Raw genomic sequence first — 48,805 nt, 5'->3', positions numbered from 1 at the left:
CCGGGATTCCACCCATGTAGCTCAAATACTGAGTCTCTTTCGCCCGCCGCACCGGGATTCCGCGAATGTGAGGAATCCAGTTACTCTCTTCCGGCACGTCCTCCGCGTTTAGCCTGTCAGCCGTGGAGCCCCACGGCCAACAAAAAAATCCCGTCCCCCCGGTTCACCTCCGGGAAGACGGGAAAACAACGGCGGCCAGGCCGCTTAGAAGCCGACCGTACCGAGAAACCGATCGAACGCCGCGCGGCCGTTCGCGTCGTCCTTGTACACGCCGGCGTCCCGCAGAACGTCGCGGAACTTGTCGCCGACCGCGGCCTGCAGCAGCCGTTGCGCTTCCTCGGCGGGAACGCCCGTGCCGTGGGCGGCCACCAGGCCGGCGATCCAGGCGGCATGCTTCGCCAGCGGATGCGAAGCGTCGGCCAGCGCCGCCGCGTCGTAAGCCGAGCGGCCGGACAGCAGATCCGCGATCTCGCCCAGCTCGCGCTCCAAGCGGCCCGGCAAGACGGCCAGCCCCATAACTTCGATGAGGCCGATGTTCTCTTTTTTGATATGGTGAAGCTCCTTGTGCGGATGGAAAATGCCATCCGGATGCTCTTCGCTCGTACGATTGTTGCGCAGCACAAGGTCGAGCTCGTACTCGCCGTTGTCTTTCATGCGGGCGATCGGCGTAATCGTGTTGTGCGGCGTCCCGCCCGTCTGCGCATAAATGTCCGCCGCCGCGTCGCTGTATCCCCGCCAAGCGTCGAGAATGCTTCCGGCTACGCGCAGCAGCGCTTCGCGATCCGTCGACCGCAGGCGAACCACGGACATCGGCCATCGAACGATTCCGCCGCGCACGACCGGTTCGTCCGCATGCGTGCGCCAGCCGTCTACGCCGGCTTTCTCCATCGGGAACACATGGCGCCCCGCCTGGAAATGGTCGTGATTCAAAATCGATCCGCCCACGATCGGCAAATCCGCATTAGAGCCGATGAAGTAATGCGGGAACAACTCGACGAAATCGAGCAGCCGCGCGAACGTTTCGCGCGAAATGCGCATCGGCACGTGCTCGCCGCTAAAAACGATGCTGTGCTCGTTATAATACACATAAGGCGAGTATTGGAAAAACCACGGCGCTCCTTGCAGCTCGACCGGGAGCACGCGCAGGTTCTGGCGCGCCGGATGATCCGGCCGCCCTGCGTAGCCGACATTTTCCTTGCAGAGCAGACATTTCGGGTAGTCGGATTGCGGCAGCGTTTTGAGCAGCGCGATCTCCTTCGGGTCTTTCTCCGGCTTGGACAGGTTGACCGTGATCTCCAGGTCGCCGTAGGCGGTGGTGTGGAGCCAGTAGCCGTTCTTGCGAATGCGGTCCATCCGAATGTAGTTGGAATCGATACTCAGCTTGTAAAACCAGTCCGTCGCCGCCGCGATTCCCTTCTCCTTGGCCAGAGCGTCAAAGCGGAAGACCGTCTCGGAAGGGCGCGGCAGGAGCAGACCCATGATCCGAGCGTCGAACAGGTCGCGGTAGGTGATCGTGTTGTCCGGGATCAGGCCGAGCTCCGCCGCCGCGTCCAGCAAAGGTTCGAGCAGCGGCGCCGGGCTGTCCGGAATCGGCTCCGGGTCCTCGGCCTCCGCTCCGACCGGCCCGGACAGCCGGAACAAATCGAGCAGCGCGTTGACGGCGGCGTCGCGGTCGAGCGGACCGATCATACCGCTGCGCAAGGCGAATTCGGCAAGCCTCCGAATATGCCTTGTAATCGCGGCCGGCGATGCCGGGGACGGGATTGTCGATGCGTCGTTCATGTCGGTAAAGCCTCCCGTTGTTTACTTGCCGTATCCGTTCGGGTGGCGGCGGTGCCACTCCCATGCGCTGGAGATGATGTCCTTCAATTGATTGCGGGTCGGATTCCATCCGAGCTCCGAGCGGGCCCGCGCGGAGGAAGCGACCAATACGGCGGGATCGCCAGCGCGGCGCTCCTGGATGCGCGCCGGAATCGGATGGCCCGTCACTTCGCGCGCCAGATCGATCACTTGCTTGACCGAGAAGCCGGTTCCGTTGCCGAGATTGTAGACGGCGCTCTCGCCGCCGGCGCGAAGCCGGTCCAGCGCCAGCACGTGCGCATCGGACAAATCGCTCACATGGATATAATCGCGGATGCAGGTGCCGTCCTCGGTCGGGTAATCGTCGCCGAAGACGGAGATGAATTCGCGCTGGCCGAGCGCCACTTGAAGCACGAGCGGGATGAGATGCGACTCGGGGCTGTGGTCCTCGCCGATTCGGCCGCTCTCGTGCGCGCCCGCCGCGTTGAAGTACCGCAGCGACACGAATTTGATGCCGTGGGCGTGGTCGAACCAGCGGATCATTTTCTCCATCGCCAGCTTCGTCTCGCCGTACGCGTTCGTGGGCAGCGTCCGGTCGAACTCGTCGATCGGCACCTTCTCCGGCTCCCCGTACGTCGCGGCCGTCGAAGAGAACACGATGCGCTTCACGTTTGCCTTATTCATCGCTTCCAGCAAGCACAGCGTTCCGTACACGTTGTTGTGATAATACTTGCCGGGGTTCTGCATGCTCTCGCCGACCAGCGAGTTCGCCGCGAAATGAATGACGCCGTCGATGTCGTTCTCCGCGAACACCCTATCCAGAAACCCTTCGTCCCTAAGGTCGCCGACATACAGCTTGCCGCCCAGCAGCGCTTCGCGGTGCCCCTGGTACAGATTGTCGACGACAACGACCTCCTCGCCCTTCTCCAACAACGCCGCCACCGCGTGGGAACCGATGTACCCGGCTCCTCCCGTCACCAATACCGCCATGTTACGCCTCCTTCTTCCATTCGCGTACGCCGTCGCCGATATCGCAGACGTAGAAGTCTGCGCGCAGGCCGGTCGCCTCCTCGTATTTCTCTCCGACTTCGGAGATGAACCGTTCCACCGAATCCTTGTGCACGAGCGAGATCGTGCAGCCGCCGAAGCCGGCCCCCGTCATGCGGGAGCCGAGCACGCCCGGCACGCTTCGCGCCGCGTCCACCATGGCGTCAAGCTCCGCGCCGGTCACTTCGTACAGATCGCGCAACGAGTCGTGGGACGCGTTCATCAGCGCGCCGAACGCCGCCAGGTCGTTGCGGTTCAGCACCTCGATGGAGCGCTGCACGCGGTCGATTTCCTGAACGACATGGCGGGCGCGGCGGCGCACCGTCTCGTCCCCGATCAGCTGCTCATTCGCTTCGAACTGCGCGAGCGTCAGCTGGCCGAGCAGCGTCAAATCCGGGAACGCCTTGCGCAAATCCCGCACCGCCTGCTCGCATTGCGCCCGGCGCTCGTTGTATTTCGAGTCGACCAGGCCGCGGCGCTTGTTCGTGTTGCCGATGACAAGCTTATAGTCGCCCGACCGGAACGGAACGAGCTCGTACTTCAGCGTGTCGCAGTCGAGATGAATCGCATGGTCCTTCTTGCCGTTCGCGACGGCGAACTGGTCCATGATGCCGCATTTGACGCCGACGAATTCGTTCTCCGCGTGCTGCGACCAGAGGGCGATCTGAACGGTGTCCGTCGGCTGCCCTTCCATCGTCAGCAGCGCGAACGCGGTGACGACCTCGATCGAAGCGGAGGACGACAGGCCCGCGCCGTTCGGAATTTCACCGTGGAACAGCAGATCGTAGCCGCGCGACAGGCGGTAGCCGCGTTGTTCGAGCTCCCACGCCACGCCTTTGGGGTAGTTCATCCAATCGTCTTCTTCCTTGAGAGAGAGACCGTCGAGCGGGACTTCATGCGACAAAGCGAAGTTCGTGGAAGCCAGACGCAGCTGACGGTCGTCTCTCGGACGGATGAGCAGCGTCGTACCGAAGGTGAGGGCCGCCGGAAAAACCGCTCCGCCGTTGTAATCGGTATGCTCCCCGATCAGATTGACGCGCCCGGGCGCGTGGAAGATGCGAACAGCTTGCTCGGTTCCGCCGAATCGGCTCGTGAATTCGTTCAATAAGGACGTCAATTGCGGCATAAGGTTGTTTTTCTCTCCTTGTGGCAAGCGGATTTGATAGTTCCAGTATAACGAAAAAAAGCCGCGGCGGAAAATGGCGGGATGTGTTCTTCCTATGGAGAAAAGTGACTTTTCAGCGGAGCATGGAGGGGCGGCGGCGTGGTACAATGAGAGGTGAGAATATCGATCGGATTCGCACAGGAGGCCGATGCGCGTGCCGAAAACGCCGACATACCGGGTCGTATCCAACCCCGTGAGCGCCAGCCCAGCCGAGCCCGGAGGCTTGACGGTGCTGTTCGCGGGAGAGAGCCAAACCCGTCCCGAGCATCGGGTCGGGCCCAAGGTCGTCGACTATTATTTGCTGCATCACGTCATCTCCGGCAAAGGCGTGTTCGCCGCCGGCGAGTTGCGGGCGGAGCTGCGCGCGGGGCACAGCTTCCTCATTCATCCGGGGCGGCTCGTCAGCTACGCGTCCGACGCCGAGGAGCCTTGGCGCTACCGCTGGGTTGCGTTCACGGGCCGGCAAGCCGACTCGCTCGTCGCGGAGGCGGGCCTGTGCGGGGAGCTTCCCGTTGTCGACACCGGCGGGGCTCGCGGTCCCGCCGAGCTGTGCAAAAGCATTTTCGAAGCGTTCCGCACCCGCAAGCGGTCCTCTTCGCTCGAAGCGGCGGGCCATCTGCACCTGCTGCTGGCCGCTCTGCAAGAAGCGGCGACCGAAGCCCGTCCCGCCGCCCTCCGTCCCGACTCCCACGCCGAGGAGTTGGTCCGTCAAGTCGTCGGCTACTTGTCGACTCAATATGCCGAGCCCGTCACGATCGAGACGATGGCCGAGGCGCTCGGCTACAGCCGGGCTTATTTGTCGAGGGTGTTCAAGCGCCATACCGGCATGACGCCGGTCGCCTTCCTGACGCAGGCGCGGGTCGACCACGGACGCAGGCTGCTGCGGGAGCGTCCCGAGCTGACCGTGGAGCAGATCGCCTCGTCCGTCGGCTTCCGGGACGGCTTGTACTTCTCCAAGCAGTTCCGCCGCCATTACGGCGAGTCGCCGACCGAGTACCGGCACTCCGTTGCACAAACAAACGCGCCTCAGCGGAGACTGTAAGGCGGGCTTCGATCATGCAGCGTCCAAACGCGCTGCGGCACTCCCTGTAAGATCGATTTTCGTTCTTACAGCGTCCAAAAAAATACCGGATGGATGCAGCCAAGAGAGTGTTCCCGAACACGAGCGAGGGACCCGATTGCTAACGGACACAGAATCCGCTATTCGCCGAAAAGACCGGGATCTCGGCAGCCTAACGGACCGACATTCCGTTATCGATCGAATTGCCGCCAATCCGGGCCCTCCTCCAAGCGAATAAGGAATCTACGGTCCGCTATTTTCTTCAATACGCATCCGGACGCAAAATAACGTACCTACGGTCCGTAACGCGAACGGCATCGCCCCTCCCTCCGCCTCGATACCGGCAACAAAAAAGCGCCCGGGAACGAACGGCTCTCGCCGCCCTCCCGGCGCCTTGCTGCAGCCTGACCGGCCGCCCTCCCAGACGCCGAACTTCTGCGTGATCGGCCCCCTCACAGACGCCGAACTTCTGCGTGACCGGCCGGCGGGCTACCGGCCGCTTTCCCTTGCGCGCTCGGCCGCAAATACGATGACGCCTTTAGTCACGTTCTTTCGCGGATATTCCCGCATCGCCTCGGGCACTTCCTCCAGCGCGAATCGGTGGCTCACCAGCCCCTCCACGTCGACCGTTCGGCTGCGGATGAGAGCGATCGCTTCTTCGTGCGTGTACGGATTGATAAACGAGCCCATGATCCGCAGCTCCTTCGAGAAAACGGCGAACGGCGAGACGGCGATCTCCGTCTCGGGCGAAGATACGCCGAACAGCAGCGCCTGACCGCCCTTGCCCGCCGTTCGGAACGCCAGCTCCATTGACTCCCGCCGGCCGACGCATTCGATGACGATATCGGCCGCCCCGTTCCACGCCCGAACGGCCTCATCGTCATCCGGCCGGAAGACGGCGTCCGCGCCGAGCCGCAGCAGTTGCTCCCGCTTCCCCTCTGCGGGCTCGAACACGACGACCCGACCCGCCTGCCTGCGGACCAACTGCAGAAACAGTTGGCCGATAAAACCGCCGCCCACAATAACCGCCGTATAATCGGGCCTGATGTCCAGCTTCTTGAACCCGTGCAGCACGCAGCCGAGCGGCTCGACAAGCGCGCCTGCCACATCGCCGACTTCGTCCGGCAGCCGGTAGCAGTTGGCGGCCGGAACGGCGCAGCTCTCGCCCATCCCGCCGTCCCGGGTGACGCCCAGCGCCTGCAGCCGGTCGCACAGCTGCGGCCGTCCGCTTCGGCAATAGCGGCAGCCGCCGCAATAAATATTCGGATCGACAGACACCCGGTCGCCCGCCGCAAAGCCCGTAACCGCCGAACCGACCGCGGTGACGACGCCCGCGAATTCGTGGCCGAGCACGATCGGCGGATGAACGGCGGCCGAGCCGGGATGGCCGTGGTAAATATGCTGGTCCGTGCCGCAAATGCCGCAGGCCGAGACGGCCACCCGAACTTCGTCCGGCCTCAGCTCCGGCTCCGCCCGATCCGTCTCGACCGCGATGTCGCGTTTTCCTCTTAATACCGCTGCGCGCATGATCGATACCTCTCCTTATTCGCCTTGCGGGCAAGGGATAAAGCCCGCCGCCCTAATGGGCAGCGGGAATATTCTCCGAATGAGCGAATGACCGCACGATCCGGATCAACCGAACGGCTCCGGCAAACCGGCTTACTCGTACACCAACCCTTCCATTATCTCCCCGAGACTCAGCTCCGCGCAAGCCATCGACGTGTCTGCCGCGCCGTAATACATTTTCACCTTATCGCCCCGGGCGATCGCCCCGCATGAGAACACGACGCCCCCGAAAAAGCCGTTCCTCTCGTAATCGGCCTCCGGCTCCAGCACCGGAGCGGCGGAGCGGGCGATCACCTTCGACGGATCGTCCGCATCGAGCAGCAAAGCCCCCATGCAGTAGCGATGATCCTCCGTCGCCCCGTGATACAGCGCAAGCCACCCTTTGTCGGTGCGAAGCGGTACCGCCCCGCCGCCGATCCGGGCGCTGTCCCACATCCCTTCGCGCAAGCCGGCGAGATGCTTGTGATTGCCCCAATGGAGCAGGTCGGGAGACTCGGCAATCCAAATTTCCGGGCGGCCGACGCTCCTCACCGTCGGACGGTGCAGCGCATAATATTTGCCGTTCACCTTCTCCGGGAAAAGGACGACGTCCTTGTTGTCCGGGCCGAAAATAAGCCCGTGGCGCGCCGCGCTCCGGAAATCTCTCGTCGACGCCATGGCGACGCCGATGCCGACCGGCGACACGGCCGAGAAGACGATGTAGTACGTATCGCCGATCTGCGTCACGCGCGGATCCTCGATGCCGAACGTCTCGAACCGTCCGGCCGGGTACAGGAACGGCTCGTCGTCCACGCGAAAATGGCGGCCGTCCGTGCTGCGGGCGATGCGGATGTACGAGATTGAGGTCAAATAGGCGAAGCCGGCATCTGTCGAGACGTTGCGGATGACGCGAGGATCGGAGAAGTCGTAGCGGGCGTCGTCCGCCCGAATCTCCGTCACGCCGACGGCGCCCGCCGCCTCGTCGTAAACCGGCGCGAGCACGATGCCCGGCTCCGGCGCGATCGGGCGCTCCGCCACGCGCAGCAGCATAAGAATCTCGCCGCCGTAAACCGCGATGCCGGCGTTGAACGCCCCGATCACCTCGTAGCCTTCGTGATAAGGCTTCACATCCTGCGGTGTCACGAGCGGGTTTTGCTCATATCGAACGGTATTCATGAATGCGCTCCAGCTCCTTCCCCTCGTATCGGGCGAACGGGTCGGCTATCGTAATCTTCTGCGCTTCCGCGTCGCCGACCCCGGCGTACAAATCCGCGGTACCGTCAGGCTTGCGAATCAAACCGCCGCTGAACACGACGTCGGCCAAATCGCTGCGCTTGGCTTCGCCGGGCAGAAAACGGTTTCTGGCCGCAATCAGCTCGATGTCGGAATGTTCGCCCGTCTCGGGATCGAGCGCGAACGCCATCGGATAATAATGGCGCGCGCCCCATGCGTCGAAGCAAGCGATATGGCCGAGCACGCCGACCAGCCCTCCCGCCAGCAAATGGAGCTCGTTCGCTCCGCCCCATTCTTCGTCGGCGAACTGGCCGGCGAGCAGCGGCGCGTCCTCGATCGCTTCCACCGTCAGATCCCCTAGCGACGGGAGACGGACGAATCCGATCTTGCCGCGCCCGCCCTTCTCGCCCTGCGGCCGGGTAAACACGCCCACGCCGCCGTCCGCCAGCTCGATCAGCCGCAGATCCTTCATGCCGTCGGGCCCCGTGAAGAACGGCTTCAGCGTGTCGATGCCGGAGCCTTTGTAAAACACCGTGCGCCAGGACAATCCGCCCGTCCGTCCGGGCAGGGGATACGTCTCCACGCCTCCTACGATCAATTCTCCGCCGATTCTAGTATGGAACGGATCTTGCAGCCTTAACACGGGCGCCCCTTCGCGGGGCGTCCAAATGCCTTCCCGCTGCGTGAAAAAGACGATGTCCGACGACTCGCTGTCCCTCGACTCCACGCGTCCGGCGATCACCGGCCCGCCGCCGTCTTCGAACGGAGCCGCAATATTGTAAACGTCCTTGTCTCCGACACCCTCAAAGACGAGCTTCTCCGGATTCGCGGCCCACTTGCCGCTAGCTTCATAGTCTCGGAGCAGCGCCGAGCACGTTCGAATCTCTCTTTTCTCCGACCGGGTCAAAGTAAACATCGCGACTATTTCCCCTTATGAGCCACATCAATAGCAACCGTGGTTTCTTGCGAATTCGAAGCCTGCCGATCCCGCTTCGTTCTAGGACTTCAGCTGCGCTTTGTAAGCGTCGAGCTGCTTCTGATATTCGGCCAGCACTTTGTCGATTCCGGCCGCCTTCAGCTTGGCAAGGGCCGATTTGATGTGCTTGTCGTAGTCCAGCACTCCGCGGTAAATCGGCGACACGTCGGACGTATAAACCGCCTGCACGTTGCCCATCTCCGCCTTCACCGGAGCCGGATCGAAGAAGAAGTCCGCCGCGAAGAAGTTTTTGGCGTCGGGATCGGCGACGTACAGCGCTCTGTTGGCAGACAGATAGTCCGGATCGACCCGAATGAAGTTCAGGTTGCCGATCATCCAGTCGTCCTGCAAATACAGCGGCATATTGGTCGCCGGGTCCATGATCGACTCGATCCCGCGGTCGCCCACCTTCTTGTACGTCTTGCCTTCGATGCCGTACATGAACAGGTCGTAGTTGTCCTGGTTCGCGTACAGCCAGTTCAGGAATTTCACGCACTCGGCGGGGTGCTTGCTGTTGGCGGCCACCACGTTGACGTTTTTGGCGTTGACCATCCGGTAATGCGGTTTGTCCGGATTGAGGCGGATAAGCTCGAAGTCCTGGTCGGTGGCGTCGGGATACGTTTTCTGAACGTCGGACAATTTGTTCGGCGTGCCGAGCGTAAAGACGTATTTGCCGTATTTGATCTGATCGACGATCTGTTCCTGCTTCACGGTCAGAACGTCGGGGTTGATCAGCTTCTTCTGATACGCTTCGCGGAACCAGGCGGCGTCTTGCTTGAACTGCTCGGTCTCGACCCAGTTTTTGACGATGCCGTCCAGGCCGATGAACGCGATATTGTCGCGAACGGTGAACGGATAATCGTCGTAGGTGCGCTGGAAGATGTCCGCAGGCCCCGCCGTCCCGCCCCGCAGCGGAATGGTCAGCTTCAGGCCCAGCTTGTCGTTGACCTGTTCCATCGCGCTCATCAGTTCGGTCCGGTTCGTGATCGGTCCGGTCACTCCGGCTTTGTTCAGCAAATACCTGTTTAGCGTAAGGGAGCCGTCGACCGCCGATTCATACCAGTACGCGGGAACGCCGTAAACATGGCCTTCCTTCGTTACCCCGCTCCATACGGACTCCGGGATCACCTTGCGCAGGTTCGGACCGTATTGTTCGATTTCGTTCGCGATGTCCTTGAGCGCCCCTCGTCCGGCATAGTTCGCGATGCCGACCCAGTCGTTCATGACGTGGAACATGTCGAATTCTTCGTTCGTCGACAGCTTCAGGTTGATTTTCTGCTCCCAGGCGCCCCAATCGATATATTCCTTCTCGATCCGGATGTTCAGGCCGTCCGCCTGCAGCTTCTTGTTGACGGCTTCCTGCACGGCGGGCCATTCCTTCGGCTCCGTGCCCGGGATAACGTACTTGATCGTCACCGTCTCCTGCTTGGGCGCTTCTCCGCCCGCTCCTCCGTTCGATGCGGCGCCGCCTTCGGAATCGGCGTTGTTGCCGCCGCAGCCGGCAAGCGGAACGACGAGCAGCAGACAAGCGGCCAGGATTGCCGGCCATTTTCTCATAAGACCCTCTCCTTCAGTAAGATAGTGGGTATATGCACCTCTTGCGAGGGACACATCAGCCTTTGACGGAACCGATAATGAGCCCCTTGGTAAAATACCGCTGCAAATAGGGGTACAGGAAGACGATCGGACCGATCGTCAGAATGACGGTCGCCATCTTGGCGGATTCGGCCGGCAGCGTGTAGTCCGTCGTGGCGCCGTTCGGCAGCATATCCAGCATCTGAATGTTGGAACGCATCTGGAACAGAATGTACTGCAGCGGATACAGCCTCTTGTCGTCCACGAGCATGATGGCGTTGAACCAGTCGTTCCAATAGGCCAGCGCGTAGAACAGCGTAACGGTGGCGAGCACCGGCGTGCACAAGGGCATATAGATTCGGAAAGCGATCCGCAGATCGTTCGCGCCGTCGATATAAGCCGATTCCCGAAGAGCCCCCGGCAGGCTCTCCATGAAATTTTTGACCAGAAACAAGTTGAAGGCGTTGAACATGAGCGACGGGACGATCAGCGCGAGAAGGTTGTTCGTCAGTCCCAGCCGGGTGCACATCAGGTACCAGGGGACAAGGCCGCCGTTAAACAGCATCGTGATGAAAAAGTAAAGCGCCAGCACGTTGCGGTATTTCACGCTCGGGTTGGCCATCGGATAAGCGGCGAGCGCCGTGACGAACAAAGCCAGGAACGACCCGGCGATCGTCACGATAAAGGAGATCAGATAGCCTCTGAAAATCAGGCCGCCGTTGACGAGAATCGTCCGGTACCCGTCCAGCGACCACCGGTCCGGCAGCAAGCGGTACCCGTGCGCGACGATGCTGTCCTCGTCCGAGAGCGAGACGGCCAGGGTGAGCAGCATCGGCAGCAGGCAGGCGAGCGCGAACAAAGTCAGGGCGGCGTAGATGAGCGGCGTACCGATGCGGATGCGTGTGCGTTTGCCCGCGGTCATGTCAATACAACGCCCCTTCCTTGAAAAATCTGCGCGTTAACCAGTTGGCGATAAAAACGAGCAGCAAGCCGACCGTTGATTGGAACAGCCCGACCGCGGCCGCGTTGGACGGATCCCCGATTTGCCGCAAGGCGCGGAACACGTACGTATCGATGACGTCCGTCGTCGGATAGAGCACGCCGTTGTCGCCGATGAGGGCGTAGATCATGCCGAAATCGCCGTAAAAAATTTTGCCGAGATTGAGCAGCGTCAGAATGGCGACGGTCGGTGCGAGCAGCGGCAGCGTAATGCGAATCGTCTTCTGCCAGCGCGTGGCGCCGTCGATGTCGGCCGATTCGTACAGCGAGCCGTCGATGCCGGCGATCGCGGCGAGATAGATGATCGAGGACATCCCCGCATCTTTCCACACCTTCATGCCGACGAGAATGGCCGGCCAGGCGTTCGGCGTCGAATACCAGTTGACCGGCGTGAGGCCCAATGCGGCGAGCCCTTGGTTGATGATGCCGTAGTCGCTTGCGAACAGGCTGTACATCATGTAGCTCACGATGATCCAGGACAGGAAGCTCGGGAAAATCATCGTCGTCTGCGCAAACTTGGCGAACAGCTTGCTGCGGATCTCGTTGAACAGCAGCGCCAGCGCCACGGAGACGACGGTGACCGCGACCAGAAACAGCACATTCAACTGAATCGTGTTGAGCGTGACGCGCATCGCGTCGTTCGACTGGAAGAAAAAGCGGAAGTTGTCCAGCCCCACCCAATCCGCATTCAGCAGTCCTTTGCGGTAGTCGAACCGTTGAAAGGCGATCAGCAAATACGGATAGGTGGCATAGGAAAATAAAAATACGTAAGCCATCGCGGGCAGGACGAGCAAATAGCAGTACCGGTTTCTCGTAACTTCGCGAAAGAAGCGCGCCATGTTCTCCCCCCTTCGAATCGGTCTTGAGTGAATCATACCGGGAGACGGCGCGCCTGTATATTTCAAGTATCGGTATCGCTTTCACAAATCCGTTTTTTGCGCTTTCAAATTTCCGTTCCCGGTATCAAAAAAACGATAATGAAGCGGGAAAATGTCGTTTTATCGCGATAGGCCCGCGTCGTTTGCCGCTTGCTCCCGATATTGGGAAGGCGTCATGCCGTACTTTTTCTTGAACAGCGTCGTAAAGTACGGAACGTTGTACACGCCGACCCGCTCGCCGATTTGGGCGATCGGATCGTTGCCGGCGGCGAGCAGCTCTTTGGCCCGCTCCATCCGGACGTGCGTCACGTAGTCGATGAAGGTTGCGCCCGTCATGCTTTTGAACAGCTTGCCGATGTAGCCGGACGAGAAGCCGAACCGCTCCGCCGCCGCTTCGAGGGAAAGCCCGTGCTCGGCGTAATGTTCGCCGACGAATCGCTGAATGTCCTCGACAAGCTTGGCGTTTTTGGATACGGCCGTCTGTCTGCGGTTCGCCTCCAGAAGTTCGACAATCCGGAAGCAAAGCTCGGACAGCAGCTTCTCCATGTCGTCCAGCGTTTCGATCTCCCTTGCGCGATCCACCGCTTTGTCGAGCTGTTCGACGTCGACGCTCCACCATTCGGTCATGTATTCGAATTCGCGCAGGATCCCGGTCACCATAAAATTCGTGGCGTGCATCGCGTTCTTATACCCGCCCTCGGCAAGAATCCGCCGAAACTCCCCGATCTCCTTGCGGATCGCGTCCCGGTTCCCCAGCTTCACCGCTTCGATCAGCCGTCTCTCGATCGCGACAGGATAACGCGGCGTTTTGTCGCTCCCTTCCGGCGCCTTGCCCGCAGCGGCAATGCAGCCGTGGCCGAGGAACAGCCGCGTCTGAACCGCTTCGCGAGCCGCCTGGTACGAATCGGATATTTCGCTGAGCGAAGCGACCGGGGTGCCGATGCCGACCGACAAGCCGACGCGGTAATAGTCGCGGACGGTGTCTTGAATGTCGCCGAGCAGCAGGTACACGTTATCCTGCAGATCCTCGTCCCCGGATTGGACGATCACCGCAACCTCGTTCCCTTCCGCATTCGCGACTTCGCAGCGGTAAGCGCTTCCCAATATTTCCTGGGCGATATTGCCGATGGCGAAACGGTACAGCCCCCGGTCGAAGGCGTTATTGCGTTCCCGAAACGTCCGGTACTCGTCGATTTGGAAGAGCAGCACGCGCAAAATCGGGCCGTCCAGCCGGCTCTCCCACTCTCGCTTCATCTCGGCCGAGACGGCGATCCGGTTCGCATTCCCTTTGAGCAGATGCGAGAGATAGCTGGCCTTCAGCGCGTTCGACGAACGGATGAGCCGCGATTCCATCGACCTGGCCGCTTCGATCGAATGGTCGAAAGCGTCGGCCAGCATCTCGTATTCGTCGAAGCGAAGCAGCGGCGACTCCTTCTTCCCCGCGCCCGCGCTCGTCTTGTCGAGCAGCGCCCGGATCGGGTTGTAGATGTTGCCGCTCAGCAGCAGCGACAGTCCGCCCGCCAGGACGATCAGCAAGATCGCGGCCAAGACGGTCCAGTTGCGCACCTCGGTGATGTCTGCGATCAGCTCCCCGTACGGTCTCGCACTGACGAAATACCAGTCGAGAGCTGACGACTTCACGTACGTAATCAGCTGCTTCTGACCTTCGACGACGGCGGTGAAGCTGCCTTGGCTCCGGGAATCGGCAAGAATCTTCCGCACATACGCCTTGTCGGCAAGATCGGTCATGAAATATTCGGGGTTGGAGTGGGACAACACCTTGCCGGACGCGTCCATGACGAAGGTGCCCGCCTCCCGGGAAGAACCGCCGATGGTGCGCATCGTGTTGCGGATGTAGGCTTCGTCCAGGTCGAACACGATGGCCGATCTCGGCTTCTGCGCGAAAGACCGTTCGGGAATGAATTTGAACGTCAGCAGCCGCAGCGGCTTGCCGTCCAGTAATACCGACGTTCGGGGGAAAAAGTCCAAGTAGCTCGATTCATCCGGAAGGAACAGGTCCGAATCCTCCGGAAGCCCGAGACAGTCCACGTAGCCTCCGGTCACAAAATTGTAGAGGCTGAGGTTTTTGATGAATGGGTAGACGCCTTGAATTCGGGTCAGAAACAGGCTGGCCGTATAATTGACGATTTTGTCGTCTTCCCTGGCGTTCAGGAACGACATGATCTCGTGATCGCTCAGCAGTTGGCCCGTGATCGTCTGAACCTGCTCGTAGACGACGTTGGACGTGTACCCGACTTGAGCCAGCATTTGCCTGGAAGACTTGTCGATCTCCCGAACCGCTTTGGCGGAAAAGAGACTGTACAAACTGACGGCGAGCAGCGAGACGGTGACGACAGACAACAGCAAATAGGACAGCACCATTCGCCGATAGACGCGGTATTGCCGAATCCTCTTCAGTAACGTCATGCTTTGCCCCCTAATATCGGTAACGTATGCCGGCCGTCGAGGCCCTCGATACGCTTCAATTCATCGAGACGGAAAGCCCGCGGGCCGAGCGATAATGGAAGGTTGTGGCGATCGGACACGCTAGGTTGTATCCGCTTACATAGAGATCGGAGGACGCGCCGTTCGACGCCTCCATTGCTGCAAATGGCCGACGGGTTCGCTCGTCCGGCGGTATCCTTCGGCCTGTAACCCGATCTGGCGGCTGCCAAGAAACGGTCGTGTTTTCGGAATCATTATACTAAAACACAACTTCCCACGTTCCCGCCTCGGCTCCCGCGTCGTTGCGGAAGACGCGGGGATACCGCGCTCGCAGCCGCTCCATCGTCTCCGGCGACGCGCCGCCGTACTTCTCCAGCAGCGCGATGACGACCGGCCCCCAAGCGGCTTCCGAGCCGTCGGACAAGTGCACGGCGATGCCCAGCCGCTCCTTGCGCAGGCCGAGCGTGAACAGCCCTTGCGCCCCGCTTTTCGCGACGATGTTCGGATCGGCGAGCAGCAGGCTCGCCAGCCGCCCCGGCCCTTCGACCAGGTCCGGGTAGCGGTTCATCGCCCGGACGACCCGCTCGGCCGCCCGCGCGGCTGCCGCGTCGGGAGCGGTATCCGGGCACGCCAGCCGCGCGTAGGCGAGCGCCGTCCGCCACATCGGCACCGCGGTCACCGGCAGCCCGCAGCCGTCGCGCCCGACGGCGGTCTCCGCCTCGCCGGCGCCCATCCATTCCCGCACGCGGGCGACGATTCGCCGCTGGGCGGGATGGTCCGGCTCGGCGTACCCTTCCAGCGGCCAGCCCATCCGCTTGCACCACGCGAGCATGCCGAGATGCTTGCCCGCGCACGTATGGTATATTTTCCGCGGGACGGCCCCGGCGCGCACCCAATCCTCCTTCGGCCGGGCGGCCGTCGGCGCGACCGCCTTGAACGCGAACGCCTCCTCGGGAATGTCCGCCGAGCGGAGCATTTCCGCAATCGCCTCGACCTGCTCCGCGTATCCCCGCTGGGACGCCCCCAGCATCGAAAGATGGCGGTCCTCCCACCCGAACGCCTCCGCCACGCCGCCGAGCAGCGGCTCGATCGCCTGCATCGGCTTGCCCGTCGAGCGGATGAAGGCAGGTCCGGCCGTGTCTCCGCGCGATTCCAACACGTGCTCGCCGTCCGCCGATACGACGCACAGGCGCCCGCGAAACTCGTTCTCCGCCAGACCGCCCCGCGTCGTTACCGCGAGCGGCGCATCCATCGGCATCGCTTTAAAATCCCTCATGTTGTCGTCCTCCTCGGCCGCCGTTTCCAGCCAATCAAAATGACGGCGTTTCCATCGAAAATATCGATAACCTTCATGCAAAACGTTGGATAACTTTGCCATCCGGACCGGTGGTAAGATGAATGCCAAACCAACCGCCGACGGGAGGCGAGAAAATTGTTGATTAATGACCACGAGGCCCTTACAATATGGAAAAACCGCGAGCGGGAACTCGAACGTCGGCTTGAGCTCCAACGATGGAAAAACGAGCGGAAGAGCCGGTCCCGCCGGGCTCGTCTCATCTCTTCGTTGCTGGCGTTCTCGTCCTTCCTCAACCACAAGTAATCCCATCTCGAACGGCCGGTGGTGATCGCCCTTGGATTTAATCTATTTAAGAAGCTTCATGGAGGTCGCCCGCTGCCAAAGCTTCACCAAAGCGGCGGAAAATCTCGGTTACGTGCAATCCAGCGTCACGACGCATATTCAGAAGCTGGAGAACGAATACGGCGTCATCCTGTTCGAGCGCTACGGCCGCACGATGCGCCTGACTTCCGCGGGCGAGCAGCTGCGCCACTATTTCGATCAAATCCTGCGCCTCTACGACGATTCCAAGCATTTGATCTCCCGCCAGGTATCCGGGCACCTGGATATCGGCACGATCGAGTCGCTCGTCGCTTACTTCCTGCCGCCGGTGTTCAACCGCTTCCGCGAGGCGTTCCCGCAGATCAACCTGCAGGCGCTGCCGCTAGCCGAGCCGCACATTCTGCAGCTCATCAAAACCGGCGAGCTGGACATCGGCATCATCATGGACCGGCTCGTGACCGAAGAGGACGTCGAGTCGATTCCGCTTCGGCAGGAGCCGCTCGTGCTCGTCGCAGAGCCCGGACACCCGTTATGCGGCGCCTCTTCCGTTCATTTGAAGGACCTTCATAATCTATCCTACATCGCCACGGAACAGACGTGCACGTACCGCGCCGCCTTCGAAACTCTGCTGAACGGCCACAACGTCGCTTACCGGATTCATCACGAATTCGGCAGCCTCGAAGCGATCAAGCGGCTGGTCGGTTACGGTCTTGGCGTCGGCTTGCTCCCGCGCATCGCGGTGGACCGGGAGCTGGCGGAGAATCAGCTGGTCGCGCTGCCGTTCGCGCATCCCGACATCGTCTTCTATACCCAAATCGTGCTCCATAAGAAGAAGTGGAAAAGTCCCGCCATCCGCCATCTGATCGAGCTTCTCACCGAGGCGGCGGAAACGGACAAGAGGCTGGCCCGGTAACGCCGGGTTCAGCCTCTTGCTTTTGCTACGATCGGAGGACGCCCGTTCCGACCGGTTCCTTCAGAAGCTCCCGTTGCTGCGCATCTCCCGCGGAACCGGCCGTCCCGTCCCCCAGGTTCAGCCTGTCCGCGACCACATAGAGCGGGCGCCGCTTCGTCTCCTCGTAGATTCTGCCGATATACTCGCCGAGAACGCCCAGAAGCGACAGCGTAATGCCGTGGAACAGCAGGCTGATGACGACCATCGAGCTCCATCCGGGCTGCGTCGTGTTCGTGAACAGCCGCTGATACAGGACGACGAGCAGATAGACGAAGCCGACCGCCGACATGAAGAAGCCGAGAACGCCGGCGATCTTGAGCGGCTTCGTCGAGAACGACGTGATCGCGTCGAGCGACAGGCGGACCATTTTGCGAAGCGGATACTTCGTCTCTCCCGCGAACCGCTCGTCGCGCACGTATTCGACGGACGTCTGCCGGAAGCCCGCCCAGCTCACCATGCCGCGGATGAACCGGCTCTGCTCCCGCATGCTGCCGAGCGCGTCGCAAACTTTCCGGTCCATGAGCCGGAAGTCGCCCGTATCCACGGGGATGCTGACGCTCGTCATGGACCGCAGCAGCCGATAGAACGCCGCGGCCGTCAGCTTCTTGAACCACGATTCGCCGCGCCTGGCGATCCTTCTTCCGTAGACGACGTCGTAGCCTTCCCGCCAGCGGGCGATCATCTCGGGAATGAGCTCGGGCGGGTCCTGCAGGTCGGCGTCGATCAGGACGACCGTGCGGCCCGAAGCATGGTCCATGCCGGCGGTGACCGCGATCTGATGCCCGAAATTGCGCGAGAAGTCCACCATTTTCACCCTCGCGTCCTGCTCGCCCAGCCTTCTTACGATCTTCGCCGTCGAATCCCGGCTCCCGTCGTTGACGAAGATGAGCTCGTACGTCTCGCCGATCGGCTCGAGTGCCTCCGTCAGTCGCCGGTATGTCGTCTCGATGACCTCTTCCTCGTTGTACATCGGAATGACGACCGACAGGAACACAGGTCCGTTCATGTTAAATCCCCTTTTCTTAGCCTATCCGCTTAGAATCCCCAACTCGGCAGCCAGCGGATGCCGAAGTTCATCCATTCCCGGCTGATCGTCATGCCCGTCAACACGGGGTAGAACCAGACGAGCAGCACGGCCGCTCCCGCCACCGTCAGCCAAGTCAGCTGCTTGCCGTAATAGGTATTCTCCTCAAGCAGCCGGAGAATCCAGACGATGGACAGAATGAGCAGCGGCACCATCGGAAAGTAATGGTACAGGAACGTGATGCTGCGCGGCGCGACCATCCACGGCACGTAGAACGACAAGTACATGACGGCGATCGTGAGCACGACGCGGTCTCTTCGCAAGAAGCCGAGCACCCATGAGATCAGCATAGCCAGCAAGCCGCCCCACCAAACGAGCGGGTTGCCGATCGCGGCGATGCTTTGCGCATCCCCCTTGGCCAGATCCGGACCGCCGTAATACCAGACCGGACGGATCATGAACGGCCACGTGTACCACTTGGAGGAGTACGGGTGCTTCTCCTTGACGCCTTTATGATAATTGTACATGTTTTTCTGGTACTGCCACAAATCCTTGATGCCGTCGTCGGCCTTGGTCGCCTTCAAATAAGGGATGTACGAAGCCGTGTAAATGCCGGCCGGCACGGCTCCGAACAGAACGACGCACGTCAGCAAAGTGAGAATGGCCCGCTTGCCGTAGCCCCTCTCGCCTTCCCGCTTCGCCTCCCGCACGTGGCGGAACAGCGAGAGGAAGAACAAAATCGCCAAGCCCGCGCCGCCGTACAGATAGTTCCACTTGACCGCGGCCGCGCAGCCGAAGAAGACGCCGGACAACGCCAAATAGCCGATGCCCCGGCCGAAGCCGCCCGCTCGCCATTTCGTCTCCCCGTACCGGTACATCGCGTAGTACATGACGATCGTGAAGGTGACGCCGAAGATATCGACGTTCGCCATCCGCGAATGCACGAGGTGGAACCCTTCGAACAGCAGCAGCAGCGTCGCGACGGTTGCGTAGCGCGTCCGCTTGAACATGCCTCTGGCCGCCGCGTAGAATATGGGCACCATCGCCGTGCCGCCCACGGCCGCCATGAAGCGCCAGCCGTACGGCGTCATGCCGAACCATTCCACACCCAGCGACAAAATAACTTTGCCCAGCGGGGGATGCGTGTTCTCGTACGGTTCCATCTGATGAATAAACTCGTAGGCCGTGCGCCCGTGATAAATCTCGTCGAAATACATGCTGTTGCGGTAATCCGGGCGGTACGGCGCTTCCGATTGCTCGTCGAACACCTGCGTCCCGCCGCCTTCGGACTCGCTGCCCCGCGTGCCGGTCGGCTCGATGGCCGCGATCGGAATCGGCGTCCGCGAGCCCGAGCCGAAGAACGCCGCTTCGTAAAGACGGAATCCCGTCGTGACGGCGGTGAAGCGCATATAGCGGGCTTCCGCCTTCTTGTTCTCGGATTTCCAGGTGAACACCCGGTTCACCTTGTGCTCCACTTCCGCGTAAGTTTGCCAATGAGTGCCGTCGGTCGAGTATTCGATTTTGCTCTTGCCCGTCGCCCCCGGTCCTTCGTACAGGTTCAGCCTGTCCACCGTCTTCGTCTCCCCGAAGTCGACGACGAAGCCTTCTCCCGATACGCCGGGCTTCCAGAACGTCTGCGGAGCGGAGCGATTGCCCAAATCGTGTAAGGATGCCAATGCGGATACCAACGTTAGTAAAGCGATGATGATCCAGTCCCACCGCGTCCAGCGACGACCGCTCCGTTCGCCGGAACCGTACGTTCCGAAGCCGAACGGGGACGATCGATCGTCTACTCTCCAATCCATGAACGTCCTCGCCTTCCTCACCAGTCTTTCCCTATTGTAGACGAAAGCACGTACGCCGGAAAGCCCCCGTCTGGTTCGCGGGCCGCAAGCGCGGGTAAAGAGAAGTAGCTGCACCAATCCCATTGGATCGGGCTTCTCTCCGGTCCCGAAGGGAGGAAAAGTCGATGTGGGGCATCTCGATCGGCTTGCTGATGACCGTTCGGATCGGTCTCATCGGCGATTCGCGGGTGCGCAGGCCAAGCGGTTGCCGAAGCCAAGAGGGTTCGTGCGGAATATCACAGTCAGCGTTCAGGCGCATTGGCGCGCTGTAAGATCGAAAATCGATCTTGCTCTTCATCGGCCTCTGCAGGTCTAAAAAGTCGCCCGGTACGACGAGCGCTCTTCTTCGCCCGCAGCTTGCGTAAGTATTTACCAAAAAGAGCGTCTAAATGGGACGTATGGGTGATTAAAAAGTTCGTTCATTCGATTCGTCAGCCGCTGCCGGCGCACGACTCCCGGTCGTGTCCGTTCAGCCATTTTTTTAACTGGTTGATCGCCCGCCGCTGGATGCGGGAGATGCTCATCTGCGAGACGCCCAACCGATCGGCCACATTCCTCTGCGAATAGCCGTCGCGGTAAAGCAGCACCAGCACCTGCCGCTCCTCCGGCTTCAGCCTCTCCATCGCGTTCTGCAGATCGATTCGGCTGTCTACGCCTTCATAATCGTCCCCGGACGTTCCGATCAGCTCGCCGAGCGTCGCCTTGTTCTCCTCATCGGAAATCGGCGTATCCAGCGAAACGTAATGATAAAGCTCCCGCCCCGCCAGCACCTCGAGCGTCTCCTCCAGGTCCATCTCCAGCCGTTCGGCGATTTCCTCGACGTTGGGCGAACGCTCCAACTGCATCGTCAGTTCGTCGATCGTCTGCTGGACGATCAACCCTTTCTCCTTGATCCGCCGCGGTACCTGAACATACCACGATTTGTCGCGCAAATAATTTTTCATCTGGCCGATAATGCTCTTCATCGCGTACGGCTCGAACGGAATGCCCAACTCGGGATCGAACTGCGACAGCAGTCGGAACAAGGACATGCGTCCGACCTGGAACAGATCCTCCTGCAGATCCGGCCTGCTTCGCGAAATTTTGTGAGCCGCCGTGCTGACGAGCGGCTCGTAATGTCTCACCAAATCATCCGCCAATTCCTTGCTCTGCGTGCGTTGATACGCGAGCAGCTTCTCCATCGCGTCGTCGGGCAGACGTGCGCTCCCGCTCGCTCTCATACTTGCTCGGCTGCCGCCCGCCGCTTGGTCAGGATGACGGCCGTCCCTTGATCCGTTCTCACTTCCACGCTGTCCATCAAAGCCTGCATCAGATAAAGTCCCAATCCGCCCGACTGGATCTCCTCAATGGACTTCCCGTGCAGACTCGACGAATGAAAATGGTCCGATGGACGGAAGCTTTGACCCGAGTCTCTTACCGTAATTTGCAATTCGCCTTCGTCCAGAATATCGAAGCGGATGTCGACGGAGCCTTCTTCCTCGTCGTCCGCGTAGGCATGCAGAACGGCGTTGTTGCAAGCTTCCGACACCGCCACCTTCATGTCTTCGATCTCTTCGTACGAAAAACTCATCTTGACGGCGACCCCGTAAAGCGTCAAACGAACCAAATCCACAAATTCGGGTCGTGCCGGGACCGACAGCGTCACGTTCGCCTCTTTTTTCATCGCCTGTGTTCCTTTCTTACGATTTCGTATCGATGCCGCTTAAGTTCGGATAAGCTTCGGCTGACGCAAGAAACGGGCTGATTCCCGTCATGTCGAACAGCTTGCGAATGTTGGCGGGAATCTCCTCCACGGCAAAAGGCGCCTGGCGCGCGTGCCTTGCTTTGAGGATGCCGATCAGAATGCCGATTCCGGTGCTATCGATATATTTCAGATCGCGCAAATTCAGCACGAGCTTGCGGTCGCTTTGTTCCATCAGGGGCTCCATTGCCGCCCGCATATGCGAGGCCACTTCCAAATCCAGCTCCCCGGCGACGTAAACGACGGTAGCTCCCTGGCGGTTCTCGGTATGGAAGGTCAGTTTGTCCGTTTGCATAAGAAACCCCTTTCTGCTCCATGCTTCAAAAAGAATTACCCGGAAGGTCCGCCTATGAAACGCGGTCGGCCTGCGGCCCCTCCGGGCCGGTTTCGAGGGCGCCCCAAGGGCAAGCGATGGCACGTTCTCGCGCATCCGTCGTGCGGAAGGTGATTTCCGCCGTCCGATAATGCGCATACTTTGTTCAGCCCGTCAGCTATCAGGGATGGAGGGACCTTTTTGACTCTGCACTACGGATCGCTGTACTGGCCCACGACATGGCCGAATCCGCCCCGCTATCCGCGTCTGTCCGGTTCCGGGAGCTTCGATGTGCTCATCGTCGGGGGCGGCGTGTCGGGCGCTCTGTGCGGGCTTACGCTCTCGCGCAGCGGAATCGAGGCCGCGCTGATCGAGCGGAACGCCGTCGCTTCCGGTTCCTCTTCATCGAATACCGGACTGCTTCAATATTCTAATGATATCATGCTCTGCAAGTTGGCGGAGCAAATCGGCGAAAGAGACGCGGTCGTCTTCTACAAAGCGTGCAAGGCGTCCGTCGAGCATCTGGCGCAAGTTGCCCAATCGCTGCCCCGGGAAGTCGGCTTTAAACGCCGCAGCAGCTTTTACTTCGCCAGCTCCAAGGATGACGTTCCCGAGCTTCGGCGAGAGTTTGAAATGCTGGACAAACACGGGTTCGGCGCGGAATGGTGGGACGAAGCGGACATCGCCGCCGCGTTCCCGTTCCGCAAGGCCGCGGCCATCGTCACCCACGGCGACGCGGAGATGAACCCTTTCCGGTTCGTAACCTCGGTCATCGAAGAAGCCGTCCGCCACGGGTTGAAGGTTTACGAGCACACGCCGATGCTCGCGCTGGAAGGGGAGAACGGCCGGTTCGTCGTGCGGACCGGCGAAGGGGACATCCGCGCGAAGCGGGTCGTTCTCGCCGTAGGCTACGCCCCGGAAACGGCGGGAAGCGATTGGGTGCTCGGCAAAGCCGTCATGAACCGCTCCTACGCGATCGTAACGAAGCCGGCCGCTTCGCTGGCGGATTGGCACCAACGGTTTATGCTGTGGGAGACGGCCCGGCCTTATCTTTATATCCGGACGACGGACGACGGGCGAATCGTGGCCGGAGGGCTGGATGAGCCGCTGCGCCGGCCGGTGCTGAGCGAAGCCGATCTCCGCCAGCGCTCGCTTCGGCTGCTGGCGGAGATCGGCCGGCTGTTCCCGGACCTTCGTCCGGAGCTGGAATACGAATGGTGCGCGACCTTTACGGAATCCGCCGATCATTTGCCGATTCTCGGCGAAGACCCGGCGCGGCCCGGGGTGCATTACATTTTCGTTTACGGCGGCAACGGGAGCGTCTACAGCAACATCGCCGCCCAGCTTATCCGGGACAGCCTGATCGGAGAGCCGAACCCGATCGCCCCGATCGTCAGGGCGCATCGGACGTCGCGGCAAGCCGCGGTTCGGCATTGACCGGACACGCAAAAGGCGGGCAGGAGCCAACAAGTCGAAAAAAGCTGCCGGAACCGGGACCCGCCCCGATCATTCCGGCAGCTTATCTTCGTTCCCGAACGTCAATGCAGCACGCCCGCGGCTCCCGCCGACCACAGCAGCGTGTCCGCGTTCCGGGTCCAAACCGTCCGACCCGGTTTGAACCCGGAATGCGAGCCATCTGCCCCGTACGGCACCCGCATCAGCGGACTTTCCGATAGATCCGGTATTCGTCGTTCCACGTCTCGTAACGAGCGGAGAACTTCGTGAACGCGACCGTCTCCTTCCCGCCGAGGATGAGGAAGCCGCCGTCCGCCAGGCTCTCGTAGAGCAATTGATGGACGCGCTCCCTCAGTTCCGGATTGAAGTAAATCATGACGTTGCGGCAGAAAATGAGGTGAAACTCGTTAAAGGAGCGGTCGGTCACGAGGTTGTGTTCCGCAAACACGATCCGCTCGGCGAACGAAGCCTTCAGCCGCTTCGTGCCGTGGAACGTGTCGCAATAGGCCGCAAAATCGCCGCTGCCCCCCGCTTCCCGGTAATTCCGCTCGTACAGGTCGACCCGGTCCCGCGGCAGAACGCCCTCCCGGGCCCGGCGCAGCGCCGTTTGGCTGATGTCGGTCGCATAAAGGCGCGAGCGGTCCAGCATGCCTTCTTCATGCAGAAGGATGGCCGTCGAGAACGCCTCTTCCCCGGAAGCGCAGCCCGCATGCCAGGCGCGCACGAACGGCAAATGCTGCAGCTCCGGAACGACCCGTTCGCGCAGCCAGCGGAACATGGCCGGGTCGCGGAACATCTCCGTCACCGGAATGACCAAATCCGTCAGCAGCCTGTCGAACGCCTCGCGGTCGTGCAGCACCCGGTCTTGCAGCATCGAGATGGTGGCCAGCCGCTCCATCGTCGTCCGGTACCAAATTCTTCTTCTTATCGAAGGGTAAGCATAGTTGCGAAAATCGTAACCGTACCGCCGGAAAACAGCCTCCAGCAGAAGCTGGATCTCGATCCGTTCCACCTGTTCGTCGTATTCGGGCAATAATGGTTCTTCGATCATCGTGACAGCCACACTTTCAATAAGGATAGCAATTGGTCGATGATGACGGGCTTGGCCAAATAATCGGAGGCGCCCGCTTCCAGACATTTGGCGCGGTCGTCCTTCATCGCCTTGGCCGTAAGGGCGATGATCGGCAGCTCGCTCCATCGCGAATCGCCGCGAATGCGCGACATCGCCTCATAGCCGTCCATCTCCGGCATCATAATGTCCATCAGGACGAGGTCGACATCGATGCCGGATTCGAGCAGCTCGATCGCTTCCTTGCCGTTCTCGGCGGTATAGACCCGGATGCGGTGCCGGTTCAATAAACTGCTGAGCGAAAAGACGTTGCGAACGTCGTCGTCGACGAGCAGCACCGTCTTCCCGGCCCATGCCGCCTCCCCGGCGCCCGGACGCGCGCCACGCCGCCCCTCTCCGGCTTTCTCTTCCGGCGCCTCGGCCATCGCGTCCGCTTCGTCCTCGCCTCCGAACATGCCGGGAACGGCGGGGGCGTACGCCGGCGCCATCTCATGCGGCGCCGCTTCTTCCTCCCTGTAGCCGATCGTCTGCGGCACTTCCGGGAACTTGTCCGCCTCTTCTCCGGGCAGCGGGCAATTTTCGGGCAGCACCAGCGTGAAGCGGCTCCCTTTGCCCGGTTCGCTGCTTAGCGTAATCCACCCGCCCAGCAGCTGGGCGAGCTCCCGGCTGATCGTCAGCCCGAGGCCGGTGCCGCCGAACTTGCGGCTCGTCGTGCCGTCGGCCTGGCGGAACGCTTCGAAAATGACTTCCTTCTTGTCTTCGGGGATGCCGATTCCCGTATCTTCGACCTCAAAGGCGACGTACGACCCGCCCGCTGCGGGCGCGCCGTCCGGAATCTCGCCTTCGTACCGCCGGATGCGCAGCGCGATGAAGCCCTCCGAAGTGAACTTGACCGCGTTGGAGAGCAAATTGCGCAAAATTTGCTTGAGCCGGTAGCCGTCCGTGAACATAACGGGAGGGGCATCCTCTTCCGCCGCGATCGAGAACGCGACTCCCTTCTCTTCGGCGATCGAACGGTACATATGCTCCAGATCCACCGTAATATCCTCGATGAGAGTCTGCTCCGGCGTAATTTCCATTTTCCCCGCGTCGACCTTGGCCAGGTCCAAAATCTCGTCGATCATCTTCAGCAGATCGTTGCCGGACGAATAGATCGTCTGGATGTAATCGAGCTGCTTGTCGGTCAGATTGCCCTCGTGGTTGTCCGCGAGAATTTGCGACAGGATGATCAGACTGTTCAGCGGCGTGCGCAGCTCGTGGGACATATTGGCGAGAAATTCCGACTTGTACTGGGACGCCAGCGTAAGCTGCATCGCCTGGCGCTCCAGCGCGGCGTTCGCCTGGGCGATCTCGCGGTTTTGCCTCTCCGCCTGCCGGTTCTGCTCCTCCAGCGCCATCGTTTTGACCGTCAGCTCCTGGTTCGTGTGCTCCAACTCTTCCTGCTGGCGCTGCAGCCGCTCTTCGGAGCGTTTCAGACGCCCGGCGTGAAGCTCCAGCTTCTCGTTCGTCTCCCGCAGCTCCTCCTGCCGGGAGATCAGTTCCTCGGACTGCGCCTGGAGCTCTTCCGTCATCGCCTGGGATTCGCGCAGCAGCTCCTCGACCCGGCAGCGGGACTGGATATTCATCGCGATGTAGGCGAACTTCTCGCCAAGGCGCTCCAGCAACCCCCGCTGCAATTCCCCGATCGGCTGGAAATAGGCGAGCTCCACGACCCCGATCGTCCGGCCGTCGGCCTTGATCGGCTGAAGCACGAGCTGCGACGGCTCTTGCTCCCCGAGACCGGAACGGATCTTCACATAGCCGGGCGGGAGCGAATCGATGGTCATCGGCTCGCCCCGCAGCGCGCATTGGCCGATCAAGCCTTCGCCGATGCCGAAAGCGGCGGGCGCGTCCGAACCGGAGCTGGCATACACGCCGTACCGGGTAAGAAGATTCGGCGCGGACGGACTGTCGTCGAGCAAATAAACGGCCCCGTAAGCCGCTCCGAGAACGGGGGCGAATTCGTCGATGAAGGCTTGCGCCACGCCGTTTAGGTCGTTGTAGTCCCGCAGCAGCTCCGTCGTCCGGGCCATCATGGCGTCGGTCCACGATTGCTGTTCCTTCACCAGGTTGTACAGCGCTTCGCGCTCGTTTTTGCTCTGGAGGTCGAGGGCGATTTGCTTGAACACTTGCGCCAGTTCCCCCAGCTCGTCGGTCGAACGGATTTCCAGCCGCCGAAATCCCCGCAGCCTCCCTTGGACGAATTTGTTCGCCATGAGCGTGAGCAGATTCAAGCCTCGCGTAATGCTCGGGATCACCCATTGAATGACGCCGAGGCCGATCAACAGCCCGATGACCGTCAGCACGGCGACCCAGCGGACGGACTGGCTGTACATCGAGCGCGTCTGCTCCATCTCCTGCTCCATCGTCTTCTGCTCGTACGTGACGAGCGAACGGAGCGAGCCGGTCACATTGTCCTGGCGGGAACGCCCCAAGCTTTTGTACAGCTCGAAAGCCCCGTCCCGGTTCCCCTGCTCGACCAGAACGACGAACCGCTCCAGAAAATCGCCGTACCGTTCGCCGTCCCGGTTCACCTGATCGACCAGCTGCTGCTCCTCCGGATCGTTCGACCTCCCGGACAGCTTCTCGAGCTGTGTCCGGAACGTACTCAGCTGGCGTTTCAGCTCGGCCACGCTGAGCGTATCGCTCTCCAGCGCGCCGACCAGCACGTCGTTCACGGAACGGCCGGACGTGTCGACGGTGGCTCTGAGGTCGATCACATCCCGAACCTTCACAAACCGGTGATCGTAAAAATGGCCGAGCCGATCGTTCATCCGGCTTAAACGGTCGTAGCCGAACGCCGTAATCCCGACCAGCAGCGCGAGGAGCACGGCGAAGCCGAGAAGAAGCTTCGTCTTGATCTTCATGCCTTCGCCTCCTTGGCCTTGGCCACCATCCGAACGATGCAACGGTCATCGGACCGCCTATCCAGCGAGGGCTGCAGAAGCAGCTGCCGCAACGTCTCGTCATCTGCGCCGCCAAGCTCGATCCGGCGGATCAGCTCCGCCTTTTTCGCCTCCACGTCGCCGGGGAACAAGTCGAGCAAGCCATCGGTATAAAAATAGACGGCATCGCCGGGGTGGACGGCTATCGTCTCCGTCCGGACGTCAAGCGACTCGAACAAGCCGATCGGCGCGCCCGTCGCGGCCATCGTCTCCGTGGGGCCGCCCCCTGCGCGGACGACAAGCCCGGGAGGATGCCCGGCGTTGACGTATTCCAACACGCCCCGCTCCAGGTCGACGGTCGCGCAAATGCCGGTGCAATAATAATGGACGAGCGCGTTCTCGTAATGAAGCTGGCACAGGCGCCGGTTCAGCTCCTGCACGATACGCTTGGGCGTCAAATGCATCCGCATCGCCTCCTTGAGTACGGATGCGGAGAACATGCTGATGAGCGACGAGGAAATACCGTGCCCCATGGCGTCCATGACGGCGACGGTAATTCGGCTGCGGTCGAACGCGTGCCAGGCGTACAAATCGCCGGCCAACTGTTCCGAAGCGCGGAAAAAAGCCTGCAGTCCGTACAGCTCCTCGTCCAGCGTCTGAGGGAGTACAGCCGCCTGCACTTGCCGGGCCAGGTCCAGCTCCTCCCGCATCCGCAAGTCCCTTTCCTTGTGCCAATCCATCTCCCGCTTCAACCGGAGCGCCGACCGGATCCGTGCCAGCAGCTCGATCTTGTTGATCGGCTTCGTCACATAATCGGTCGCGCCGGCGTCAAGCGCTTCCGCCAGCTTGCGCGAATCGCCGATCGCCGTCACCATAATGACGGGAATGTCGCGCAGCTTCTCGTCCTGCTGCAGCAACCGGCACGCTTGGATGCCGTCCATGTTCGGCATCATCAGATCGAGCAGGATCAGATCGGTCGGCATTCGGTGCGAGTCGCCGGACGATTCCAGCTCCGCGCGGAGCAGCCGAAACATCTCTTCGGCGGAATTCGCCGCGCTGACCTCCTCGTACCCGGAGCGCTTCAGCATCTCCTGCACGACCATCACGTTCATCGGATTGTCGTCAACGATCAATATATTCATAAACAACGTCTCCTCCGTCCCTTGTCTTTCAGCCTATAGGAGCTTCCGCCAGCTGTAAAGCGCAAGCGGCAAACGGGAATAAGGAATGGGCGGCCCAAGCGCTCATTCCTTATTCCCGTTTGCCTCCCGCGTTCAGGCCTTATTGTCCGGCCGGTACGAGAACCTTGCCGCGATCGCGTTCCGCTTCCTAGCGCTTCGCTTGCTCCCGGTCGATTCCCATGGCCTCCATTTATCCTCGAAGCTCGTCTCGTTCACGCCCTTTACTTACCCGTCCCTCGGAAAATGAAACAAGCTCTAAGCGCCCCGGGCTCCCGTTCCCACCGGCCTGCGGTCTTCGGACGGCGAAGACAGGCTTCGCCGAACCGCCGCCCGGATTGACGACAATGACGAGCTTATCTCCGGATTCGGGCGCAGCGAAACAAGCCAAGGATCGAATCGGACCTGGTTGCGCGGAATTCGGTTTTCTCGACCTGCCGCGAGGGGCCGCTTCCCGATCGGTTGTTGTCCCTCGCTCCCAGCGTTTAGAACTCTTGTGTTTTTTCCATTTTTCCAGTAAAGTAGGCGGTAACGCAGGCACCCCGGTTCCTGATCGCCGCCGTCCGTTCGCAGGGAGCACGCAGCAAGGGACGCACCAGACCATCCATCACGAGCCGAACCAATCACAATACCAAACCGACGACGCCTTCCCATCGCGCAAGCGAACGGGGAGGCGTTTCTTTACGCATGCGGCCGTCAGACCCGGAAAAGCCGGGTTCGCACAAAAAGAGCGTCATCCGGCACGAGGAGGTGTGTTTCTTTTTTGGCCGGTTGCGTTAATAGAAAATCAGGTGCCCGACTGAGGGTGACAATCAACATAACGGAGGCTGATCTGCATGAAAGCATTGCTCCTGGCCGGAGGATTGGGAACCAGACTGCGGCCCTTGACCGAGAATATGCCGAAGCCGATGGCGCTGGTCGGCAACCGCCCGTGGCTGGAACACCTGATTCTCCATTACAAGCAACAGGGCATCGATAGCTTCGTCATCGCGGTCAAACATTATCGTCAGATTATAGAGTCATACTTTGGCGACGGCTCCAAGCTCGGCGTCTCGATCGACTACGCCGTCGAGAAGGATTTGCTCGGAACGGCGGGCGCGATCAAAAACGCGGAGCCGCTGCTCGGGGACCGGTTTATCGTCGTCAACGCCGACATCATTCATCATATCGATCTGAAATCCGCCATCCGGTTCCATGACGACCACGACGGCATGGTGACCATCTGCCTGACCAAGGTGGAGGATCCGAGCTCCTACGGCGTGGTGGAAATGGGCGAAGCGGATCGAATCCGCTCCTTCGTCGAGAAGCCGAAGGCGGGCGAAGCCCCTTCAAATTGGGTGAACGCGGGAATTTACATCATGGATCGCGCGGTTCTCGGTTATATTCCAAGCGGCAGAGCCGTATCCATTGAAAAAGAGACATTTCCTCTCCTAATTCGCAACGGCAGCGGCGTCTATGGCCACCGGATGAACGGCTACTGGATGGATATGGGCACCACCGAGCGTTACCGCCAGCTTCATTGGGATGTGCTGGACCGGCGTTTTCCTTTGCCGATTGACGGCAAAGAGCTGGACGACAAGGGCATTTGGCTCGGCGACAACGCGAAGATCGGGCAAGGCGTGCTGCTCGTCCCCCCCGTCATGATCGGCAACAACGTCACCATCGGCGACCGCAGCATCATCGGCCCTTATTCCGTCGTCGGCAACGGCTGCCGGATCGGGGGCGGCGTCCGAATGGCGAACACCATTCTCTGGGATCGCTGCAAAATCCGGTCCGGAGCGCAGCTGAACAAGTGCATTTTCGGCTCCGGCACGCACGCAGGCCCCCACATTTTACACGAAGCGGTTTGCAACCGCGCCTTGGAGGTGCAACGCCCATGAATTCATCCCCGTTTCAAATTGCTTATGTGAGCACTTACGTGCCGAAAAAATGCGGGCTGGCCACATTCACGCATCATTTGCGGGAGGCGGTCTCGTCGTCCAGAGGAACGGCCGTGGCGGATCCTGTCGTCGCCATGTGCAATCCGGACGAATTGAATCAATACCGGGAATCCTGGCATTATCCCATTCTTAAACAGGAGATCGAAGATTATCGGGAAATGGCGGACATCTTGAACCGCAGCTCCGTCAGCGTCGTGTCGCTTCAGCACGAATTCGGCATTTTTGGCGGAGAGGCCGGGAGCCACGTGCTGGAGCTGCTGGATCGTCTGAAGAAACCGGTCGTCACGACGTTCCACACGGTGTTCGAGACGCCGCCGGAGCCGTACGCCTCCGTTCAGGCCGCCATCGCCGAACGAAGCGACCGGATCCATGTCATGAACCGCAAGGCCGTCGGCTATCTGCACGACCACTTCCGCATTCCGCTGGAGAAAATCGCGTTCATCCCGCACGGAGCGCCGGTGCCGAACCGCCGGGAGCGCACGCTGACGCGCAAGCAATACGGCTGGGAGCACCGGAAGGTGCTGTTCCAGTTCGGGCTGCTGAGCCGGTCCAAAGGGATCGAATCGCTGCTCCGGGCGCTCGCCAAAGCGGTAAACGCCGTTCCGGACCTGCTCTACATTATCGCCGGGCAGACGCACCCGGAGGTGAAGAAGCACGAAGGGGAAGCGTACCGCGAGGAATTGAAGGCGCTGATCGCGGAGCTGGGGCTGCAGCACCACGTTCGGATGATCAACCGCTACGTGCCCGAGGATGAGCTCGTCTCCCTCATCTCGGCGTGCGATCTGTACGTCACCCCCTACCCGGGCATGCAGCAGATTACGAGCGGCACGCTGGCCTACGCCGCAGGACTGGGCCGCCCGATCTTGAGCACGCCGTACAGTTACGCGAAAGATTTGGTTCAAGGACGCGACGAGTTGTTGCTGCCTTACGGAGACACGGAAGTCTGGAGCTCGAAGATCATCGAGCTGTTTACGTTCCCGGAGCTCCTGCTCAACTGCGAAAGATGGATGGCGGAAATCGGACGCAGCATGCAATGGCCTCAAGTAGGTGCGCAGTATTTGGGGCTGTTGGAGCGGGTGGCCGCAAACAAAGAATGGAGCATGGCGGATGTCGTCTGAGCAAGGGCGGTGGCGCGGCGACGCGCCTTCCTTCGTCCATCTGCGCAGAATGACGGACGATACGGGCCTGCTGGAGCACGCGCTCGGCCGCATCCCGAGACGTCAGGAAGGCTACACGACGGACGACAACGCCCGCGCGTTGTGGACGGTGACCGAATGGCTCGATCCCCGGCATGCCGATCGCGTCGGGGAAGCGGACCGGGAGGCGCTGAAGTCGCTTGCGGACGTCTACTTGGCCTTTTTGTTGTGGACCCAGAAGGACAACGGCTGGTTCCACAACAACGTGGCATACGACCGGACGCCGGAGCCGGAGGACGTCTCGCACGATTGCCAAGGTCGCGCCGTCTGGAGCTGCGCCGACGCCTGGATCCGGCTGGGCGCCGGGCAGCGCGAAACGGCGTTCGTGCTGTTCCAGAAGTCGATGCGGACGATCGGCGAGATCGATTCGCTGCGCGGTCAGGCGTTCGCAATGGCCGCGTGCGCCCATCTGCTGGAGGCGGCGAACAAAGGCTTAGTCGCCCTGCCGGACGGCTGGGGCGCGGAGCTGAAGCATCATTTGGACCGGCTGGAACGGCTGCTTGCCGGTGCGTTCCGCCGCTTCTCCCATAACGGCTGGCGATGGTTCGAGCCGGCCATGACGTACGGCAACGGCGTGCTGCCGTGGGCGATGCTGCGGGCTTTCCGGGTGACGAGGCGCGCGGAGACGCTCGAGATCGGCTTGGACAGCCTGTCCTCGCTGCAGACGGCGATGACCGCCGAGAACGGCGGATTCCGGCCGATCGGCAACGAGGGCTGGTGCACGCGGGATTCCGTCAGCCTCTGGGACCAACAGCCGCTCGAGATGTTCAAGCTGGCGCTCGCCCTGGAGGAAGCCGCGATCGCATTGGAGTCGGCGCGAAGCGACGGCGTGTCCCTGCTGGTATCCGCTTCGGCTTCGTCCGACGGCTGGAGCCATTCCAGGACCGGCACGCTGACCGCCGAGCGGGACGACGATACGCGGGTCGGCGAAGCGCAGCTCGTGGACATCGACGAGCATGTCGCCTCGCTGCGGCGGTCGCGGGACCGTTGTCTCTCGTGGTTTTACGGGGACAACGACTTGCGCGTCCCGATGGTCGACCCGAGAGATGGCTGCTGCTGCGACGGCCTGCAGGCGAACGGCCCGAACATGAACTGCGGCGCCGAGGCGGTCTTGTCGTACTTGATGACGCAAGCGCTTTGTGCTGCAAAGAACGATTGACGTCAAGACAGCCCCGCGGGGCGGCAGGCGAATGCCGCCGCTTGCGGGGCTGCTTTTATTATTTTTTGCGGGAGATCGCTTTGGCTTGCGTAAACAGCAGCAAATAATCGCGGCCGCCCGCCTTGGAGTCCGTTCCGGACATGTTGAAGCCGCCGAACGGATGGGCGCCGACGAGCGCGCCGGTGCACTTGCGGTTCACGTAAAGGTTGCCGCAATGCATGATGTCGGAAGCTTCCGCGATGCGGTCCTCGTCGGTTGAGAAGAAGGAGCCGGTCAGCCCGAATTCCGTGTCGTTGTACAAGTCGATCGCTTCCCGCCAGTCCTTCGCTTTGCCGATCGCGAGCACCGGTCCGAAAATCTCCTCCTGCATGATCCGCGCCTTGCCGGGCACGTCGGCGAAGACGGTCGGCTCGATATAATAGCCGTTGCCGGGCGCCGCCCCGCCCCCTGCAAGCAGCTTGCCTTCCGTCTTCCCGATCTCGATGTAGCCCAGAATTTTCTCATAGGCGCTCCGGTCGATGACGGGACCGACGCTGAAGTTCTTCTCCGGCAATCCGACCGCAAGCCGCTTCGTCCGTTCGACGACCTTGGCGACGACCTCGTCGTATACGGATTCGACGATGAAGGCGCGCGATCCGGCGGAGCATTTCTGTCCCTGGTAACCGAACGCCGACACGACGATCGCCTGCGCCGCCGCGTCCAGATCGGCCGTCTCATCGACGACGATGCCGTCCTTGCCGCCCATCTCGGCAACCAGCCGTTTGATCCAGATTTGTCCCGGCGCCGTCTCGGCGGCCAGCCGGCTGATGTGCAGCCCGACTTCCTTCGAGCCGGTGAAGCTGACGAACCGGGTTTTCGGATGCGAGGTCAAGTAATCGCCGACTTCCGCCCCGCTGCCCGGGATGAAATTGATGACGCCCGGAGGCAATCCGGCTTCCTCCATCAGCAGGGCGAACTTGTGCGCGACGACGGGCGTCGCCGATGCCGGCTTCAGCAGCACCGTGTTGCCGGCGACGATCGCGGCCGTCGTCATGCCGACGCAGATGGCGAGCGGGAAGTTCCAGGGCGGAATGACGATACCGACGCCGAGCGGAATATACTCGAGCCGGTTGTCTTCGCCCGCCGCCTTCGTGAGCGGCAGCGTCTCGTTAATCCGGCTGAGCCGAATCATCTCCCGGCCGTAGAACTCCATGAAATCGATCGCCTCGGCGGTGTCGGCGTCGGCTTCCGCGTAATTTTTGCCGGCTTCCAGAATCATCGTCGCCGAAAAATCGTGCTTCCGCTTGCGCATCAGTTCGGCAGCCTTGAACAAATACTGCGCCCGCTCCGCGGCGGGAACCTTTTTCCATGACTCGAACGTCCGCAGCGCGGCCTGCATCGCCTCTTCCGCCAGCGCCCGGTCCGCCTTGCTGACGAGTCCGACGATCTCGCCCAAGTCGCCGGGATTGACGGACACGATCTTGTCTTCCGTCATCACTTGCCTGCCGCCGATCCGGAGCGGATACTCGCGCCCGAGCTCCGCTTTGACTTTGGCGATCGCCGCCTCCATCGCCTTCCGGTTCTCTTCGATACCGAAATCGACGAACGGTTCGTTCGCGAACGGCTTTGCCGCTTGCAGTGGGATCGTCATCGGATACCTCCTGGGAAGTGGGGTGGGGTCATCCTATTTGAACAAATTTTTCAGAACAAACCCGGCATTCGCCGGCCGTTCCGCCAAGCGCCGCATGAAATAACCGAACCAATCGGTTCCGTAAGGGACGTAGACGCGCACTTTGAAGCCTTCCCGAACGAGCCGGAGCTGCAGTTCGTCGGCGATGCCGTACAGCATTTGGAATTCCATCTTCTCCTTCGGCAGGCCGTGTTCCGCCATCAGCTGCTTGGCGTACTCGACCAAGCGCTCGTCGTGGGTCGCCACCGCCGCGTATTGGCCGCTCAACAGCTGCATCCGGACCAGCTTCCGGTAATTGTCGTCGACGTCTTTTTTGTCCGGGAAGGCGACCTTGGGCGATTCCTTGTAGGCGCCTTTTACCAACCGCAGATTGGGCCGAAGCTCGCGAAGCTCCTCAAGGTCCCGCTCCGAGCGGTACAAGTACGCCTGAATGACGATGCCGACATTGTCAAAGGAGCGGCGAAGCCCGCGGTACAAGTCGATTGTCGCCTGGCAATGGGCGTAGTCCTCCATGTCGATCCGGACGAAGTTGCCGTACTGCCGCGCTCTGTCGAGAATAGAACGAATATTGCGAAAACAAACCTCGCGATCGATGTCCAGGCCCAGCGAAGTCAGCTTTAGCGACAGATTGCAGAATACGCCCGCCTCTTCGATCGCGTCCAACGTGCGCAAGCACATCGCGGCCGATTCGTTCGCCTCTTCCGCTCCCGCGACGAACTCGCCCAGATGGTCCAGCGTCGCGGCTCGCCCCGAAGCGTTCAGCTTGCGAACCGCTTCGATCGCCTGCCGGATCGTCTCTCCGGCCACGAACCGGGAGGCGCCGAAGCGAAGGCCGTATTTGCGGGCCAGCTTGTTGGCGGAGCGGCTTCTCCCGAGCGATTGAAACGCGTTCCGCAACAGGACGTCCAAGAAGGCTCTCCCCTCCCCATCCGCTGTTCATTTTGTAAAAAATGTCATCCTTTCTACTTTGAATTATATGTGGATCGTTTTAAATTGTACATAAATTTTACACTTATACATCCCTCTTTGTTTTATGTTCAAATTTTGAACAACTTATAATTTGCCCCGTCATGCTGTGCATGCCGTTTGTTGTACCATTCTTTTTTTCGTGATAAATTGAAGTCAACATGTTCCTTCACGACTGTCAAACGACGAGGTTGCCTATGTTCAACGATGAACACTTGCCTATCATCCGGCCTTTGCATCCTGCCGCTGCAGACGCTACGGTCCGCGATATTCGCGACCTTCTGCGGCAAGGAACCGCCGTCTGCCTCCCGGCCGAAGAAGGCCGCGCCTTCTTGCTTACCGCCGACGATCTGTGGCTGTTCGACCGGGAGGACCCGGATTCGGCGGCGGCTGTCTTGCTGGCTGATCGCAAGAGCCTTCTGTCCGTCGTCCTCCCTTATTCGGAAGCGGCGGACGGCGGCTTCGGCTCGCTCGCGAAGCTTCCCGCCTCCGCTGGGCGGCCGGTCGTCTTCCGCGCCGAGGACGGGACGTTCGCCGGATACGCCGGCATGGCGGAGATTGCGGCCTTCGCCCTTCGGGAGCGCGAGCGTTTCGCTTCCTATTTCTTTACGCTGGCGGAGACGGCTACGGACGCGGTAACGGTCGTCGACCGCAACGGCACCGTCATCTGCTGGAATAACGTCGCGGAAGAGACGTACGGCATCGCCAAGAAGGACATCCTGGGGCGGCGGATCGGCGAGCACTTCCAGCCCGACGCGCTCATGGTGCTCAAAATGCTCGACGAAGGGCGCACGATCCGCAATACGTACCACCGCCCGCGCCCCGGCAACCACGTCCTCATCAACGCCTCTCCGGTTCTCGACGGAGAAGGGCGCATTATCGGGGGCATCGCCACCGAGCAGGACATCACCCGGCTCGTTCGGCTGAACGACGAGCTGATGACCGCCCATGCGCCGCTTTTCGAGGAGGGGGCTCGTGCGGACGATCCTTTCGCTTTCGTGAAAGGGAAGGGACCGCTGATCGGCAACGCCATTCGGCTCGGGAGGAAAGTCGCGGGCACGGACATTCCGATTCTGCTCATCGGCGAACCGGGGGTCGGCAAGCATCAGCTCGCCCAAGTTATCCATCAGGCCGGGCCGCGGGCTGCGGGGCCGTTCCTGACGGTGCATTGCGGCTCGATTCCCGCAGCATTGCTTGAGGCGGAGCTGTTCGGCTATCAGGGAGGGGCGTTCTCGGGGGAAGGGGAAGGAAGCGCGGGGAAGCTGGAACAAGCGGATCAAGGCACGATTTACCTGAGCGAGATCGACCGCCTGCCGCTCGACGTTCAGACGAAGCTGGTTCGCTTCCTTCAGGAGCAAACCGTCTGCCGCATCGGCGGAACCGAGCCGATTCCCGTGCGCGTCCGGGTGATCGCGGGCACCGGCCGCGACTTGGGCGAGATGGCCCGGAGGCAGGAGTTCCGGTCCGATCTGTACTACGCGCTCAACGTCATCCCCATCGCGCTGCCGGCGCTAAGGGAGCGGAAGGAGGACATTCCGGCGCTCGTCCAGACGTTCGCGCGCCAATTCGCGCTGCAGTATCAGAAGCCGATTCCGCAATTCGCTCCCGAGGTGCTGCTGTCGTTCGCCAATTACGACTGGCCGGGCAACATTCACGAGCTGATGAGCGTCGTGGAACGGTGCCTCATTCTGAACGACGAAGAGCGGATCACGCTCTCGCATCTTCCGCCGCAGCTGCAAAAGGAGCAGCCGAGTCTCGAACCCGGCGCTCCCGGGCAGGCGGACCGGGCGATCAAATGGTGGAAGCCGCGGAATACGGAGGAAGAAGAAAAGGCGCTCATCCGCGAGGCGCTGGCCCATACGGACGGCAACAAGAGTGCGGCGGCCAAGCTGCTCGGCATCTCGCGCGGCACGTTGTACAACAAGATAAGGGAGCTCCAGTTGGAGCTGTAGCTTGCTGAGAGGCTGCGGGGGCGCGGGCCGTAACCCGATATCGGCGGCTTACAGCTCCTCCAGGCGCTCAGCGCTCCAATCATCCCGCAAGCTCGCGACCGCGGGAACCGTCTCCGCCACCACGCGTCCGCGCCGGAAGACGTAGCGCGGCGCCGGCCGGCGCCCGATCAGGTCGCGGGCGTCCTCGGCGTCGAACAGCAGGAACGAAGCGGGCGTCCCTGCCCGGAATTCGCCGTTCCGGTACCCGTACGCTTCGCCCAGCTGCATCGCTTCGGCGCCGCCTTCCGTAATCATGCCGATCAGGGCGGCCAGCTCCGAGCGCCCGCACATGTGGGCCAGATGCGCGGCCATGTGCGCGGCGTCGAGCGGATTGCCCGTGCCCAGCGGGTAGAACGGGGTGCGAATGTCGTCGTGGGCGAGCGCGACGTTGACGCCCGCGCGGTGGAACTCCTTGATGCGCGTAATTCCCCTCCCCTTCGGATAAGCCTCGTAGCGCCCTTGCATCACGCTGTTGATCAGCGGGCAGGCGACGATCGAAAGGCCGGAACGCTTGACAAGCCCCAATATTTTCTGAAAATAAGCCTCGTTATAGTAAGCGGCCGCGTTGGCATGAGCCGCCGCAACCCGCGACGTCAGGCCGGTCGAGAGGGCAAGCGAAGCGCATACTTCGAGGAATCGGGACGATTCGTCGTCCGTCTCGTCGCAGAAGACGTGCACGAACGCGCCCGTCCGTTCCGCGAGGGCGAACGCTTGGCGCAGCGACAGCACGCCCTCCTCCCGAGTCGCCTCCAGATGGGGAACCGCGGATACGCCGTCCGCTCCCATCCGCAGCGCCTCCGCCATGCGGGCTTCGTTGTCCGGAGAGGACGCAATGCCGTCCTGGGGAAAAGCGACGATCTGCATATCGATCCGGTCCCGGTACCGTTCCTGGAGCTCCAGCACCGCCTCCAGCGCGGCCAGCTTCGGATCGCCGATGTCGACCATGGCGCGCAAATACAGAACGCCGTGCCCGATGTAAAGCCGAATCGTCCGCTCCGCCCGGGCGATCACGTCTTCCTTCGCGAGGCCCGCCTTGCGCGCGCCCCAGATCGCGATCCCTTCCGCCAGCGTTCCGCTCTCGTTCCATACCGGGTCGCCCGCCGTCAGCGTCGTGTCCAGATGAACGTGCGACTCCGCAAACGGCGGAAGAAGCAGCCTTCCGCCCGCGTCGAACACGTCCGCCGCCCCGGCGTCCGACAAATCCCCCAGCGCGGCGATCAGGCCGCCGACGACGCCGATGTCGGCCGCTTCGCCGCCGCGTCCCGCCAGGCGGGCATTCCGCACGATCAGATCATATCGCTTCGTCATCGTCATCCCCGCCATCTTATTTAATGCCCTTGGTTGCTTCGGCGAATCGCCCGACCCGGGCTCCCAACCGGCCGGCCATCGTCAGCTCGCGCTCGTCCGGCGTCCGGGAACTGTCCGGTCCCGCCAGCGTCGACGGTCCGTAAGGCGAGCCGCCGATCGGGTCCGCCGTCAAATATTCCGGATTTTGCGAATAAGGAAGCCCGACGAAGATCAGGCCGAAATGCAGCAGCGGCACGATGGCGGTCAGAATCGCCGCTTCGTGGCCGGTATGGATCGAGCCCGCGCTCGTCATGACGCCGGTCGGCTTGCCTTCGAGCTCCCCGCTCGTGCATAAGCTTCCCGACAGGTCGAGGAACGACTTGACCTGGGCCGGCATCGAGCCGTAGTAAGTCGGGTAGCCCCACACGATTCCGTCCGCCCACCGAAGATCGTCCGCCGTCGCCTCCGGAACGCCCGCTTGCTCCCGTTGGGAAGCTTCATATTTCTCCCAACGCGCGCCCACCCGGAAAGCGCCGGACAGCCCTTCGTCACGCCCTTCCCTCCGCCGGCTCGGATGGTCGAGCAGCGCCGTGACGTTGTCGGGCGACCGAAATTCGGGAATACGCACGATGCGGGCCGTGTGCCCCGCCTCCGCAGCTCCCTTCGCGGCCGCCTCCGCCATGCGGTGAACATGTCCGTAAGCGCTGAAATAGACGACCAGGACGTTCGCCATCCCCATTCCTCCCCGCGAAAAATGCAGGACCACGACGCGAACGCGCTCGCGGCCCCTTTCCAAATGCACGATCGGCCGATCCGCAACCGGGAACCGGACTCCCCTCGCACGCCTTCCTGACCGCCCGAACGCCGCGCGACCGTTCTTGCCGCCCGCTTCACCGGCCCAGCCTGCATGACAACCAGCTTACGACTTGGCCGGAAGGAACTCGTTCGTGAACACGTCGTCGACCGGTTCCACCTTCTTCAGCAGGCCGATATCGACGAGCTGCTTCTGCAAGCCCTCCCAGATGTCCTTGCTCATATAGCCGACGCCGTGCGTCTCGGCGTCGCCGCCGTAGACGAGCGGCTCCTGCGCCTTCGCGCCGAACGCCATCGCTTCGAGCTTCAGGTCGGGATTTTTCTCCTGCATAACCTTGTTGATCTCTTCCGAATTGTCCTTGTAGTAATCCCAGCCCTTAACGGACGCTTCGACGTAGGCTTTGACGATGTCCGGATGCTTCTTCAGATAATCTTCCGTCGTGTAGAGAACGTTGCCGTACTGCTTGTAGCCGAGATCGTAGTTGAGGAAGTATTCGGTGTCCACCCCTTCCTGCTCCATCGTGAACGGTTCGGAGGTGACGTAGATTTGCGTGGCGGAATCCGGGTCGGCGACGAAGTTGGCGAGCGAGCCCGTGTACTTCAGCTCCTCGACCTTGTCCAGCTTGTAGGCTTTCTTCAAGTACTCCCAATAGGACGCTCCGCTGGCGATATACACTTTATGGCCGTTCAGCTCGGACAGATCCTTGAATTTGCCCTTATGGAACATGATGCCTTGCGGGTTCTTCTGGAACGTCGCCGCGATCGCCACGAGCGGGATGCCGTTCTGCCGGGCCAGCAAGATTTCGTCCGCCTGCCCCATGCCGAATTCGGCTTGTCCCGAAGCGACGATCTGCGTCGAGGAGACGCCCGGTCCGCCGGACTGGATCGTCATGTCGAGCCCCGCGTCCTTGTAGAAACCTTTGGCGAGAGCGGCGTACTGGCCGCCGTGCTCGGGTTCCGCGAACCAGTTCGTCACCTGCGTCACTTTCGTCAGCTTCGTCTCCGATGAAGACGACGGCGATCCGGAAGCCGAGCCCGATGGGGACGCGGACGGCGATGCGGAAGCTCCCGAAGATTCGCTCGATGACGGCGAAGCCGCCTTGTTGTTGCTTCCCGATCCGCAGCCGGCCAGGCTCAGGACGACCGCGGCCGCCAGCGCCAGCGCGGCCAGCTTCGTGTTCGGGCCTGCGATGTTTTTGCTCAGCATGTTTCTCTTCCTCCCTTATCCTGTATCCATCTATGCGTGCATCCGCCTGCCGCGGATTAACACCGGCCGTTACGGGCGGGAAGCCGGCACGAAGGGAGCCGAATCCGCCCATTGCCTCGTCCATTCGGAGACGCACGTCCACCGCGATTTGTTGTACACCCAGCGGCCGGCCGGCAGCTCCTGGAACAGCTCTTCGGCCGAATGCGCGTCGATCGCGACGAACCGGGCCGGGTTGCCCGGAGCGATCCCGTAATCCGGAACGCCGGCGATCGCCGCCGGGATGTGCGTCAGCATGCGCAGCACCTCGGCGATATCCTCTTCCCCGGCCATATGCGCGGCATAGGCCGTCATCAGGCCGATCTGCAGCATATCGCCGCGGCCGAACGGATGGAACGGGTCCTGAATGTTGTCGGAAGCGGCGGCGACGGGCACCCCGGCTTCGGCCAGCTCCCGAACCCTGGTGACGCCGCGCCGGACGTTGCCCCGGTCTCCCCGGCCCTGCAAATACAGATTGACCGCCGGCAGCGTCACCGCCGCGACGCCGGCTTCCGCCATCTTGGCCATGAGCCGCTCCGCCTCGCGATGGTCCATCGCCGCCAGCGAGCACAGGTGCCCCGCCGTCGCCCGGCCGCCATATCCGCTGCGCCGAACGTAATCGCAATAGATGTCGATCGTCTTGACCGCGGGATCGTCCGATTCGTCGGTATGCAGATCGATCGGCCGGTCGAACGCCGCCGCCATCCGGAACGCCCAGCCGATGCCGGCGGCGGGATCGGGCGTCAGGTGCGGAGCGCCTCCCACGCCGTCCACGCCCATGCGGAGCGTCTCGGCGGCGAACTCGGTCAGTTCCCTTTCGGCCGAAGGCTCGTAGAAGTACATCGGGAAATACTGAATGTCGACCGCCCCGCTCACGAGCTCCCTCGCTTCCAGCGCCGCCTCGATCGTCCGCATCGCCACGTCGCGCCCCAGATGGACCGGCACGTCGAGATGGCTGCGCAGCGTCGCCGAGCCGTAGGAGGCCGCCCGAAGCGCCGCCATCACGATGCGGTCGCGGATCGTCTCCTTCGCAAACGCCGGCGCGGCGGCCCTGTAATTGGCGATCGCCTCAAGCAAGGTGCCCGAGCGGTTGCGCACGTGCGGGAGCGAGTAGGCTTTGTCGAGATGCATGTGGGCGTCGACAAAGCCCGGCAGCAGCACCCGGCCCTCGAGATCGAGGCGCGGGGCCGCGCCTAGCCGGTCGATGCCGAGAGCGGCGATCGGCACGTGGTCGGGCGATTCGACCGGACCGGCCTGCGGCTCGACCGCAACCCATACGCCGTCCCGGACGGTCAGCCGGAACAGCCCGCCTCCGTCCGCAAGCGGCAGTCTGGCGTTGAGCAATTCCATGTCCGCGCTGGGAACCGGCATGGACGTTCACCTTCCTTTTCGCACATCATCAACCTTCGGAAGCGTTCATCTCGGATTCGTGCCAGGAACTGAGCATCCACTTGGAGAAGGCGTTCACGAGCAAATAAAACGCGATGCCGAGCAGGGAGGCCGACAGACCGCAGGCGAACAGGTAAGCGGTCTGCAGCCGGGCGGCGGACACTGTGATCGCGTAGCCGAGGCCGCCCTTGCCGCCGCCGATGCCGGCGATATATTCGCCTACGATGGCGCCGATGACGGCCAAGGTGCAGGAAATTTTGAGCCCGGCGACGACGTACGGCAGCGCCGCGGGAATGCGCAGGCGGAACATCGTTTGCATCGGGGAGGCATTGTACAGATGGAACAGGTTCTTCATGTTGTGGTCGGTGGAGTTCAGGCCGATGAGCGTATTGGACAGCATGGGGAAGAAGCCGATCAGAAAAGCGATTATGACGATGGCGTTAATGCCGGCGCCGAACCAGATGACGATGATCGGAGCGATGGCGACGATCGGAATCGTCTGCATGATGATCGCGTACGGATAGACGCTGCGCTCGATCAGCTTCGAGCTGGCCAGCGCGATGGCGAAGCCGACGCCCAGCACGATGCTGAGCAGAAAGCCGAGCACGGCTTCGGAGATCGTCGTATAGACGGACACCCACAAATTCGACGCGTTCTCCGCCGCGGCCCGCACGATGTCGGACGGCTTCGGCAGCAAATACGGCTTGATGCCCGACAGCCGGCAGACGAGCTCCCAGCCTCCGACGAACACGGCGAACGCCGCGACCGGCGGCAACGCCCGAAGCAAGCGGGACGATCCGAACGGCTTCGCTCTCCGCGCCGCTTCCGCCTTCTTCATCGGCACGGGGCGCACCCCCGAGCCTCCGACCGTCTCGGTGACGAGTTCTTCGTTCATGCGCTTCTCCCTCCTTTATCGTTCGCCTACCGGGATTTGAAGCTTGCCCGGATTCAGCAGTCCGCGCGGGTCGTTCGCGCGCTTGGCCGCCAGCATCGCCTCCAGCTCTCCGCGGCCGCCCATCTCCAGCGTCCACGTATGCGGATCGTTGATGCCGACGCCGTTGGAGCGGAAGAAGGCGATGATCTCGTAAAGCCGCTCCCGGGTCGTGTACCGGACGACGGGCAGCGACGCGGGAACGACGACGCCCGCCGAACGGATAAATTCCAGATGCATGAGCACTTCGTCGCCGTATTCGGCTTTGATGAGGCGGATTTGCCGGAGAAAATCGGTCGGGTGAAAGCCCGCCTGCAAGTAGGTATACGAAGGGTCGGCCTTGAGCGCCCACAAGGTGGTATGGTTCCAGGTGAAGTCGGACAGGCCGATCGTCTTGCGGTACTGATCGGAGGGGATCGTGTAGCCGATGCGTCCGCCCGCCGCCTCCGCATGAGCGGCCAGCGCCTGCTCGCTGCCGTCCGCGGTCTCCAGCAGACAGGCGGCCGAGCCGCTCTCCAGCCGTTTGACGATCGGCTTGAAGAAGGAAGGAATCGGCCATTCGACCGGCGCGACCAGCCGCTTGCGGATCGCATCGTCGAGCGCGACCGCGTGGGCGAAGCGGCAGCACGCTTCGAAGCCGTCGAATTGCGCCACCGTTTGCCTCCATTCCGTGCGGCGGGCGATCGGTATGGCCAGCTCGGTCAGCACGCCGTTCGTGCCGTAATTGTGAATGTAAGCGGGCAGCTCGGAGCCGCGGACGACGATCCGCCGAGGCGCCTCCTCCATCGTGTAGATGACAGCTTCCGTGACGTTGCCGTCCCACAGATTGCCCCAGGTGATGGAGCCGATGCCGCCCGATCCGCCGCAGACGAACCCGCCGACCGTCGCCTTCATGAACGTGCTCGGGTAGATCCGCAGCTCCTTGCCGGTCTCCCGCAGCTGCTTTTCCAACGCTCCCAGCCGGACGCCGGCCTGAACGCGGGCCTCCTCATCCCCGATCTCGAGCACCCGGTCGAGTCCGCTCAAATCCAGCACGATGCCGCCCTCCAGCGGAACGGCCTGCCCGTAATTGCCCGTGCCCGCGCCCCGGGTCGTCACCGGAATGCCTTCCCGCCAGGCGAAAGCCAGCACCTGCGCGACCTGCTCCTCCGATTCCGGAACGACGACGGCTTCGGCGCGTTTGTCCCGAAGCAGCGGCTCCAGCACCGGAGAGTACCAATAATAATCCTTCGACAGCTTGTCGACCTGATCGAAGCCGAGAAGCAGCCGCTCCGGCCCGACCAATTCCGCCATTTCCTTCGTCCATTCAACCGACATGGGCGAACCTCCTATCCGGAATGCTTTTCTATGCGAATCAATGCTTGAGCGCCTCGGACACCGACCGGACGATATCGCCGAATTCCGGGGTCGTGCGGAACGTCTCGTCGCGGGGAAAAGGAACCGGCACGTCGATCATCGCGGCCACCTTGCCGGGCCTCGGCGTCATGACGGCGACGCGGGTCGACAGGAAGACGGCCTCGAACACGTTGTGCGTCACGAAGAGCACCGTCATCCGGGGATCGCGCCGCCAGAGCTCGAGCAGCTCCAGTTGAAGCGTCTGCCGGGTAATCTCGTCGAGCGCGCCGAACGGTTCGTCCATGAGCAGCAGCTTCGGCTTGGATACGAGCGCCCGCGCGATCGAGGCGCGCATCTTCATGCCGCCGGACAGCTGCCTCGGCATCGCCTTCGTATAATCCTTGAGCCCGACCAGCTCGAGCGCGCGCTCCGCCTCCTCCTTCCGCGCCTTCCGCGACACGCCGCGCAGGGCGAGCGGCAGCGAGACGTTGTCGATGACGGAGCTCCAGGGCAGCAGCGTATGATCCTGGAACACGAACGCGGTGTCGCTCTGCTTGCGCGCCTGCTTCGGGGAAGTCCCCATCACCTCCAGCGTTCCTTCCGTCGGGCCGGAGAGGCCGGTGATCATTTTGAAAATCGTCGACTTGCCGCATCCGGAAGGACCGACGAAGCAGAGGAACTCGCCTTCCCGAATCGTCAGGTTCACGTCCTGAACGGCGACCGTCCCGTTGGGGTATACCTTGGACAGCCGCTCCATCTTCACCCATTCTTTCGCTTCCGCCGCAACCGTCATCGGCCGTGCCCTCCTCTCCTCAATTCCGTTCCCGCAGCGAGCTCATCTCGAACGCCGCGATCTCCAGCAGCGCCTCCGCCAGCAGCGGCCCCGCTCGCTTCAGCATCGCCTCGCCCCGGTCCGGCGCCGCCTTGGCGGCGTCTCCGGCGATGCCGCTCGCGGAGATGTCTCTCGTAATCCAGGCGAACGACTTGGCGCGCAGCGACAGCGCCGACGTTCTCGGGAAGCGCGGCATTTCCCGCGGCGCGAGCTCGGGCTTCACCCAATCCGGGCACACCGCCATCACGAGCGACGTCTCGACGTCACCGGCGTGGATGCCGCAAGCCTTCTCCTCGTCGTCGGTGAACGGATCGCTGTAGCCGACGGCGCCCGGATCGAGCCGGAACACCGCCATCCCCGTCGCGATGCGGATCTCCCTCGCCATCATGCCGAGAAGATCGGCGTTGCCGCCGTGCGTATTGAACAGAAGCAGCTTCCGGAAGCCGCTGCGGGCCAGCGAGGCCGCGATGTCCTGGAGCACCATCATCAGCGTCTGGGCCGACAGCGTGATCGTGCCGGGATACTCCATATGCTCGGTGCTTTTGCCGTAAGCGACGGAAGGAAGCAGCCAGATCGGCGCATCCTCGGGCAGATGCTCGAACGCCGCCGCCATAAACGCTTCGCCCAGCAGCGTGTCGGTGTAAACCGGCATGTGCGGCCCGTGCTGTTCGACGGCGCCGACGGGGAGGACGATCAGCGCGTTCTCTTTGGGCATCGCTTCGATCTCCTTCGTCGTCAGCCGGGGCAGAAACCGGCGGTCGAAAGCCTTTCCTTCATAACGGAACGGCATGCTCTCACCTCATTTTGTCGGAATGCGCTTGTCATTTTACTTAACATGAATTAGGGCAGGTTGTCTGCGGGGAACCGTCTAACGGATCGTCATGGCCTCAATAGGCAAAATATTCAGTCACTTTGTTTCACATGAAATTAACATGTTTTGACGAATATATTACACTTATATCACGCAAACGAAAGTTTGTATAGTCTAAATTCACATCATTCGCACATCTTTTTCACATTTTCTTACTGACAACCAAATGGGATGGAAGCTATAATGACAAAAAAACCGATCAGGCGGTCATGCCGGTAACAGGGAGGTTTGTCGCATGCTCACGGGAACTCGTCGCCATGAAATTTTGAAGACGCTGGAGCTGAAGCAGCAGGTCACCATTCCCGAACTCGCGGAGCAGTTCAGCGTATCCCATATGACGATTCGGCGCGATTTGGATTTGCTGCAATCGGAGGGCAAAATTCAGCGGTTCCACGGCGGGGCGGTGAAAATCAAGCGGTTTATGGGGGCGAAGTACGACCAGCGCGCGAACGAGAACAAGGCGGAGAAGACGGCGATCGCGCGGGAAGCCGTCAAGCATATCCAGGACGGCATGAGCATCATTCTGGACGCGGGGACGACGGTTGCGGCCATGGTGGACGAACTGGAGCGGTTCAAGGGGCTCAAAATCATTACCCGGGACTTGCATACGGCGCTGCTGCTGTCGAACGAAGAGCGGTTCCGCAGCTTCGACGTGTACTGCACCGGGGGGCGGGTGAGCAAGTGGGCGTACAGCCTGGACGGCATCTATGCGGAGAAAATGATCGGATCGCTGACGGTGGACGCGGCGTTCCTGACGTGCGAGGCGATCTCCCACGCCAAAGGTGCGATGGCGTGGTCGCCGGTTCTCGTCGGCGCCAGGCAGACGACGATGAGCGCCGCCGGCCAAAATATTTTGCTCGTCGACTCCACCAAATTCAGGTACAACTCGCTGGCGATCTTCGCCGGCCTCGACGAGTTCGACGAGATCGTCACGGACGACCGGCTCGACGAAGACGAGGCCGACGTCTATCGGAAAGCCGGCTATCCGCTGACGGTCGTGCCGGTCGAGTAACGGGCTTACAGGCCGCCCGCCCAGTGGATCAGCAGCGGAAGATAGAGGAAGCTGGCGAGCGTCGTGAACGCCACGTTGACCGCGACCAGCTCCTTGTCCCCTCCGTACTTCTCCATCAGCACGACGGAATTGATCGCGGAGGGCATGCTCGACTGGACGAACAGGACGGACGCCTCCAGGCCGTGAAGCCCGAGCAGCCGGATCGTCGCCCACGACAGCAGCGGCACGAGCACGATCCGCATCGCGAGCGACACCCAGATCTCCTTGCGCCAGCTGTTGCGCCAATTCGTCTTGCGCAGCTGCACGCCCAGCAGGAAAAGCACAAGGGCCGGATAGGCGTTGCCCACCAGCTCAAGTCCTTCCGCCAAGCTGTCCGGCAGCTGGATGCCGAATGCAAAAAGCGCGATTCCGACGGCCGCGGCGTAAATGAGCGGCGTTCGGCCCGCCTGCTTGAGCGCCTGAAGCGGACTGAAGGAGGCGCGGGACGCCAGGAACACGCCCAGCGTGTTGACGAGAATAATATGAGTGACGACGTTCGTGACCCCGATCGCGAAGCCTTCGGCGCCGAAAGCGAGCAGCAGCAGCGGAAGACCGTAGTTGTTCGAATTGGCGAAAATCGTCGTCAAATCCATCGCCCTCCGCGACGGGAGGCCGAAGCCGCACAATCTTCCCACCGCCGCGGAGGACGCCCAGCAGAGCGCGGTCTGGACAAGCGTGAACAGCGCGATGCTGCCGAAGACGGAGCCGTTCAGGTCGCTTGCCGCAAGCGCCGATACGATCAGGCAAGGCGACAGCACATAGAGGCTGATGTCCGCCAGCTGGCGCGAATCGGGGGATTTAAACTTTTGATACGCATAGCCTAACAAGCAGGCGAGCAAAATCGGAACGCTTACGTTTGCGAACAGGGAGAAGTAGGCCGCCATAACAATCCTCCTCGGTTGGTTCTCCCTATTCTAAGGTCAACTCCCCTCATCGATTAAATAGGGCTTGCTGAACGAACAAAAAATCCTTATTCCACAAGGGATTTGAGCTACTTTTGTCGAATTTATCTGCAAGGAAAACATAGAAAATTGGCAAAAAACCTTGCAGATGGAGTGAGCGAACGTGTTCGTGCCGAATCGGGATATGGCAGATCTGTTGGAAAATTTCTACTTACCCTTTGGCGGGAAGCTTAATCCTGGGAATCGCTGGGTACAGCTTGCCGCACTCATCCCTTGGGATAAAGTGGAAGAGAAATACTTCCAATCCTTCTCATCGATCGGCATCGGTCAAAAAGCATATTCGGTTCGCATTGCACTCGGTGCCCTCATCATCAAGGAGCGCCTTGGTT

At 61.6% G+C, this 48,805-nt stretch carries 39 protein-coding genes; 9 read left to right on the top strand and 30 right to left on the bottom strand.

Going from position 1 to position 48,805, the window contains the following annotated elements; translation table 11 throughout:
* Nucleotides 1-204 precede the first annotated feature (204 nt).
* Genes G485_RS0123185 through G485_RS0123175 form a run of 3 tightly spaced genes read right to left on the bottom strand, consistent with a single transcriptional unit; the run spans nt 205 to nt 3,973 of the window.
* Entirely contained in the window at nt 205-1,782 is a 1,578-nt protein-coding gene (locus G485_RS0123185) for a UDP-glucose--hexose-1-phosphate uridylyltransferase (protein ID WP_027094501.1), read from the bottom strand.
* 21 nt (nt 1,783-1,803) lie between these two features.
* Nucleotides 1,804-2,790: a UDP-glucose 4-epimerase GalE gene (gene galE / locus G485_RS0123180; RefSeq protein ID WP_027094500.1), complete on the bottom strand. Its 987-nt coding sequence runs from the start codon at nt 2,788-2,790 to the stop codon at nt 1,804-1,806.
* A gap of 1 nt (nt 2,791) precedes the next feature.
* Nucleotides 2,792-3,973, bottom strand: coding sequence for a galactokinase (locus tag G485_RS0123175; RefSeq protein ID WP_027094499.1), 1,182 nt, complete (start codon nt 3,971-3,973; stop codon nt 2,792-2,794).
* Between the two features lie 187 nt (nt 3,974-4,160).
* On the opposite strand from G485_RS0123175, the gene G485_RS0123170 reads away from it, so the two are divergent.
* Nucleotides 4,161-5,054: an AraC family transcriptional regulator gene (locus G485_RS0123170; RefSeq protein WP_035157868.1), complete on the top strand. Its 894-nt coding sequence runs from the start codon at nt 4,161-4,163 to the stop codon at nt 5,052-5,054.
* Nucleotides 5,055-5,561: 507 nt separating this feature from the next.
* Here G485_RS0123170 and G485_RS0123165 read toward each other — a convergent pair.
* From G485_RS0123165 to G485_RS0123130, 8 genes are all read right to left on the bottom strand, one after another.
* Nucleotides 5,562-6,599 (bottom strand): zinc-dependent alcohol dehydrogenase family protein, encoded by a 1,038-nt coding sequence (locus G485_RS0123165; RefSeq protein ID WP_027094497.1) that lies wholly within the window; start codon nt 6,597-6,599, stop codon nt 5,562-5,564.
* A gap of 132 nt (nt 6,600-6,731) precedes the next feature.
* Nucleotides 6,732-7,793, bottom strand: coding sequence for a BtaManbiosPhlase (locus G485_RS0123160; protein WP_027094496.1), 1,062 nt, complete (start codon nt 7,791-7,793; stop codon nt 6,732-6,734).
* Entirely contained in the window at nt 7,774-8,766 is a 993-nt protein-coding gene (locus tag G485_RS0123155) for an MTP-1 family protein (protein ID WP_205620183.1), read from the bottom strand. The genes G485_RS0123160 and G485_RS0123155 overlap by 20 nt, the downstream gene beginning before the upstream one ends.
* Nucleotides 8,767-8,847: 81 nt before the next feature.
* On the bottom strand, nt 8,848-10,383 hold the full coding sequence (locus G485_RS0123150) for an extracellular solute-binding protein (RefSeq protein ID WP_027094494.1): 1,536 nt from the start codon (nt 10,381-10,383) through the stop codon (nt 8,848-8,850).
* 55 nt (nt 10,384-10,438) lie between these two features.
* Nucleotides 10,439-11,323 carry a carbohydrate ABC transporter permease gene (locus G485_RS0123145; RefSeq protein WP_051318517.1) on the bottom strand — a complete coding sequence of 295 codons (885 nt, stop codon included), beginning with the start codon at nt 11,321-11,323 and terminating at the stop codon, nt 10,439-10,441.
* Nucleotide 11,324: 1 nt separating this feature from the next.
* On the bottom strand, nt 11,325-12,239 hold the full coding sequence (locus G485_RS0123140; protein WP_035157865.1) for an ABC transporter permease: 915 nt from the start codon (nt 12,237-12,239) through the stop codon (nt 11,325-11,327).
* Nucleotides 12,240-12,398: 159 nt separating this feature from the next.
* A complete protein-coding gene (locus G485_RS0123135) occupies nt 12,399-14,705 on the bottom strand; it encodes a helix-turn-helix domain-containing protein (protein WP_027094491.1) in 2,307 nt (768 codons plus the stop codon).
* Nucleotides 14,706-14,982: 277 nt separating this feature from the next.
* On the bottom strand, nt 14,983-15,999 hold the full coding sequence (locus G485_RS0123130; RefSeq protein ID WP_169732357.1) for an asparaginase: 1,017 nt from the start codon (nt 15,997-15,999) through the stop codon (nt 14,983-14,985).
* A gap of 355 nt (nt 16,000-16,354) precedes the next feature.
* Between G485_RS0123130 and G485_RS0123120 the strand changes: the two genes are divergently transcribed.
* Nucleotides 16,355-17,254, top strand: a complete 900-nt coding sequence (locus G485_RS0123120; protein ID WP_027094489.1) for a LysR family transcriptional regulator — start codon at nt 16,355-16,357, stop codon at nt 17,252-17,254.
* A gap of 25 nt (nt 17,255-17,279) precedes the next feature.
* Here the strand turns inward: G485_RS0123120 and G485_RS27935 are convergent, their stop codons facing one another.
* The 5 genes from G485_RS27935 to G485_RS27930 all read right to left on the bottom strand — a co-directional run bounded on the left by G485_RS27935 (nt 17,280) and on the right by G485_RS27930 (nt 22,197).
* On the bottom strand, nt 17,280-18,299 hold the full coding sequence (locus tag G485_RS27935; protein WP_035157862.1) for a glycosyltransferase family 2 protein: 1,020 nt from the start codon (nt 18,297-18,299) through the stop codon (nt 17,280-17,282).
* A 29-nt stretch (nt 18,300-18,328) separates the two neighbouring features.
* Complete coding sequence (locus G485_RS0123110; RefSeq protein ID WP_051318515.1) at nt 18,329-20,122, bottom strand: glycosyltransferase family 39 protein; 1,794 nt, start codon at nt 20,120-20,122, stop codon at nt 18,329-18,331.
* Nucleotides 20,123-20,592: 470 nt separating this feature from the next.
* A complete protein-coding gene (locus G485_RS0123105; RefSeq protein WP_027094487.1) occupies nt 20,593-21,381 on the bottom strand; it encodes a sigma-70 family RNA polymerase sigma factor in 789 nt (262 codons plus the stop codon).
* Nucleotides 21,378-21,824, bottom strand: coding sequence for an anti-sigma B factor RsbW (gene rsbW / locus G485_RS0123100; RefSeq protein ID WP_027094486.1), 447 nt, complete (start codon nt 21,822-21,824; stop codon nt 21,378-21,380). Before rsbW ends, G485_RS0123105 begins: the two co-directional genes overlap by 4 nt.
* Nucleotides 21,825-21,840: 16 nt before the next feature.
* Entirely contained in the window at nt 21,841-22,197 is a 357-nt protein-coding gene (locus tag G485_RS27930) for an STAS domain-containing protein (RefSeq protein ID WP_051318514.1), read from the bottom strand.
* 219 nt (nt 22,198-22,416) lie between these two features.
* On the opposite strand from G485_RS27930, the gene G485_RS0123090 reads away from it, so the two are divergent.
* The gene (locus G485_RS0123090; protein ID WP_027094485.1) at nt 22,417-23,652 is read left to right on the top strand and encodes an NAD(P)/FAD-dependent oxidoreductase; all 1,236 of its coding nucleotides are present in this window, start codon (nt 22,417-22,419) and stop codon (nt 23,650-23,652) included.
* Nucleotides 23,653-23,872: 220 nt separating this feature from the next.
* Here G485_RS0123090 and G485_RS0123080 read toward each other — a convergent pair whose 3' ends face one another.
* Genes G485_RS0123080 through G485_RS0123070 form a run of 3 tightly spaced genes read right to left on the bottom strand, consistent with a single transcriptional unit; the run spans nt 23,873 to nt 28,805 of the window.
* Entirely contained in the window at nt 23,873-24,721 is an 849-nt protein-coding gene (locus tag G485_RS0123080) for a CheR family methyltransferase (RefSeq protein WP_051318513.1), read from the bottom strand.
* On the bottom strand, nt 24,718-27,645 hold the full coding sequence (locus tag G485_RS0123075; protein WP_027094483.1) for an ATP-binding protein: 2,928 nt from the start codon (nt 27,643-27,645) through the stop codon (nt 24,718-24,720). Before G485_RS0123075 ends, G485_RS0123080 begins: the two co-directional genes overlap by 4 nt.
* Nucleotides 27,642-28,805 carry a PP2C family protein-serine/threonine phosphatase gene (locus G485_RS0123070; RefSeq protein WP_027094482.1) on the bottom strand — a complete coding sequence of 388 codons (1,164 nt, stop codon included), beginning with the start codon at nt 28,803-28,805 and terminating at the stop codon, nt 27,642-27,644. Before G485_RS0123070 ends, G485_RS0123075 begins: the two co-directional genes overlap by 4 nt.
* Before the next feature lie 872 nt (nt 28,806-29,677).
* On the opposite strand from G485_RS0123070, the gene G485_RS0123065 reads away from it, so the two are divergent.
* The 3 genes from G485_RS0123065 to G485_RS0123055 are packed head-to-tail and all read left to right on the top strand — an operon-like array spanning nt 29,678 to nt 33,136.
* On the top strand, nt 29,678-30,721 hold the full coding sequence (locus G485_RS0123065; protein ID WP_027094481.1) for a nucleotidyltransferase family protein: 1,044 nt from the start codon (nt 29,678-29,680) through the stop codon (nt 30,719-30,721).
* The gene (locus tag G485_RS0123060) at nt 30,718-31,899 is read left to right on the top strand and encodes a glycosyltransferase family 4 protein (RefSeq protein WP_027094480.1); all 1,182 of its coding nucleotides are present in this window, start codon (nt 30,718-30,720) and stop codon (nt 31,897-31,899) included. Before G485_RS0123065 ends, G485_RS0123060 begins: the two co-directional genes overlap by 4 nt.
* Entirely contained in the window at nt 31,889-33,136 is a 1,248-nt protein-coding gene (locus G485_RS0123055) for a hypothetical protein (RefSeq protein WP_051318512.1), read from the top strand. The genes G485_RS0123060 and G485_RS0123055 overlap by 11 nt, the downstream gene beginning before the upstream one ends.
* 58 nt (nt 33,137-33,194) lie before the next feature.
* Here G485_RS0123055 and pruA read toward each other — a convergent pair whose 3' ends face one another.
* Nucleotides 33,195-34,766: an L-glutamate gamma-semialdehyde dehydrogenase gene (gene pruA / locus G485_RS0123050; RefSeq protein ID WP_027094478.1), complete on the bottom strand. Its 1,572-nt coding sequence runs from the start codon at nt 34,764-34,766 to the stop codon at nt 33,195-33,197.
* 33 nt (nt 34,767-34,799) lie between these two features.
* Entirely contained in the window at nt 34,800-35,714 is a 915-nt protein-coding gene (locus G485_RS0123045; RefSeq protein ID WP_027094477.1) for a proline dehydrogenase family protein, read from the bottom strand.
* A gap of 254 nt (nt 35,715-35,968) precedes the next feature.
* Here G485_RS0123045 and G485_RS0123040 point away from each other — a divergent pair, with 254 nt between their 5' ends.
* Nucleotides 35,969-37,723: a sigma-54 interaction domain-containing protein gene (locus G485_RS0123040; protein ID WP_027094476.1), complete on the top strand. Its 1,755-nt coding sequence runs from the start codon at nt 35,969-35,971 to the stop codon at nt 37,721-37,723.
* 48 nt (nt 37,724-37,771) lie between these two features.
* Here G485_RS0123040 and G485_RS0123035 read toward each other — a convergent pair whose 3' ends face one another.
* From G485_RS0123035 to G485_RS0123000, 8 genes are all read right to left on the bottom strand, one after another.
* Nucleotides 37,772-39,070, bottom strand: a complete 1,299-nt coding sequence (locus G485_RS0123035; RefSeq protein ID WP_035157881.1) for an amidohydrolase family protein — start codon at nt 39,068-39,070, stop codon at nt 37,772-37,774.
* 16 nt (nt 39,071-39,086) lie between these two features.
* A complete protein-coding gene (locus G485_RS0123030) occupies nt 39,087-39,782 on the bottom strand; it encodes an NAD(P)H-dependent oxidoreductase (protein ID WP_027094474.1) in 696 nt (231 codons plus the stop codon).
* Nucleotides 39,783-39,968: 186 nt separating this feature from the next.
* Nucleotides 39,969-41,069, bottom strand: a complete 1,101-nt coding sequence (locus G485_RS0123025) for an ABC transporter substrate-binding protein (protein ID WP_051318511.1) — start codon at nt 41,067-41,069, stop codon at nt 39,969-39,971.
* Between the two features lie 69 nt (nt 41,070-41,138).
* Nucleotides 41,139-42,476, bottom strand: a complete 1,338-nt coding sequence (locus tag G485_RS27925) for an amidohydrolase family protein (RefSeq protein WP_035157879.1) — start codon at nt 42,474-42,476, stop codon at nt 41,139-41,141.
* Between the two features lie 28 nt (nt 42,477-42,504).
* The gene (locus tag G485_RS27920) at nt 42,505-43,389 is read right to left on the bottom strand and encodes an ABC transporter permease (protein WP_084423461.1); all 885 of its coding nucleotides are present in this window, start codon (nt 43,387-43,389) and stop codon (nt 42,505-42,507) included.
* 15 nt (nt 43,390-43,404) lie between these two features.
* A complete protein-coding gene (locus tag G485_RS0123010) occupies nt 43,405-44,742 on the bottom strand; it encodes an FAD-binding oxidoreductase (RefSeq protein WP_027094472.1) in 1,338 nt (445 codons plus the stop codon).
* 37 nt (nt 44,743-44,779) lie between these two features.
* Complete coding sequence (locus tag G485_RS0123005) at nt 44,780-45,553, bottom strand: ABC transporter ATP-binding protein (protein ID WP_027094471.1); 774 nt, start codon at nt 45,551-45,553, stop codon at nt 44,780-44,782.
* A gap of 19 nt (nt 45,554-45,572) precedes the next feature.
* Entirely contained in the window at nt 45,573-46,382 is an 810-nt protein-coding gene (locus G485_RS0123000; RefSeq protein WP_027094470.1) for a creatininase family protein, read from the bottom strand.
* Nucleotides 46,383-46,698: 316 nt separating this feature from the next.
* Between G485_RS0123000 and G485_RS0122995 the strand changes: the two genes are divergently transcribed.
* Nucleotides 46,699-47,475, top strand: a complete 777-nt coding sequence (locus G485_RS0122995; RefSeq protein WP_027094469.1) for a DeoR/GlpR family DNA-binding transcription regulator — start codon at nt 46,699-46,701, stop codon at nt 47,473-47,475.
* Nucleotides 47,476-47,480: 5 nt separating this feature from the next.
* On the opposite strand, the gene G485_RS0122990 is transcribed toward G485_RS0122995, so the two are convergent.
* Nucleotides 47,481-48,398 (bottom strand): AEC family transporter, encoded by a 918-nt coding sequence (locus G485_RS0122990; protein ID WP_027094468.1) that lies wholly within the window; start codon nt 48,396-48,398, stop codon nt 47,481-47,483.
* 202 nt (nt 48,399-48,600) lie between these two features.
* On the opposite strand from G485_RS0122990, the gene G485_RS0122985 reads away from it, so the two are divergent.
* A partial coding sequence (locus G485_RS0122985; RefSeq protein WP_035156768.1) for a transposase occupies nt 48,601-48,805 on the top strand: 205 nt, incomplete at its 3' end.

Source organism: Cohnella thermotolerans DSM 17683 (assembly GCF_000429825.1).
Taxonomy (GTDB): Bacteria; Bacillota; Bacilli; order Paenibacillales; family Paenibacillaceae; genus Cohnella; species Cohnella thermotolerans.
The sequence above is the reverse complement of the archived record's forward strand: the minus strand, read 5'-3'. Positions and strand labels throughout refer to the sequence as shown.

Coding starts and splice junctions, on each gene's coding strand:
- G485_RS0123060 (WP_027094480.1), top strand. CDS start 30,718: ATGAATTCATCCCCGTTTCAAATTGCTTATGTGAGCACTTACGTGCCG.
- G485_RS0123010 (WP_027094472.1), bottom strand. CDS start 44,742: ATGTCGGTTGAATGGACGAAGGAAATGGCGGAATTGGTCGGGCCGGAG.
- G485_RS0123000 (WP_027094470.1), bottom strand. CDS start 46,382: ATGCCGTTCCGTTATGAAGGAAAGGCTTTCGACCGCCGGTTTCTGCCC.
- G485_RS0122995 (WP_027094469.1), top strand. CDS start 46,699: ATGCTCACGGGAACTCGTCGCCATGAAATTTTGAAGACGCTGGAGCTG.
- G485_RS0123165 (WP_027094497.1), bottom strand. CDS start 6,599: ATGCGCGCAGCGGTATTAAGAGGAAAACGCGACATCGCGGTCGAGACG.
- G485_RS0123155 (WP_205620183.1), bottom strand. CDS start 8,766: ATGTTTACTTTGACCCGGTCGGAGAAAAGAGAGATTCGAACGTGCTCG.
- G485_RS0123075 (WP_027094483.1), bottom strand. CDS start 27,645: ATGAAGATCAAGACGAAGCTTCTTCTCGGCTTCGCCGTGCTCCTCGCG.
- G485_RS0123135 (WP_027094491.1), bottom strand. CDS start 14,705: ATGACGTTACTGAAGAGGATTCGGCAATACCGCGTCTATCGGCGAATG.
- G485_RS0123175 (WP_027094499.1), bottom strand. CDS start 3,973: ATGCCGCAATTGACGTCCTTATTGAACGAATTCACGAGCCGATTCGGC.
- galE (WP_027094500.1), bottom strand. CDS start 2,790: ATGGCGGTATTGGTGACGGGAGGAGCCGGGTACATCGGTTCCCACGCG.
- G485_RS0122990 (WP_027094468.1), bottom strand. CDS start 48,398: ATGGCGGCCTACTTCTCCCTGTTCGCAAACGTAAGCGTTCCGATTTTG.
- G485_RS0123160 (WP_027094496.1), bottom strand. CDS start 7,793: ATGAATACCGTTCGATATGAGCAAAACCCGCTCGTGACACCGCAGGAT.
- G485_RS0123080 (WP_051318513.1), bottom strand. CDS start 24,721: ATGATCGAAGAACCATTATTGCCCGAATACGACGAACAGGTGGAACGG.
- G485_RS0123145 (WP_051318517.1), bottom strand. CDS start 11,323: ATGACCGCGGGCAAACGCACACGCATCCGCATCGGTACGCCGCTCATC.
- G485_RS0123150 (WP_027094494.1), bottom strand. CDS start 10,383: ATGAGAAAATGGCCGGCAATCCTGGCCGCTTGTCTGCTGCTCGTCGTT.
- G485_RS0123170 (WP_035157868.1), top strand. CDS start 4,161: ATGCGCGTGCCGAAAACGCCGACATACCGGGTCGTATCCAACCCCGTG.
- G485_RS0123105 (WP_027094487.1), bottom strand. CDS start 21,381: ATGAGAGCGAGCGGGAGCGCACGTCTGCCCGACGACGCGATGGAGAAG.
- pruA (WP_027094478.1), bottom strand. CDS start 34,766: ATGACGATCCCACTGCAAGCGGCAAAGCCGTTCGCGAACGAACCGTTC.
- G485_RS0123005 (WP_027094471.1), bottom strand. CDS start 45,553: ATGACGGTTGCGGCGGAAGCGAAAGAATGGGTGAAGATGGAGCGGCTG.
- G485_RS0123035 (WP_035157881.1), bottom strand. CDS start 39,070: ATGACGAAGCGATATGATCTGATCGTGCGGAATGCCCGCCTGGCGGGA.
- rsbW (WP_027094486.1), bottom strand. CDS start 21,824: ATGAAAAAAGAGGCGAACGTGACGCTGTCGGTCCCGGCACGACCCGAA.
- G485_RS0123055 (WP_051318512.1), top strand. CDS start 31,889: ATGTCGTCTGAGCAAGGGCGGTGGCGCGGCGACGCGCCTTCCTTCGTC.
- G485_RS0123025 (WP_051318511.1), bottom strand. CDS start 41,069: ATGCTGAGCAAAAACATCGCAGGCCCGAACACGAAGCTGGCCGCGCTG.
- G485_RS27935 (WP_035157862.1), bottom strand. CDS start 18,299: ATGAACGGACCTGTGTTCCTGTCGGTCGTCATTCCGATGTACAACGAG.
- G485_RS0123040 (WP_027094476.1), top strand. CDS start 35,969: ATGTTCAACGATGAACACTTGCCTATCATCCGGCCTTTGCATCCTGCC.
- G485_RS0123185 (WP_027094501.1), bottom strand. CDS start 1,782: ATGAACGACGCATCGACAATCCCGTCCCCGGCATCGCCGGCCGCGATT.
- G485_RS0123030 (WP_027094474.1), bottom strand. CDS start 39,782: ATGGCGAACGTCCTGGTCGTCTATTTCAGCGCTTACGGACATGTTCAC.
- G485_RS0123110 (WP_051318515.1), bottom strand. CDS start 20,122: ATGGATTGGAGAGTAGACGATCGATCGTCCCCGTTCGGCTTCGGAACG.
- G485_RS27925 (WP_035157879.1), bottom strand. CDS start 42,476: ATGCCGGTTCCCAGCGCGGACATGGAATTGCTCAACGCCAGACTGCCG.
- G485_RS0123130 (WP_169732357.1), bottom strand. CDS start 15,999: ATGAGGGATTTTAAAGCGATGCCGATGGATGCGCCGCTCGCGGTAACG.
- G485_RS0123140 (WP_035157865.1), bottom strand. CDS start 12,239: ATGGCGCGCTTCTTTCGCGAAGTTACGAGAAACCGGTACTGCTATTTG.
- G485_RS0123070 (WP_027094482.1), bottom strand. CDS start 28,805: ATGAATATATTGATCGTTGACGACAATCCGATGAACGTGATGGTCGTG.
- G485_RS27920 (WP_084423461.1), bottom strand. CDS start 43,389: ATGAACGAAGAACTCGTCACCGAGACGGTCGGAGGCTCGGGGGTGCGC.
- G485_RS0123065 (WP_027094481.1), top strand. CDS start 29,678: ATGAAAGCATTGCTCCTGGCCGGAGGATTGGGAACCAGACTGCGGCCC.
- G485_RS27930 (WP_051318514.1), bottom strand. CDS start 22,197: ATGCAAACGGACAAACTGACCTTCCATACCGAGAACCGCCAGGGAGCT.